The sequence below is a fragment of the Nostoc sp. genome, from assembly GCF_036917755.1.
GTDB lineage: Bacteria > Cyanobacteriota > Cyanobacteriia > Cyanobacteriales > Nostocaceae > Nostoc.
The window spans coordinates 1-50,946 of sequence record NZ_JBALFC010000101.1; the positions used below are offsets into that span (position 1 = coordinate 1).

At 44.2% G+C, this 50,946-nt stretch carries 48 protein-coding genes and 27 tRNA genes; 55 read left to right on the forward strand and 20 right to left on the reverse strand.

Annotation, left to right across the window (positions count from 1 at the left end; translation table 11 throughout):
• Positions 1–508: 508 nt before the first annotated feature.
• The gene (accD, locus tag V7L05_RS21000; RefSeq protein WP_335166840.1) at positions 509–1,459 is read left to right on the forward strand and encodes an acetyl-CoA carboxylase, carboxyltransferase subunit beta; all 951 of its coding nucleotides are present in this window, start codon (positions 509–511) and stop codon (positions 1,457–1,459) included.
• Here the strand turns inward: accD and V7L05_RS21005 are convergent.
• Positions 1,443–1,622 carry a histidine kinase gene (locus V7L05_RS21005; protein WP_335166841.1) on the reverse strand — a complete coding sequence of 60 codons (180 nt, stop codon included), beginning with the start codon at positions 1,620–1,622 and terminating at the stop codon, positions 1,443–1,445. The genes accD and V7L05_RS21005 overlap by 17 nt on opposite strands.
• Positions 1,623–1,632: 10 nt before the next feature.
• Entirely contained in the window at positions 1,633–3,036 is a 1,404-nt protein-coding gene (locus tag V7L05_RS21010) for an MFS transporter (RefSeq protein ID WP_335166842.1), read from the reverse strand.
• A gap of 229 nt (positions 3,037–3,265) precedes the next feature.
• On the opposite strand from V7L05_RS21010, the gene V7L05_RS21015 reads away from it, so the two are divergent.
• From V7L05_RS21015 to V7L05_RS21040, 5 genes are all read left to right on the forward strand, one after another.
• On the forward strand, positions 3,266–4,486 hold the full coding sequence (locus V7L05_RS21015; RefSeq protein WP_335166907.1) for an ABC transporter substrate-binding protein: 1,221 nt from the start codon (positions 3,266–3,268) through the stop codon (positions 4,484–4,486).
• Positions 4,487–5,110: 624 nt separating this feature from the next.
• Positions 5,111–6,172 (forward strand): RRXRR domain-containing protein, encoded by a 1,062-nt coding sequence (locus V7L05_RS21025; protein ID WP_335166845.1) that lies wholly within the window; start codon positions 5,111–5,113, stop codon positions 6,170–6,172.
• 290 nt (positions 6,173–6,462) lie between these two features.
• Complete coding sequence (locus tag V7L05_RS21030; RefSeq protein ID WP_335166847.1) at positions 6,463–6,687, forward strand: hypothetical protein; 225 nt, start codon at positions 6,463–6,465, stop codon at positions 6,685–6,687.
• A gap of 449 nt (positions 6,688–7,136) precedes the next feature.
• Positions 7,137–8,045, forward strand: a complete 909-nt coding sequence (locus tag V7L05_RS21035; RefSeq protein WP_335166849.1) for a carbohydrate ABC transporter permease — start codon at positions 7,137–7,139, stop codon at positions 8,043–8,045.
• Positions 8,042–8,878 carry a carbohydrate ABC transporter permease gene (locus tag V7L05_RS21040; RefSeq protein ID WP_335166850.1) on the forward strand — a complete coding sequence of 279 codons (837 nt, stop codon included), beginning with the start codon at positions 8,042–8,044 and terminating at the stop codon, positions 8,876–8,878. The genes V7L05_RS21035 and V7L05_RS21040 overlap by 4 nt, the downstream gene beginning before the upstream one ends.
• Here V7L05_RS21040 and V7L05_RS21045 read toward each other — a convergent pair.
• Positions 8,859–8,996 carry a hypothetical protein gene (locus V7L05_RS21045; RefSeq protein WP_335166852.1) on the reverse strand — a complete coding sequence of 46 codons (138 nt, stop codon included), beginning with the start codon at positions 8,994–8,996 and terminating at the stop codon, positions 8,859–8,861. The two genes, V7L05_RS21040 and V7L05_RS21045, sit on opposite strands and share 20 nt — an antisense overlap.
• An 89-nt stretch (positions 8,997–9,085) precedes the next feature.
• Between V7L05_RS21045 and V7L05_RS21050 the strand changes: the two genes are divergently transcribed.
• The 4 genes from V7L05_RS21050 (at position 9,086) to petJ (ending at position 11,315) form a co-directional block, all read left to right on the forward strand.
• Complete coding sequence (locus V7L05_RS21050) at positions 9,086–9,301, forward strand: hypothetical protein (RefSeq protein WP_335166854.1); 216 nt, start codon at positions 9,086–9,088, stop codon at positions 9,299–9,301.
• Between the two features lie 132 nt (positions 9,302–9,433).
• The gene (psbV, locus tag V7L05_RS21055) at positions 9,434–9,925 is read left to right on the forward strand and encodes a photosystem II cytochrome c-550 (protein ID WP_335166856.1); all 492 of its coding nucleotides are present in this window, start codon (positions 9,434–9,436) and stop codon (positions 9,923–9,925) included.
• A gap of 381 nt (positions 9,926–10,306) precedes the next feature.
• The gene (gene petE, locus V7L05_RS21060; protein ID WP_335166858.1) at positions 10,307–10,726 is read left to right on the forward strand and encodes a plastocyanin; all 420 of its coding nucleotides are present in this window, start codon (positions 10,307–10,309) and stop codon (positions 10,724–10,726) included.
• A gap of 244 nt (positions 10,727–10,970) precedes the next feature.
• Positions 10,971–11,315, forward strand: a complete 345-nt coding sequence (gene petJ / locus V7L05_RS21065; protein WP_334761071.1) for a cytochrome c6 PetJ — start codon at positions 10,971–10,973, stop codon at positions 11,313–11,315.
• A gap of 306 nt (positions 11,316–11,621) precedes the next feature.
• Here petJ and V7L05_RS21070 read toward each other — a convergent pair whose 3' ends face one another.
• The gene (locus V7L05_RS21070; RefSeq protein ID WP_335166860.1) at positions 11,622–13,136 is read right to left on the reverse strand and encodes a hypothetical protein; all 1,515 of its coding nucleotides are present in this window, start codon (positions 13,134–13,136) and stop codon (positions 11,622–11,624) included.
• A 685-nt stretch (positions 13,137–13,821) separates the two neighbouring features.
• Here V7L05_RS21070 and V7L05_RS21075 point away from each other — a divergent pair.
• Both V7L05_RS21075 and V7L05_RS21080 read left to right on the forward strand, forming a co-directional pair.
• Positions 13,822–14,517, forward strand: coding sequence for an esterase/lipase family protein (locus V7L05_RS21075; RefSeq protein WP_335166862.1), 696 nt, complete (start codon positions 13,822–13,824; stop codon positions 14,515–14,517).
• A 326-nt stretch (positions 14,518–14,843) separates the two neighbouring features.
• On the forward strand, positions 14,844–15,455 hold the full coding sequence (locus V7L05_RS21080; protein ID WP_335166863.1) for a cytochrome b N-terminal domain-containing protein: 612 nt from the start codon (positions 14,844–14,846) through the stop codon (positions 15,453–15,455).
• A gap of 100 nt (positions 15,456–15,555) precedes the next feature.
• Here V7L05_RS21080 and V7L05_RS21085 read toward each other — a convergent pair whose 3' ends face one another.
• Positions 15,556–17,442: a cation:proton antiporter gene (locus tag V7L05_RS21085; protein ID WP_335166865.1), complete on the reverse strand. Its 1,887-nt coding sequence runs from the start codon at positions 17,440–17,442 to the stop codon at positions 15,556–15,558.
• Between the two features lie 326 nt (positions 17,443–17,768).
• On the opposite strand from V7L05_RS21085, the gene V7L05_RS21090 reads away from it, so the two are divergent.
• Positions 17,769–17,841, forward strand: a tRNA-Glu gene (locus tag V7L05_RS21090).
• Positions 17,842–17,929: 88 nt separating this feature from the next.
• On the opposite strand, the gene V7L05_RS21095 is transcribed toward V7L05_RS21090, so the two are convergent.
• The 3 genes from V7L05_RS21095 to V7L05_RS21105 all read right to left on the reverse strand — a co-directional run bounded on the left by V7L05_RS21095 (position 17,930) and on the right by V7L05_RS21105 (position 21,714).
• Positions 17,930–18,538, reverse strand: a complete 609-nt coding sequence (locus V7L05_RS21095; RefSeq protein ID WP_335166867.1) for an SRPBCC family protein — start codon at positions 18,536–18,538, stop codon at positions 17,930–17,932.
• A gap of 130 nt (positions 18,539–18,668) precedes the next feature.
• The gene (locus V7L05_RS21100) at positions 18,669–20,687 is read right to left on the reverse strand and encodes a GAF domain-containing sensor histidine kinase (RefSeq protein WP_335166869.1); all 2,019 of its coding nucleotides are present in this window, start codon (positions 20,685–20,687) and stop codon (positions 18,669–18,671) included.
• A gap of 691 nt (positions 20,688–21,378) precedes the next feature.
• Positions 21,379–21,714, reverse strand: a complete 336-nt coding sequence (locus V7L05_RS21105; RefSeq protein ID WP_334946426.1) for a hypothetical protein — start codon at positions 21,712–21,714, stop codon at positions 21,379–21,381.
• A 431-nt stretch (positions 21,715–22,145) separates the two neighbouring features.
• On the opposite strand from V7L05_RS21105, the gene V7L05_RS21115 reads away from it, so the two are divergent.
• Both V7L05_RS21115 and V7L05_RS21120 read left to right on the forward strand, forming a co-directional pair.
• The gene (locus V7L05_RS21115) at positions 22,146–22,652 is read left to right on the forward strand and encodes an HNH endonuclease (RefSeq protein ID WP_335166911.1); all 507 of its coding nucleotides are present in this window, start codon (positions 22,146–22,148) and stop codon (positions 22,650–22,652) included.
• Positions 22,653–22,668: 16 nt separating this feature from the next.
• Positions 22,669–23,061 carry an alr0857 family protein gene (locus V7L05_RS21120; protein WP_335166872.1) on the forward strand — a complete coding sequence of 131 codons (393 nt, stop codon included), beginning with the start codon at positions 22,669–22,671 and terminating at the stop codon, positions 23,059–23,061.
• Between the two features lie 155 nt (positions 23,062–23,216).
• Here V7L05_RS21120 and V7L05_RS21125 read toward each other — a convergent pair whose 3' ends face one another.
• Complete coding sequence (locus tag V7L05_RS21125) at positions 23,217–24,068, reverse strand: polysaccharide deacetylase family protein (protein WP_335166873.1); 852 nt, start codon at positions 24,066–24,068, stop codon at positions 23,217–23,219.
• 478 nt (positions 24,069–24,546) lie between these two features.
• On the opposite strand from V7L05_RS21125, the gene V7L05_RS21130 reads away from it, so the two are divergent.
• The 24 genes from V7L05_RS21130 to V7L05_RS21245 all read left to right on the forward strand — a co-directional run bounded on the left by V7L05_RS21130 (position 24,547) and on the right by V7L05_RS21245 (position 27,145).
• Positions 24,547–24,620, forward strand: a tRNA-Asp gene (locus V7L05_RS21130).
• A 4-nt stretch (positions 24,621–24,624) separates the two neighbouring features.
• Positions 24,625–24,701: transfer RNA gene (locus tag V7L05_RS21135), tRNA-Glu, on the forward strand.
• 3 nt (positions 24,702–24,704) lie between these two features.
• Positions 24,705–24,777 (forward strand) — tRNA-Cys (locus V7L05_RS21140).
• Positions 24,778–24,787: 10 nt separating this feature from the next.
• Positions 24,788–24,863: transfer RNA gene (locus V7L05_RS21145), tRNA-Met, on the forward strand.
• A gap of 3 nt (positions 24,864–24,866) precedes the next feature.
• A tRNA-Trp gene (locus V7L05_RS21150) sits at positions 24,867–24,938 on the forward strand.
• Between the two features lie 168 nt (positions 24,939–25,106).
• Positions 25,107–25,179 (forward strand) — tRNA-Glu (locus tag V7L05_RS21155).
• A gap of 7 nt (positions 25,180–25,186) precedes the next feature.
• Positions 25,187–25,269: transfer RNA gene (locus V7L05_RS21160), tRNA-Tyr, on the forward strand.
• Between the two features lie 4 nt (positions 25,270–25,273).
• A tRNA-Ser gene (locus V7L05_RS21165) sits at positions 25,274–25,359 on the forward strand.
• A gap of 4 nt (positions 25,360–25,363) precedes the next feature.
• A tRNA-Arg gene (locus V7L05_RS21170) sits at positions 25,364–25,438 on the forward strand.
• 21 nt (positions 25,439–25,459) lie between these two features.
• Positions 25,460–25,534: transfer RNA gene (locus V7L05_RS21175), tRNA-Phe, on the forward strand.
• Positions 25,535–25,540: 6 nt separating this feature from the next.
• Positions 25,541–25,615: transfer RNA gene (locus V7L05_RS21180), tRNA-Asn, on the forward strand.
• 5 nt (positions 25,616–25,620) lie between these two features.
• A tRNA-Gln gene (locus tag V7L05_RS21185) sits at positions 25,621–25,693 on the forward strand.
• Positions 25,694–25,696: 3 nt separating this feature from the next.
• Positions 25,697–25,772 (forward strand) — tRNA-Gln (locus V7L05_RS21190).
• 6 nt (positions 25,773–25,778) lie between these two features.
• Positions 25,779–25,855 (forward strand) — tRNA-Leu (locus V7L05_RS21195).
• A gap of 18 nt (positions 25,856–25,873) precedes the next feature.
• Positions 25,874–25,948, forward strand: a tRNA-Leu gene (locus tag V7L05_RS21200).
• Positions 25,949–25,952: 4 nt separating this feature from the next.
• Positions 25,953–26,025, forward strand: a tRNA-Pro gene (locus tag V7L05_RS21205).
• 4 nt (positions 26,026–26,029) lie between these two features.
• Positions 26,030–26,102, forward strand: a tRNA-Leu gene (locus V7L05_RS21210).
• Positions 26,103–26,197: 95 nt separating this feature from the next.
• A tRNA-Thr gene (locus V7L05_RS21215) sits at positions 26,198–26,270 on the forward strand.
• A gap of 134 nt (positions 26,271–26,404) precedes the next feature.
• Positions 26,405–26,476, forward strand: a tRNA-Gly gene (locus V7L05_RS21220).
• 5 nt (positions 26,477–26,481) lie between these two features.
• Positions 26,482–26,557: transfer RNA gene (locus tag V7L05_RS21225), tRNA-Val, on the forward strand.
• A 6-nt stretch (positions 26,558–26,563) separates the two neighbouring features.
• Positions 26,564–26,637, forward strand: a tRNA-Arg gene (locus V7L05_RS21230).
• A 38-nt stretch (positions 26,638–26,675) separates the two neighbouring features.
• A tRNA-Ala gene (locus V7L05_RS21235) sits at positions 26,676–26,749 on the forward strand.
• A gap of 6 nt (positions 26,750–26,755) precedes the next feature.
• Positions 26,756–26,829: transfer RNA gene (locus tag V7L05_RS21240), tRNA-His, on the forward strand.
• 245 nt (positions 26,830–27,074) lie between these two features.
• Positions 27,075–27,145: transfer RNA gene (locus V7L05_RS21245), tRNA-Lys, on the forward strand.
• Positions 27,146–27,148: 3 nt separating this feature from the next.
• Here V7L05_RS21245 and nagZ read toward each other — a convergent pair.
• Entirely contained in the window at positions 27,149–28,234 is a 1,086-nt protein-coding gene (nagZ, locus tag V7L05_RS21250) for a beta-N-acetylhexosaminidase (RefSeq protein WP_335166875.1), read from the reverse strand.
• Positions 28,235–29,074: 840 nt separating this feature from the next.
• Between nagZ and pds the strand changes: the two genes are divergently transcribed.
• The 6 genes from pds to V7L05_RS21280 all read left to right on the forward strand — a co-directional run bounded on the left by pds (position 29,075) and on the right by V7L05_RS21280 (position 33,571).
• The gene (pds, locus tag V7L05_RS21255; RefSeq protein WP_335166876.1) at positions 29,075–30,514 is read left to right on the forward strand and encodes a 15-cis-phytoene desaturase; all 1,440 of its coding nucleotides are present in this window, start codon (positions 29,075–29,077) and stop codon (positions 30,512–30,514) included.
• Complete coding sequence (crtB, locus tag V7L05_RS21260; protein ID WP_335166877.1) at positions 30,498–31,430, forward strand: 15-cis-phytoene synthase CrtB; 933 nt, start codon at positions 30,498–30,500, stop codon at positions 31,428–31,430. Before pds ends, crtB begins: the two co-directional genes overlap by 17 nt.
• Positions 31,431–31,442: 12 nt before the next feature.
• A complete protein-coding gene (locus V7L05_RS21265) occupies positions 31,443–31,577 on the forward strand; it encodes a hypothetical protein (protein WP_335166879.1) in 135 nt (44 codons plus the stop codon).
• The gene (locus tag V7L05_RS21270; RefSeq protein WP_335166881.1) at positions 31,511–31,657 is read left to right on the forward strand and encodes a hypothetical protein; all 147 of its coding nucleotides are present in this window, start codon (positions 31,511–31,513) and stop codon (positions 31,655–31,657) included. Before V7L05_RS21265 ends, V7L05_RS21270 begins: the two co-directional genes overlap by 67 nt.
• Positions 31,619–31,710 (forward strand) — tRNA-Ser (locus tag V7L05_RS21275). The genes V7L05_RS21270 and V7L05_RS21275 overlap by 39 nt, the downstream gene beginning before the upstream one ends.
• A gap of 538 nt (positions 31,711–32,248) precedes the next feature.
• Positions 32,249–33,571, forward strand: coding sequence for an ABC transporter substrate-binding protein (locus V7L05_RS21280; RefSeq protein WP_335166883.1), 1,323 nt, complete (start codon positions 32,249–32,251; stop codon positions 33,569–33,571).
• Positions 33,572–33,778: 207 nt separating this feature from the next.
• Here V7L05_RS21280 and V7L05_RS21285 read toward each other — a convergent pair whose 3' ends face one another.
• Positions 33,779–34,624: a hypothetical protein gene (locus V7L05_RS21285; RefSeq protein ID WP_335166884.1), complete on the reverse strand. Its 846-nt coding sequence runs from the start codon at positions 34,622–34,624 to the stop codon at positions 33,779–33,781.
• A gap of 560 nt (positions 34,625–35,184) precedes the next feature.
• Between V7L05_RS21285 and V7L05_RS21290 the strand changes: the two genes are divergently transcribed.
• Together V7L05_RS21290 and V7L05_RS21295 are read left to right on the forward strand one after the other, a co-directional pair.
• Positions 35,185–35,502, forward strand: coding sequence for a hypothetical protein (locus V7L05_RS21290; protein ID WP_334827145.1), 318 nt, complete (start codon positions 35,185–35,187; stop codon positions 35,500–35,502).
• Positions 35,503–35,790: 288 nt separating this feature from the next.
• A complete protein-coding gene (locus V7L05_RS21295) occupies positions 35,791–37,518 on the forward strand; it encodes a succinate dehydrogenase/fumarate reductase flavoprotein subunit (protein ID WP_335166885.1) in 1,728 nt (575 codons plus the stop codon).
• A gap of 123 nt (positions 37,519–37,641) precedes the next feature.
• On the opposite strand, the gene V7L05_RS21300 is transcribed toward V7L05_RS21295, so the two are convergent.
• The 3 genes from V7L05_RS21300 to V7L05_RS21310 all read right to left on the reverse strand — a co-directional run bounded on the left by V7L05_RS21300 (position 37,642) and on the right by V7L05_RS21310 (position 38,667).
• Positions 37,642–37,842 (reverse strand): DUF6887 family protein, encoded by a 201-nt coding sequence (locus tag V7L05_RS21300; protein WP_335166886.1) that lies wholly within the window; start codon positions 37,840–37,842, stop codon positions 37,642–37,644.
• Entirely contained in the window at positions 37,839–38,048 is a 210-nt protein-coding gene (locus tag V7L05_RS21305) for a DUF6888 family protein (RefSeq protein WP_335166888.1), read from the reverse strand. The genes V7L05_RS21300 and V7L05_RS21305 overlap by 4 nt, the downstream gene beginning before the upstream one ends.
• A gap of 79 nt (positions 38,049–38,127) precedes the next feature.
• Positions 38,128–38,667 carry a T4SS efffector SepA family protein gene (locus V7L05_RS21310; protein ID WP_335166890.1) on the reverse strand — a complete coding sequence of 180 codons (540 nt, stop codon included), beginning with the start codon at positions 38,665–38,667 and terminating at the stop codon, positions 38,128–38,130.
• A gap of 78 nt (positions 38,668–38,745) precedes the next feature.
• Between V7L05_RS21310 and V7L05_RS34820 the strand changes: the two genes are divergently transcribed.
• From V7L05_RS34820 to V7L05_RS21320, 3 genes are all read left to right on the forward strand, one after another.
• Positions 38,746–38,928 (forward strand): DUF6888 family protein, encoded by a 183-nt coding sequence (locus V7L05_RS34820; RefSeq protein WP_323200024.1) that lies wholly within the window; start codon positions 38,746–38,748, stop codon positions 38,926–38,928.
• Positions 38,925–39,134 (forward strand): DUF6887 family protein, encoded by a 210-nt coding sequence (locus V7L05_RS21315; protein ID WP_292801083.1) that lies wholly within the window; start codon positions 38,925–38,927, stop codon positions 39,132–39,134. The genes V7L05_RS34820 and V7L05_RS21315 overlap by 4 nt, the downstream gene beginning before the upstream one ends.
• Positions 39,135–39,329: 195 nt before the next feature.
• Positions 39,330–40,928, forward strand: coding sequence for a serine/threonine protein kinase (locus tag V7L05_RS21320; protein ID WP_335166891.1), 1,599 nt, complete (start codon positions 39,330–39,332; stop codon positions 40,926–40,928).
• A 973-nt stretch (positions 40,929–41,901) separates the two neighbouring features.
• Here V7L05_RS21320 and V7L05_RS21325 read toward each other — a convergent pair.
• A tRNA-Ser gene (locus tag V7L05_RS21325) sits at positions 41,902–41,986 on the reverse strand.
• A 212-nt stretch (positions 41,987–42,198) separates the two neighbouring features.
• Between V7L05_RS21325 and V7L05_RS21330 the strand changes: the two genes are divergently transcribed.
• Positions 42,199–43,062 carry a class I SAM-dependent methyltransferase gene (locus V7L05_RS21330; RefSeq protein ID WP_335166892.1) on the forward strand — a complete coding sequence of 288 codons (864 nt, stop codon included), beginning with the start codon at positions 42,199–42,201 and terminating at the stop codon, positions 43,060–43,062.
• Between the two features lie 251 nt (positions 43,063–43,313).
• Positions 43,314–44,318, forward strand: a complete 1,005-nt coding sequence (locus tag V7L05_RS21335; protein ID WP_335166893.1) for a 2-hydroxyacid dehydrogenase — start codon at positions 43,314–43,316, stop codon at positions 44,316–44,318.
• Positions 44,319–44,349: 31 nt separating this feature from the next.
• Here V7L05_RS21335 and V7L05_RS21340 read toward each other — a convergent pair whose 3' ends face one another.
• Both V7L05_RS21340 and V7L05_RS21345 read right to left on the reverse strand, forming a co-directional pair.
• Entirely contained in the window at positions 44,350–45,096 is a 747-nt protein-coding gene (locus V7L05_RS21340) for a M50 family metallopeptidase (RefSeq protein WP_335166895.1), read from the reverse strand.
• A gap of 386 nt (positions 45,097–45,482) precedes the next feature.
• Positions 45,483–46,361 carry an FHA domain-containing protein gene (locus V7L05_RS21345; protein ID WP_335166896.1) on the reverse strand — a complete coding sequence of 293 codons (879 nt, stop codon included), beginning with the start codon at positions 46,359–46,361 and terminating at the stop codon, positions 45,483–45,485.
• Positions 46,362–46,454: 93 nt separating this feature from the next.
• Here V7L05_RS21345 and V7L05_RS21350 point away from each other — a divergent pair, with 93 nt between their 5' ends.
• Entirely contained in the window at positions 46,455–46,676 is a 222-nt protein-coding gene (locus V7L05_RS21350; protein WP_335166898.1) for a hypothetical protein, read from the forward strand.
• Here V7L05_RS21350 and pgl read toward each other — a convergent pair.
• The 3 genes from pgl to V7L05_RS21365 all read right to left on the reverse strand — a co-directional run bounded on the left by pgl (position 46,613) and on the right by V7L05_RS21365 (position 49,117).
• The gene (pgl, locus tag V7L05_RS21355) at positions 46,613–47,335 is read right to left on the reverse strand and encodes a 6-phosphogluconolactonase (protein WP_335166900.1); all 723 of its coding nucleotides are present in this window, start codon (positions 47,333–47,335) and stop codon (positions 46,613–46,615) included. The genes V7L05_RS21350 and pgl overlap by 64 nt on opposite strands.
• Before the next feature lie 271 nt (positions 47,336–47,606).
• Complete coding sequence (gene rph, locus V7L05_RS21360; protein ID WP_335166901.1) at positions 47,607–48,350, reverse strand: ribonuclease PH; 744 nt, start codon at positions 48,348–48,350, stop codon at positions 47,607–47,609.
• A gap of 143 nt (positions 48,351–48,493) precedes the next feature.
• Complete coding sequence (locus V7L05_RS21365; protein WP_335166903.1) at positions 48,494–49,117, reverse strand: adenylate kinase family protein; 624 nt, start codon at positions 49,115–49,117, stop codon at positions 48,494–48,496.
• 332 nt (positions 49,118–49,449) lie between these two features.
• Here V7L05_RS21365 and V7L05_RS21370 point away from each other — a divergent pair, with 332 nt between their 5' ends.
• Together V7L05_RS21370 and dcd are read left to right on the forward strand one after the other, a co-directional pair.
• Positions 49,450–49,986, forward strand: a complete 537-nt coding sequence (locus tag V7L05_RS21370) for a P-loop NTPase family protein (protein ID WP_334824985.1) — start codon at positions 49,450–49,452, stop codon at positions 49,984–49,986.
• 57 nt (positions 49,987–50,043) lie between these two features.
• Complete coding sequence (dcd, locus tag V7L05_RS21375; protein WP_335166905.1) at positions 50,044–50,625, forward strand: dCTP deaminase; 582 nt, start codon at positions 50,044–50,046, stop codon at positions 50,623–50,625.
• Positions 50,626–50,946: the final 321 nt, after the last annotated feature.

Sequence of the window (50,946 nt, forward strand, 5' to 3'; positions counted from 1 at the left end):
CAATGCCCAATGCCCAATGCCCAATGCCCAATGCCCAATGCCCAATGCCCAATGCCCAATGCCCAATGCCCAATGCCCAATGCCCAATACCCAATACCCAATACCCTTTCATAAGAAATATTTATAATTCGTGACTGTAACCAGCATTACCCCATCTGCCCTTCATATTTTGATAATATTCAGCTTGTGACTTGTATTACCCTCTTAACGACGATTAACCGTTGGCAAGCATAACTAGTGCAACAGATGCTGATTGCTCATAACCTAGCAATACGAATAATTGATTTGGGTGGGAGGGAGAAAGCATCTTATTTGGAGGTTGGTATTCTCATGGCTTTGTCAGTACGTCCAGATAATTAAGTCTGCTGAAAAAAAGAGCAAGAGACTTGTATTGGTATAAGTATTTTCGTTAAGCTGGCAACCAAAGATGAAAATTAAGGTTCCAACTTGCTTAAAAGCGTAGTTTAACGTGTTTTCGACCTCATACCCACTTAAAATAAAATAAAAAATGGCTAACAACGAAGAATCACGCGGTTTAAAGTCTCTATTTGATTGGTTTGCAAATCGACGGAAATCAGGATCTACCAGCCTCGAACGCCAAGAACGTGAAATTGCTGATGGTCTGTGGCATAAATGTTCCAAGTGTAGTGTATTGGCATATACAAAAGACCTGAAAACCAATCAGATGGTTTGCGTCGAATGTGGTCATCACAATCGGGTAGACAGCGATGAGCGCATCCGTCAATTGATAGATCATAATACCTGGAAACCTCTGGACGAGCATTTGCGTCCAACCGATCCCTTAGAATTTCGCGATCGCAAACTCTACAGCGATCGCCTACGAGAAACACAAGATAAAATTGGCTTAATAGACGCGGTTAAAACTGGTTTAGGTCAAATCAACGGCTTGCCCATTGCCCTTGGGGTCATGGATTTCCGTTTCATGGGTGGTAGCATGGGTTCGGTCGTGGGAGAAAAACTCACCCGGATGATTGAGCAAGCCACTCAACGGCGATATCCTGTAGTTATCGTCTGTGCCTCTGGTGGTGCGAGAATGCAAGAAGGAATGCTGTCTTTGATGCAGATGGCGAAAATCTCCGCAGCCCTCCAGCGCCATAAAGACGCTCGACTATTGTATATTCCCGTTTTGACCAATCCGACAACGGGCGGCGTTACCGCAAGTTTTGCGATGTTGGGCGATATCATTTTGGCAGAACCCAAGGCAACCATTGGTTTTGCCGGTCGGCGAGTGATTGAGCAAACCCTGCGGGAAAAACTACCCGATAATTTTCAGACTGCTGAAGATTTGCTCCAGCACGGTTTTGTTGATGATATCGTACCCCGTACCCTATTAAAGAACACCCTAGCCCAGCTGATTGCCCTACACCAGCCTGTATTAACAACACCTCACATGGTGTTGTGGGAAACAATGTCCTTGACTTCTACCGCCGCAGAATAAAGCATTGGGCATTGGGCATTGGGCATGGGGCATTGGGCATGGGGCATGGGGCATGGGGCATGGGGCATGGGGCATGGGGCATGGGGCATGGGGCATTGGTTATTTCTCCCTCATCTCCCTCATCTCCCTCATCTCCCTCATCTCCCCACTCCCCACTCCCCACTCCCTCATCCTCATCCTCTCCCCGGCTCTTTGAGAAACATGAGTGGAGCAAGCGCGACTAGTCGGAATAGACTAGAGAGGGCGAACAAGCCTAGTAATCCTCCAGACTGAGAAAATTGGATAATGAAGCTGCCTATAGTTGCACCTAAAGCACCACTCGCTCCAGCAACGGCAGCTGCGATCGCAAAATAGATAGACTGATTTTTAATTGGTGCGATCGCCAATTGTATATTGTTGCTGCACAAGTCAATCGCCGCCCAAGTACCTCCAAGAAAGATGTGTAAGAGTGGGAACCACAACCAGATGTCAAGGCGATTAACACTAATTCCCAGCCACAGCATTGGTGTGACTGCAACTAAAATCCCAATACAGATGAGGATGGGACGATTACCTATCTTGTCTGCTAATTTGCCCCACAGGATGAGCATTAGCAAAGTCGCTCCCGCTTGAAGGCTGTTGTAGATAGTCACGTAACTTACATCTAAATCCAGCGTGTCTAGCATGTAGAGGTTAAAAAAAGGAGCGCTGAGGTTAACAGCAAGCGTCCAAAAGCTGAAATACAGCAGAAATATCAAAAAGTTACTATTTTTCCAAATACTCTCAGTTAACTGGTTTTTTGGTATATGAATTGATTGAGGTATTTCATAAGATTCATCCTTTGCAACCTCTGACTGAATCTCACTTATATAAGTGTTTTGCGATTGCGGATTCATATCCACCTGGAAATATTGACACCCTAATCCCACAATCCCAAACACAATGCTTACCAGCAAAACTACCCCATAGCCTTGTAGAGTTCCCCCAGACCAATGTGATACAGCTAGACCAGCCATTGGTACGCAAAGCAAATTGGTGAGACTACCGGCACTATTACGTATCCCAAAATACCTGCCTCGCAATCGCCGGGGAACTATCATTGCCACCCAACTTAGCCACGATGCGGTTCCTAATCCTCCCAAAAGATGGCTGAATAGGACAATCAAGAGTGTCAATATCACTAACTGGTGAGCATTAACCACTCCCCAACTAGCGCTGGCAATACCAATTACTAAAACCAGCCATAGCAGCCGACCAATTCCGTGTGTCCAAAGAGAATATTGAAAGCGGCTGGTGGTGCGTTCAGACAAGTAAGCACCCAACGGCTGAATAAGATTGACCAACATCGGGATAGAAGACAGCATCCCAAATACCATTGGACTAGCACCCAATTCCACCAAGAAATTGCTGAGTAAAATCCCGCCAGTTCCAAGGGAGTAAACCGATGCTAAAACACAATCCGCAGTGGAAGCTTTTAAGCTGGTGCGAACAGCATCTTTGGGAATTCGAGAGATTGGAGAAAGTGTTGTTGGTGGTGAGGCAATCTGGGGAAATTCCAGAGTTAGTGGCGCAGTTGTTTCAATCTGAACAGAATCCATAATCTATGTTTATCGGTGAAATACTCTGGAATAAATCCGGTTGCAGAGGAACTCAGTATGCTTTAATTAGCATTGCTGATAATTTTTCGTTATTTTAGCTTGCAATTCTCAACAGAAACTTTCGAGAAGTAAAATATCACTCCTTAGCAACAGAATGTATAACTAAGAAGAAAGAGATTGTTATCTATCTGTGAGCAAGAAAAGATTATTTAATTTTTTGGGATTGGTGATGGCGATCGCGATCGCGATTATTGCTTGTCAAAGCTTACAATTACCAAGCAAACCCTCAGCATCTACCGCAGTCACGATCAAACTCAGTGGTTGGGGAGGCTCTCCTGTTGAGCAAAAACTATTGAGACAAGTACTGCAAGACTTTGAGGCACAACATCCAACTATTAAGGTCAAATATGAAGTAATCTCCGACCAATATATGGATGTAATTAAAACTCGTTTAGTTGGGGAAGCCGCGCCTGATGTTTTTTATCTGGATGCGCTGGAAGCTCCTTTTTTAATGAGTCAAAATGTCCTGGAACCGTTAGATGCTTACATCACCCCTAAATTTGACCTAGTAGACTTCGAGGATAACCTACTTAACAGCTTTAAGTATCAAAACCATATTTATGGTCTTCCTAAAGACTATTCCACCCTGGCGCTGTTTTATAACAAAAAAGCCTTTGCCGCCGCCGGCTTGAGTAATCCGCCAGCTACTTGGGATGAATTACGTCACTACTCGAAACAATTGACAGGCAAACTTAACAGATACGGCTTTGGAGAGATCCCCGAATTGGCGCGTCAGGCTTATAAAATTAAAGCCTTTGGTGGACAACTCGTTGATCAAAATGGTTATGCTACCTTTGCCAGTGCCGCAGGTTTACAGGGTTTAGAGTTGGTGGTAGACCAGTATCAAAAAGACCGCTCCTCTGCCCAAAAATCTGATGTGGGGACAAACTCAGGTAGTGAAATGTTTGGTCAGAGTAAAGTCGCAATGGTGATTGAAGGTAATTGGGCAATTCCCTATCTAACTGAAACCTTTCCTCAACTAGAGTTTGCTACCGCGCAATTGCCTACTATTAATGCCAAAAAAAGCACTATGGTGTTTACAGTTGCCTACGTGATGAATAAGCAAGCACAGCACAAAGCCGAAGCTTGGGAATTGATTTCTTATCTCACGGGTAAAGAAGGGATGCAGAAATGGACAGGAACAGGGTTTGCTTTGCCAACACGTAAATCAGTAGCAAAGAATTTGGGCTATGACCAAGACCCGTTGCGATCGCCATTAGTGGCGGGAGTTAGTTATGCTACACCGTGGCAGGTAGGTCAGTATCCAAGTGCGATCGTGAATAACTTCGATAACCAGTTTATCAGCGCCTTATTGGGACAACAACCATTAAAGCAGGCGATCGCGCGAGGGCAAAATGATGCGAATCAGCAGATTAAGGCGATGGAGTAAGCAATCTTTCTTACCTCTACCAAATCACTTCTGAGTAGAAATTTGCGATCTCTTTATCGGCTGTAATTATTGCAGCTTGATGACTTCTGGCTAGTGCGACGACAACTCGATCTACTGGATCTCGATGACCCCATTTGTGACCATTCTTCAGTGGTTGGTATAGTTAAATCCTCAAAGTACTTCACTTTACCGCGCATCTCCCCAAATAACTCCTCTGTTGAAGGTGCTTGTGCGTATTTGGAAATTTTCACGACTGGCTTACCGCGATCGGTAACTACAATTTATTCTCCCTCTGACTCTACAAGTCGTAAGAACTCAAAAAGTTGAGATTTGAGTTCACTTTTGGAAATTGATTTCATAATAACCGTAGTCATGACTATAGTCATATTTTAATAGGGCATAGCTTCACCAACCCCGCCCTAAAGGGAACGGGGATTGACCAAACCAATTTGGACAACGCAAGAGGTGAATAGCCCATTGAGACTTGATTGCATACAGACTTCCGAATACTTCCCTAGTTCGGATTCCCTCTAAGCCTGATTGGGTCAGGCGTTGCGTAAAGGCAAGACATTGTAATCAGGTCGGGCGAAGGGACTTGAACTCACGCAAAGGATTATCTCTAAAATGCGTATTCCAGTAGTAAATAGCCAACACAAACCGCTCATGCCGACTAAACCTAGTCGCGCCAGGAAGTGGATTCGAGACGGAAAAGCTATCTTGCAGTTTAACGACTTGGGTCAATTCTACGTCCAGTTAATAGACGAACCGAGAGGAGCCGAAACACAACCGATTGTGATTGGTATTGACCCCGGAAAACTCTATTCAGGTGTTGGGGTGCAGTCCGCAAAAATCACCTTGTTTACCGCTCATTTAGTGCTGCCATTTCAGAAAGTTAAAGACCGGATGGAACAACGACACATGATGCGACGAGGAAGACGGGGACGTAGAATTAACCGGAAGGTTGTTTTCTCAAAACGCGCACATCGCCAGAAACGTTTTGACAATCGCAGAGGGTCTAAACTCCCTCCTTCGATTCGTGCTAATCGTCAGTTAGAACTAAGAGTCGTTTCCGAACTTTGCAAAATCCTGCCCATCACTGGCATTGTCTACGAACTTGTAGAAGCAAAAGGCTCTAGATCGTTTTCCCCTGTGATGGTTGGTCAAAAATGGATGCTAACTCAGCTTGTGGCATTTGCCCCTGTAAAAACTTGCAAGGGTTGGGAGACATCGAATCTTAGGAACCAACTAGGTTTGCAAAAACAGAAGCATAGGAAAGGCGATCCGATTCCTGCTACCCATGCAGTAGACGGGGTTGCTTTAGCTTGCTCTGAGTTTATTCAGTACGAACCCTTTCACACTACCAAATCTGACGGGCATCAATGGACGGGTAGCGTATCCGTGACAACTTCACTTTTCATTGTGATTCGTCGCCCTCCAATTTCACGCCGTCAACTGCATTTGATGGTTCCTGCCAAGGGTGGAATACGTCGCAAATATGGCGGCACAATCACCCGGCACGGTTTAAGAAAAGGGGATTTAGCTAACTCTCCAAAAGGGGTTGGCTATGTGTCCGGTGACACCGAAAAACAGATATCTGTCAGCGATGCTAATTGGAAACGATTAGGGCAGATCACCGCTAGTAAAGTTCAACTAATCCGACGTTCAAACGGGTTGATTGTAGCCTAATAGCGCCTTGTAAAGCCGTCCTCCACTTGCGTTTTAGGACGGGGTTTCCACCCATTTTTTCTGATGACGTAATCATCAAGATGCCTAGTGGTGCGTAGCTTGCCGCCGTAGGCATCGCTGGGCATTCTAATTTATTAGGACTTACGCAAAATATCTCTCAAACTCTGATTTCTCCGTGCCCTCTGCGCCTCTGCGGTTCGTTATTCCGTAACTCGTGCGTAAGTCCTATTTATAAAAGGCTTGAGAATGTCCCTATCTAGAATAAGATCAGGTTTACTAATTATTTGGGAATGGAAGTTTTAAAACTTACGACTAAAATCGATAAATCAGGATATTTAAATCTTAATATTCCAACGCAGTTAGCAGCTGGAGATGTGAATATAGTAGTTGTTTTGAATCCAGTTTCTTCAAAAGGGAAGCAGCAAGCTAGTTATGATTTCTCTGATTTGGTGGGGCGATTAACTTGGCAGGGTGATGCAGTAGCAATGCAGAGAACTCTACGCGATCAATGGTAATCGCTTTCCTAAACCAGAGACTTACTCAATGAGGTTCAAGCGATCGCCTAATTGAGTATATTTGTTTCAGCAGTAAAACTTACTTATTCTGAAATTTTGGCAATTCCGAGTTTTTAGCACGAAATTTTAAGGGACTTCCAAATAAAAAAATACTCAACTACTTCTTGTGGGGTGGGCATCTTACCCGCCTTAGCTAAGTTCTGAACACAAAGTTCCGAATTCTAAGCACGAAGTTCCGAGTTCTGAACACAAAGTTCCGAGTTCTGAACACAAAGTTCCGAGTTCTGAACACGAAGTTCCGAGTTCTGAACACGAAGTTCCGAGTTCTAAGCACGAAGTTCCGAGTTCTAAGCACGAAGTTCCGAGTTCTGAACACGAAGTACGATAAATAATCATGCACAACCGATCGCTACAGCCGGATTAGTGCGAGATTAGATGGAGGTTCAATAGTGTTTGAAATCAGCAGGCGGCGGAGTAACTCTAGGTGGAATATCACCGAAGATTTGGCTGGGTATATGTTCATGATGCCCACCATTCTGGTCTTAGGGACTTTTGTAGTCTTACCCATTCTCTATGCCGTTTATCTTTCCCTGCAAAAAGTTCAACTCCTTGGCGGTATTGAGTACGAGTTCATCGGTTTTCGGAACTTCGCGCGATTAGCTGAAGATCAAAGGGTTTGGATTGCTTTGAGAAACACAGCAGAATATGTAGCCATTGTTGTGCCAACTCAAACTATCCTGGCTTTAATTCTGGCGGTAACTCTGAATTCGGGGATTCGCGGTAAAAACTGGTGGCGCATCCTCTACTTTTTGCCCACAGTCACTTCTTCAACAGTGCTGACGCTCATCTTCATGTGGATTTATAACACCGATGGGCTACTAAACGATTTTCTCGCTTTTGTGGGGCTACCTACTTATAACTGGTTGGGTGATCCAGCAGTTGCGCTCAAAGGCATTATGATCATGAACATTTGGTCAACCGCGCCGTTTTTCATGGTGATTTATCTGGCGGCGTTGCAGGATATACCCCAAACACTTTATGAGGCGGCGGAACTCGATGGGGCGAATGGATGGCAGCAATTTATTTACATTACTCTGCCCTTGCTGAAGCCTGTAACCTTCTTTGTGGTAGCAGTGGGGGTGATTGGGACTTTTCAACTTTTTGACCAGTCTTACATCTTCTCTGGCGGTACTGGCGGGCCAAACAACGCTACCTTAACTGTGGTGCTGCTAATTTACCAAGCTGTGTTTCGGAATTTACAAATGGGATATGCCGCTGCGATCGCATTTTTGTTAGCAGCAGTGATCATTGCCATCACTTTGATTCAGCAGCAACTTTTTGGAGGCGAACGGATTTGACTAACATCTCTGGCTTATCCTGGCTCAAAGTCTTGTTATACCTCTTGCTGACACTCTATGCGATCGTTACTCTAATTCCCTTTCTCTGGGCACTTTCCGCATCATTTAAGCCGCTATCAGAGATTGTCAGCGCCCAAGCCAATTTTCTTCCCAAGGATTTTACTCTCGATAACTACAAGCAAATCTTTCTTCAAGAACCGCTATTTTGGCGCTGGTTGTTCAACAGTGTGGTGATTGCCGTCAGCGTCACGCTTTTAAACTTGTTGTTAAATTCAATGGCTGGTTATGCCTTAGCAAGACTCCGCTTTGTCGGTAAACGCTTTTGGTTCTTCCTAATTTTGGCAGTACTGGCAGTCCCGGCGCAAATCACCCTAATTCCCACATTTTTGATTTTAAAAGCGATCGGCTGGCTGAATTCTTACCAAGGCATGATTGTGCCTAGCATGGTCAATGCCACTTTTATCTTTATGATGCGGCAATTTTTCGTTAATTTTCCTAAAGAATTAGAAGAAGCAGCGCAACTGGATGGCTTAAATACCTTTGGGATATTCCGACATATTGTCTTACCTTTGGCAAAACCAGCCCTAGCAGCACAGGCAGTTTTTGTATTCATGGGGAGTTGGAATAATTTTTTACTGCCTATAGTTATCCTATTTGACCCAGAAATGTTTACTCTCCCTTTAGGGCTGAACACCTTCAAAGGTCAATACATCAGCTATTGGAACTACATTATGGCGGCTTCTATGGTCTTCACCCTGCCAGCTTTAGGCATTTACGCCTTCTTTAACCGTTACTTTATTCAAAGCGTCACCTTTACCGGAGGGAAAGGTTAATAATTATTGGGCATTGGGCATTGGGCATTGGGCATTGGGCATGGATTATTCCCCTTATCCCCCTCATCTCCCTCATCCCCCTCATCCCCCTCATCCCCCTCATCCCCCCACTCCCCACTCCCCTCCTAATTTGGGCAACAAATTGCACTCCTAACGTGATATTGGTATTACAGCGACTCAATCTCTATCTATCAGTTAATAAGCATTATGGGTTTTGCAGACCTATCGATCGCAGAGATAGCAGCCGACTACAGCATTCCTGTAGAAAAAGTGTTTTCTCTGTGTAACCAACTGGGAATCGCCTACAAACACCAAAAGACCCGTTTGGCGTTAGAAGATGCAAAGGCAATTATTTCCCAAATATCGTCTGAAACACGCCCAAAAGGTACTAGCGACTTGGAGGGTGATAACGAGATCGCCTGAAGGGTGATCTCGGAGCTTTGGCTAATCACTGATAGCTAATGACACAGAAGATGAGTCGTTAGCAATTAGCAGCTTGGAGATTGAGAATCGCTTTTTTAGCTGTGTTGAGCGTCAAAATCTTTAAGGGGAAACATGTTTAGAAGACTCATTGGCGTTGTTGTGGTTACTGTTTTACTCTCGTTTCAGTTGATTGTCGGTAGCGCGACAGCAGTGGAACTGGACAAAGCTACCCGAACAGTGCCATTAAATACTGAAGGTGAGACTACCGTACTCAGCCTTAAACAAGTCAAAGAAGGCAAACGCTTATTTAATTACGCTTGTGCCCAATGTCATGCTGGGGGAGTTACCAAGACAAACCAAAACGTGGGACTGGCTCCAGACGACCTGGCGCTGGCAACACCCAACCGTAACAACATTGAAGGCTTGGTAGATTATCTGAAAAATCCCACTACTTACGACGGGGAAGAAGAGATTTCCGAAGTTCACCCCAGTATCAAAAGCGCAGATATTTTCACAGAAATGCGAAATCTGACGGATGATGATTTGGAGGCGATCGCTGGTCATGTTCTTTTACAACCCAAAATCGTTGGCGCTAAGTGGGGAGGCGGAAAAATCTATTACTAAATCCTTGAATTAGTACTGAGTCATTGGGAATAGGGCATAGGGAAAAATCCATTCCCCATTCCCCATTCCCCAGTTTTCAGCAAACTTTAGCTGCTTTCGTTCTCACCGCAGCACAAAATGTTCCTAATTGCGGCACAAAAAATTTTTGATACCTCAAAATATTCCTAAAGAAAAAATAAAAATCTCTTTTTTTACTGTTTACCTTTATTCACAGACTTTTTGTGCTATGGCACTTTAGTATTTATTGTTGATTGCACAGCTTTTTGCAATAAATTGCTCCCCATTATTAAAAAAAAAATCTATCTATGACAGATTGTCATATTTGGTGTTGATTTTATTTAAAATGAGAAAAGGAAAAAAATTATTTGTTAGGAGAGAGCCATGAAATTGATTTCGGCAAGTTGGCGACGCCTTAGTTTAGCTGTGTTGACAATCCTTTTAGTTGTTAGCAGCTTTGCTGTTTTTACTCCCAGCGCTGCGGCTGAAACTTACAAGGTGAAATTAGGCAGCGATAAAGGACTGCTAGCATTTGAACCGAAAAAGTTGACAATTAAACCAGGTGATACAATTGAATGGGTAAACAACAAAGTTCCTCCCCATAATGTTGTGTTTGATGCTGCTAAAAACCCCAGTAAGAGCGCTGATTTAGCAAAATCTCTGTCTCATAAGAAGTTGCTTATGAGTCCTGGTCAAAAGGAAACAACCACCTTCGCCGCAGACGCACCTGCTGGTGACTACACCTTCTACTGTGAACCTCACCGTGGTGCTGGCATGATTGGTACAATCACTGTCGAAGGCTAGAAACACTGTTGTTTGACACAAGATGATTTCTGAGTGAAATTAGCTCATATCAACACGCCACACTCCTAGAGTGACGCACACAATCGATAAATGGCGGTAACGAGTCCTATCCTATCCTAAGACGCTAAGTAACTTCTGGGGATGCAGGGGTGAACTCGTTACCGCCAATTTTGATCAAATTTGACTTAATAGGGGATTAATCGCGTTTATACTCTTGCTGGAGGCTTGTTGCGAGGAAATTTTCTTGAGAATACTTTTATTAATCCTACTGTTAGCGATCGCTCTATTCAAATTCACATTCATTAGTCCAGCACTAGCTGCCGAAACATCCAACGGTGCTAAAATTTTCGAGGCTAACTGCGCTTCTTGCCATATCGGTGGCGGTAACATCCTGATTAGCCAGAAAACCTTGAAAAAGGAAGCATTGTCAAAGTACCTAGAAAATTATGATCGCGACTCAATCCAGGCGATTATCCACCAAGTGCAAAATGGGAAAAATGCCATGCCTGCCTTTAAAAGCAAATTAAGTTCTGAGGAGATTTTAGAGGTAGCTGCTTACGTTTTTCAGAATGCAGAACAAGGCTGGTAAACTAGCTATACCCTCTAATTATTGTGGTGTGGGCATCTTGCCCGCCAGTAATTAAAGGCGAGATGCCCACCCCACAACATTGGATAATTTATTTGTTGGAAATCCCTCAGTGCATTTCCTTCTGAGAACCTTCTAACTAATTTCAAAGGTAGTTATATTATGATATGACGATATGACGAACTAGCAATCGCCAGTTCGTCAACTGCTAAAAACGATATTTTAAAGATGAATGATAAATTCACAATTTTTATCATTCATATCTTTTAGCTTATTTCTTAATCCCAAATCACCAGAGGGTGATTATTTTTATGGATTAGACTGTTGTCTGTTTTCCTTCACTTCGCGCAACTGTTCTACTAATTTTTGCTCGGATTCAGCAGAGGGCGTAGGCTGACTATTATTAACTCTCGGTAGCAATAACGGTTGGGAAGTAATAGCTGCCGATGAAGGCGTGGGCTGATTACTTCTGATTCCCAGTTCAGACAATGCTTTGGGAGTAACTGTCGGCGAGAACTCAGACTGATTGCTATTGACTCCTGGTGCAACTAATGGTTTGAGAATACTTGTCGGTGAGGACAAAGGCTGGTTATTTCTGATTCGCAAATCAGGTAATGGTTTAAAAGTAGCTGCTGGTGAGGGCGTAAGCTGATTGTTATTGATTCCCGGTGTAGATAATAGTGATGAGGGCTTTTGCTCTTGAGTAGCTCCAGTAGTGTTGTTTTGGAAACGTAGGTTAAATGGATAGGAACTGATCTGTCTATCTCCCTTGGGGGATTGCTTATTGAAGTATTGCCTTGCTTTTAATTCCAATTCCGGGGAAACTAACTTGTCTTGAAACTTGATATCTAAGACCTTGCCATCAGGATCTACCACTAACATACCCAAAACAGCACCTTCAAGATTCGGCTTATTCGTAGGTAATGTTTGGCGGATGACTGGTTTTTGTTCAGCGTTGGGGTATTGTTGCTGAATTTCTTTTCTCAGGTTTGCGTAGGAGTCTAGCTGTGCAATCGCCAGTTCAGTTCCTTTTCCAGATAAATCGGGTGTCTTGAGCGTGGTTCCCCTAGTTGGAGTTAAGCTATCCCCAACCCTTGGAGCTTGTTTTAGAGAATTTATCAGTGGGTTTTGAGCAATTCTAGACGCATCATTAGCTGGTTGCATCATCTGTGGAGTCCTATTTACCTGTGCTGTTGCAATGGGGCTAGTGTCAGGTAAATTTGAAGATTGGGGATTTTGCAGAATATCATCAGGTATTTTCTGCGACTGCAATTCTGGCAACCTATTTAGAGCCAGTGGCTTAGGTGGCTCGTATTTGCTGGTACTGTCATTGACACGAGGAACTGATGGAGAGAATTTAGCGCTGGTATTGTATTTAGAACTGTCAAATTTCGAGGTGTCAAATCGCAAATTATCACTAGGAATCATCCGCAAAGACTGCCTTGTAGGTAAGGAAGAAACCCGATAGCTATTCGATGCTGGGGGTAGCGGAGGCAGTACTAGCTGACTAGATGGCGCTGGTGCCAATGGGGGCAATACAGTTTGGGCGCTAAAGTTCGGAGGAGAAAGTGGCGCTACTGGAGGAAATTGTTGTAAACCAACTTGGGGTGTGGTTTGCGGCAAACGGTTTTGGTCGGCTTGGCTCAATTCCAAAAGTCCGACTGTTTTGGATGATGCTGTTTGGTTGGGCTTGCTAGAATCCATAGGCATCAATGGCACAATCATGGCGATCGCACCGTGGATACCAAGAGAGGCTATAGCTGCTATCCCAATTGGCTGGCTTAAGATTTCTGGTATATTTTTCAGCAGGGAGACGTAAGACATAGCTGTTATCGTTCACTCGGCTCAGTTGCAGTTTACTAGCGATTTTCTTTTTCCGACTACATTGCAATATTTTGCAAGAGATGCATCCATCTAAGGAAATAATAACTTCCTATGCTAGCAATCAAAATGCCAAAATTGCCATTTATATAAGATATATAAGAGAAGGCAAAAGGCAGTTCTGGCTAGAGGAAAGAAGTATGATTGAAAACTTTCGTTCCGGGTATAAAACCCAGATTAATGACGCTGTATCATATATTCAAATTTGAGCTTGCTAAAGAGATATTTGAAAAATTACTACTTTTGATTTTTTATTCTGATGACCCACACAAGTAAAATTAATATCTGGGATTTTTATAAAGTTTAAGTGAACACACAAGTTTGAGTACATCACAAAACCTGCTGAAGCTGCCTTGTTTTTTCTACTGTTTTCCAGTCAACCAGGCTTTTATGGCAGATGGCACACTTGCTTGTCCCAGACTAGTCCCTATGTGAAAATACTACCACATTAGCAGCTCTTAAAACTGTTGCAAATTGTACAATTTTATTGACATTCCCGCCATAAACGCCACCAAAGCTATTTAGGTTTTTATAAAAGGAGTCAGTCGGGCGATCGCAATTCTAGCTTCTGAATCTGACTACTTCTTCGTCAAAAAGTTCAAACCGCCAGCCAATTATTGCATCCAAAATGCCGTTACCGACAGTTATTTTGCCTGGATATCTAGAAAGCGCGATCGCTTACCGTCAACTAGAACAATCCCTACAACAGTTAGATTTTCCCACAGTTACAGTACCACTGCGACGACGTGACTGGCTACCCACCATTGGCGGAAGACCAGTAACAGCAATTCTGCAACAACTCGATCTGACGATCAAGCATACATTGCAGCAACATAATGCTACTCAAGTTAATTTGATCGGTCACTCCGCCGGAGGTTGGATATCCCGCATCTACATGGGAGAAAAGCCCTATTTGGTACGTGGTGATGTCAAACCATTGATCTGGGAAGCGCATCCCCTAATTGCGACTCTGATCACCTTGGGTACACCCCATATTAGTCAAGAACGCTGGACACGCTCCAATCTAGATTTTGTCACCAATAACTACCCAGGAGCTTTTTATAAAAACGTTCGTTATGTTTGTGTCGCTGGCAAAACTATCTATGGAGAAAGGCGGCGTGGTAGTTGGTTAGCTTACAGTAGTTATCAATTAACCTGTGGTAAGGGCAACACTTGGGGAGATGGAATCACACCCATCGAAGCTGCTCACCTAAAAGGGGCAGAAAATCTGGTGATTGAAGGTGTGAGGCATTCTCCCAGAAGTCCTGGGATTTGGTATGGTTCAGCAGAACCCTTAAAAGCTTGGGTACAATATTTGATTTAAAAAACTTTATCGAACAGAATAAAGGCGCCAGTCGTCAGAATTCAGTTGGGTATTCTGTACGACACAACGACCAGATCAGTGCATCGCTGGCGGATGAATAACCTCTTTTTAGACCCCCACAAAATCCTAGATTTGGTGGTCAACTTTCGTAGTCGCGGGTCTGAATCCCCGACTGATGGTTACGTAGCTCTGCCGAAGTATTGATTCTGAATTCTGAATTCTGCATTCTTCTTCAACTTTTTCGGAAAATTGCAACATTTATTAATATTTCTTAGCTAAAATTGTAATAAGAATAAATACTTAGTTAAGAACAGGAGGGGTGAGCCATGCAAAGCACCCAGTTCGATAAAATTTTGCGACGAATAGCGACGATATTATCAGTCGTGATTCTGACTTTGTGCTTAATTTATGTATCTACCGGAGTTTTGCTTGCTTTTTACTATGAACCGACAGCAGGCGGAGCTTATAACTCCTTAAAGATGATTAATACACAACTGCCATACGGCTGGTTGTTTCGGAGAGCGCATGATATTGCTGGTAACGCGGTAATTGCGATCGCTCTAATTCAAATTGTGGTGATGTTTTTAGGTCGGCAATTTCGCAAGAGTTGGCTAGCTGCTTGGATTAGCGGGATTTTGTTGACCCTAAGTGCGATCGGGCTGGATTGGACAGCGATGATTTTAGATTGGACTCAGGAAGGATACTGGCGTTTTAACATTGAGCTAGGAACCATCGAAGCCATTCCTTTTATTGGTGGGCAACTGCGCGAGATCCTGACTGGCGGTGGAGCCATTAACACAGTTACCGTCGAACACCTTTACACAATACACAGTTATCTGATTTCGCTGGTGACGCTAATTCTTGCCATAGTAAATTTATCAGCTTTAGTGTGGCAGGAATGGCAAATGTATCAAGCTGAGTGCGAAGTTAGGAGTTAGGAGTCATTCAATTTTGGATTTTAGATTTTAGATTTTAGATTTTTCCTTCAATCTAAAATCCAAGTTGCGCTGTAAGCGCACCAAAGGTGCGACCCAAAATCTAAAATTGAGCCAGGGATAGGTCTTCAACCTCTGGTAACTTTTCTAGAGAGAGGGGAGTGGATTGGGTAGCACCAGATAAGCGTTTTAAAAGGCTAGGTCTGGGGTCATGCAACAGGTAAATAATGCGATCGCCAACTTCCCAATCTTGGTTAGCTGGCATTACCTGTAAGCGTTCTTCTCGTTCTAGCAATAGCGGTATCAACACCCCAGCCCGAATCATTTCTTGGATGCGATCGCATTGAGTGGAAAATTCCGACTCATTCAGCGTGGTTGTCCCTAGCTTGACTCGCCCATCATTCAAATATTCATTCCAAGTTTTAATCGCTAAGTCTGGGATAAAAGCTTGATTAACTTTATTACTAACCGAGGTACTCGCTTGCGGATCACGGGGGAAAACAGCTAAGACACGCGGCGGATTAAACTCCTCAGCTGCCCTTTGAGCCAAAACAAAATTCACCTCGCCATTATTTGTCATCGCCAAAAAAGTACCCATAGAGGCAAGTCCTGCCTCTTCCAAAACAGCAGCATCCAGCGCACTGCTGGCAATAACCCGGAGATTTTGCGCCTCAGCTTGCACAAGACATTGGGGGTCAGTATCAATCATCACCACGTTTTCTTCCCGTTCTTGAAAGAACCGGGCAATCAAAAGACTCAAGGGACTACAACCCACAATCACTGCCCCAGTTACATCTTTGGAGGTAATTTGCAGCCATTTAGCAACCCAGCCAGCTGTTAGCCCTTGACAGACAACAGTCATGATAATTGTCAGGAAAACTAGAGCTTTGATGGAATCACCGCCGTTAATACCGCGCTGTGTCAGCGAAATCGCAAAAAAAGAAGCTACGGAGGCGGCAACAATTCCTCTAGGTGCAACCCAGCTTAAAAATAGTTTCTGTCGCCAGTTTAGGTCACTGTTCCAGGTACACAACAGGATATTAATCGGGCGAACGACAAACATTAGTACCAAAACGGTGAATAAACTACCCCAACCCAAAGCAAACACACTCGCAATCGATAGGTCAGCAGCTAATAAAATAAATAGCACCGAGACGCTGAGAATTGTCAGCTGACCCTTAAAGCTGCGTAATAAGCGTTCTTCTGGGACTGAGGAGTTAGCAAAGACTGCCCCTGCAACTACTGTTGTCATTACTCCCGATTCACTGCGGATCATCTGCGATAAGGTAAACAAGCTCCAAAGTATCGCCAACACCACTAAGTTTTTTAGCTCAAATGACAGAAAACTGGCACGTTTGAAAATCAAACTCATCAGATAACCGCCAGCACCACCAATTGCTCCACCAACACCCAAGCGCATCAGTAAACGGACGATCGCATTGATCGGGTCAGCATCGCCGCTCAAAATGGTATCGAGGACAACGAAGGCGAGGATCGCCCCTACAGGGTCAATTAAAATCCCTTCTCCTTCCAAAAGTGTTGCCACTTGCCGATCTACATTGATTTGTTTGAGCAAAGGGCCAACGACGGTTGGGCCTGTCACCACAATTATGGAAGCATAGAGAAAAGCTATGTTCCAGGGAAATTCACCCAGCCAGTGGGCTGCCATACTCCCACCAAGCAATGTGATCAGCGTTCCGAGAGTCACAAGCAATTGCAGGCTGACTGAAACTCTGCCTAACTCTCGCAGATCCAAGTTAAGCCCGCCTTCAAACAAAATTATTGCCGTTGCTAGGGCGACAATAACTTCCAGCCCACTGCCTAGCAAATGGGGATGCAACAGTCCTAAGCCATCAGAGCCAAAGAGGATGCCCAACAGCAATAACAAGACGATGCTCGGTAAACGAAGGTATGCAGCCAGCACTTGGGCGCTAATGCCTGCAAAGACAGCGATCGCCATCTGTAGGGTGATTTCAAAAGATGCTTCCATGTTGTAGATTTTGAGCTATTTATTTCAAAATCTTTTGTCAGAAACCGTAGATATTAACTCTACAGGGTACAACATCATACCCTTTCTCCTTTCCTGAATTCAGCGTTTTTTCGATCTGTGTATCCCCCGAAGTTGCGATCGCCCGATGCTGACGCACCCTGCAAGAAGCTGCACAAGCATCTACAGATTTCTCTTTGTGTCTCCATGTCTTTGTATCCTCTTCAAGCTTTTGACTCCACCCAGTTTAGCTGTCACAAACTTTTTTTGGCAAAAGCTGTTGACAAAAGCCAGGAAATTCGTTACCTTATAAAAGGTCTGAGTCCGATGCCCCCATCGTCTAGAGGCCTAGGACACCTCCCTTTCACGGAGGTAACGGGGATTCGAATTCCCCTGGGGGTACTTAAAAACAATAAAAAGCTTTTGCTTTTTAACTCGAAATCTCGGAAGCAAAACGATCATTCAAAATTATTCCTGAATGATCGTTTAACTAGACATCAGGTTCTTTGCTGGCTAACTCTTCTACACGTTGATGAATAGCCAGAAGATTTAACCGCAAATCTTTGCTCAGGCGATTTTCAATGATTCCCACTGGCATAGTGCGTTTAGGCCAAACTTGAATTGTATAGCACAGATTTGTTCCTATATACTCACCGAGGGAATAAGGCTCTAAGCACCAGCTACCAGAAAAGCCTTTAAAATCTCCCTCTACCATGCGGAAATTAATTTCTTTAGGGAAGTATTCTTCCAGATCCAGAACTACCCGCGCACTAAAGTTGAAATTTAGTAAGCGCTGGGAGCCTACTTGTTCCAGTCGAATACCACCATTAGGATGCTCGATTAGACGACTCTTGGCGAGGTTGGGGAGAAAGTCAGGTAAGGCTTCATAATCTGTGAGAACCTTCCAGATTTGTGCCACTGGGTGGGGAATTTGGACTTTAGCACTAATTCGCCGTTGCCGCTCTGCTATTTTCTCAATTTCAACTTCTACCTTAGCCGCCAAAGCAAATGCATGAGTAGGTAAATCCTCCTCTTGCTTGGTGTGATCAGTGAGAGACTGGAAATCAGGGTTCTCTGTGGTGTTTTGTTTTTTAGTCACTTTCAGAATTATCAAAAAATTGGGTTTAAAACCCCGTGCTTCTAGCACGGCTTTAAGTTTTGTGGCTCTTGTCTTTCATCCCCGTTACAAAACTGTACTTCCGACTTCCGACTTCCGACTTCCGACTTCATTAAGGTTTGCTTTCCTCAGAAAACTGAGGCAGAGTCAGGGTGAAGCAAATTTCGCTCTGCTCAGAATCCGAGATTGGGAGACTTTCAACAGCGATCGCTCCATTCAGATGTTGCACTAAAGACTTGACTAGAGCAAGTCCCAAGCCAGTTCCGGCTGTCCAGCGCCCTTTGCCGCGACGGAACTTGTCAAAGATGTAGGTGGCTTCTTCTTCGGAGATGGCGCGTCCTGTATTCGTCACCTTTATGATAACTTGATCAATTTGTTGATCAACTCGGTGAGCTGCTTGTAAATGCACAATGCTATCACGCTCTGAGTATTTACAGGCATTTGTTAACAACTCTTGGAGAATGCGGTCAAAACTCTCTAGTTCAGTTTGCAGTTTTAGCGACTCTTGGGGCAAATCTACAGAAATATTTAATCCCTTATCTGCGAGTTTTTTCTCAAAAGATGCTGCTATATGCTGGATTCTAGTATTTAAATCTATAGGTTCTAGTTGTGGAGCTTCGTGAGGCGACTCTAGTTTCTGGAGTGTCAACAAGTCATTAATCAAGTTGATTTCCTTTGTACATTCCTCCTCTAGAATATCCATATATCTAACTTGACGCTCTGGTGTTATCCCTGGCAAACGTAAGTTCCGAATTGACATCAGCATATTTGTCAGAGGATAGCGCAAGCGATCGCTCATGTTGCTCAAAAATTCATCTTTGAGTTCGTTAAGTTTCCGCAGTTGCTCAACATACTGCCGTGTTCTTTCATGCAATTTTGCCTGGAGTTCCAGACTACTCTGGAGTTTCGCTGTGCGCTCATCTACCAAAGTTTGCACTTGGCGCAATGTCTGTGACTGAATTATGGCGTTACTCACTTGAGCAGAAACCATTTCTACAAGATTTAATTCTGCTGTTTGCCAACTACGAGTCACAGATTGCTGTAGCACCAAGAATCCTAAAATTTTACCCTGAGTCTCTAATGGCACTAATAATACCGCCCGAAATTCCTCTACTGCAAATAATGCAGCAGCTGGCGAGGTATCGTTTTGGTCTGTATAGTCATCAAAGCTTACTGGTTTTCCAGAATCGATGAAGGCACGCTGGCATAAACCACAGTCTGAGAGCAAGAAAAACTGATTTAAGGTATTTGGTTTATTAGTGCGGAGGCTTTGCACTTCCCTAGCCCATTCACCAATCACGGTAGCCTTCGCTTTCGGAATTTGTTTTTTAGCTTGAGTCCTAAATAGGGGATCTGTATATTTTAGTAGTATAAGTAAACCCCGATCTGCCTGTAGACATTCGGCAGTCGATGCGATAACTAGCTGGAGCATTTGATTAAGCTCCAAGTTGCTGCGACTTAATATAGTTAATTGCTTGATTAAGCTTTGATGCTGCTTGCTCTTTTCCAGGTACTGCTGTTGATGAGCAATTAGTTGAGTTTGTGCCACACCCGAAAAAGCGATCGCGCAAGCCCACTCCACTTCTTTGAGCAATTGTATTTCTGATTCACTCCAATCATAAGGTTGGAATTTAATCAGACCAATCACCCCATTATTATTGCCACCAAATCGCGTGGTAATTGCCAGAACTGCTTTTATCGGTAGTGGCAAATATTGACAACCAACTACCAGACTGTTGTGAATCAGGGAAATATCTTCAATAGTCAATGGTTGGGCAGCACATTGCAGCACTGGCGAGTGCATAAGCAACTGTTCCATTGAAAACATCTTTTCTGGGTGTGGCAACCCTAGATACTCATCCGCACACCAATTAGTACTAATTGGTTCGTCGGATGTCTCACCCGTTACTGAAACCAAACAGCAACAATCTACTTGAAAGACAACCCCTAGCAAATGGGCAATATCTTGCAGTACCAATGCCGTCGCCGATCTATTGGCAATGATTTGGTTAATCTTCTGTACCAACTGATGGGCAGATTCTTCCTGATGTAGCATCAGCTCCCCTTGGTAAGGTTGTTGTCGATCTATCTCATCGACGTAATTTTGCGGCGACGATAAAGGCTTTTTCATTCTTAGTACGCCCTTGGATAATAACACCATTGTTTTTGCACCCAACCTCTTGGCATATTCTTCACCATTAGTTGTGTTGTATTGCTACACCTTGATAATTGACATATCTTGTATAGATACTTTGTCTCACCTGTTATAGCCCTTTTCTATCTCAGATTGTCAAGTTCCCAATTGATCAAGTAAATTGCTACATCGCTACATAAGTAACAGAATACTTAAGATATCCTATAACTGCTTTATTTAGCTTATTTTTGACTGCTCTATGTTGAAATTATGTATTAACTTTATCCTATCTTTAAGTATACACAAACCGTAATTTCTCTGGAATTTCACCAAAACTGCCCCTAATTTCACGTAAAACTACTTAAGTTATTCTGATTTCTTTAATAAATTTTTATTACATTTTGTATTAAACCGAGTAGGTTCAACAAGCTACTCTTTGATCTCGGTAACTCTCCGTAACTCTCAGTAAGATTTTAATAAAACTAAATTTTGAATGCAGCCCAATTATTTTTACCTTACTGAGTGCTGAGTAATGCAAATGTACCCAGCAGTGATGTACTTGGGTTTTTGCCCCGCCTTTGTGGAGCCACTGCGGTCTTTTTAATTTCCACGGAGGAGCAAATGGCGTGGCGGTCTTTTAACTCAGCACTCTTGATTAATAACCGGGCTGCATTGCCTAAATATAAGACTAGAGAGCTAAACTCTCGACACTCAGAGGAACCATATCGCCATTCCTCGTTAGTCCTAACAACATCGGTTGTTGGGGTTGAATTAGTTGACCTGTGAGTACACAGCGTTCTTCTTGTTGAGCTGTGGCAGCTATGCTAGCTCGAATGTCGGATCGCGAAAATCGCGGCTTCCACTCACCGGATTTTTGCTGGACATAATTCCAAAGGATATCTCGGATCAGAGCTTGATATCCCTGATTCCCAGCTATTTCTTTGAGCTTATCTTTGAGTTCCCGCTCCAGGCGGATGCTGGTAACTTCCATATCGGTGGTTGGGGTGCGAGCGATCGTATGCATCACTTTTTCTCCTTGAAAGTATAGACAGGATAGTAATACAAGTGTAGTATGTTTAAAGGAATGTTCAATAGGTGAAATTTTCTGTGAAATCCATTTACCCCATCTCTATTTCTTTGGGCGCTACCAATTGCCGAGCCGGTTGGGAATCAGCTGCTATGGGATTGGAGTATTTATTTATGGGCGATGGTAGCCGAAATCATGGGCAAATCACAGAGGGTAATTATGATTTTAGATGTCTCAGCATTAGTGCGCTGATTGCAAAACCACAACTAGATAAACAAAGCGGGGGGTACAGGCAAAGAAATACTGTACCAATATAGACCAGAAAATTTTCCGGTCAATTCTAACCCCCGCTTCACCTTAAACGAAGCGGGGGTTTTTTTATAAGGAGTTAAGCTGTGACGATATCTTCCATGCGCGGCACGATCGCAATGCAAGTGTTAGAGCAATCTGTGGTGGTGTTTTCGCAAAATTACTTGCCACTGTGTCGGGTCAATATCAAGCGGGCGATTGTGCTGTTAGTAACCAACAAAGCCCAAGCGCTGGATTTTAGCACAGAAAGCGGATGGCGAGTTCACTCACCTAGTTTGGTAATTGATGTGCCAAAACACATTCGCTTGACAATCACTTCCAATGAGCGGATGTGGAAAGTTCCGCCAGTGAATCGGCGGGAAGTTTTGCGACGAGATCATCACAGTTGCCAATATTGCGGTAGCGGCAAACATCTAACGCTAGATCATGTGATGCCGCGATCGAAAGGCGGCTCTCACACTTGGGATAACGTAGTCACAGCTTGTGAGAGATGTAACTCCCGTAAAAGCGATCGCACTGTGTTTGAGGCTGGTATGCAACTGCGTACCAAACCCAAAGCACCAATGCACCCCGCGATTTCTTTTGCTGAACAGTTTTGGATAGATATGCAAGGAAGCCTGGAATAACAGGAGAGCATAAGGAATGCTGAAATTAACTTACACTGAAAGTAGCTTTGATTTGGAATGTCTTACTCTGTCGCTAGAACAATGGGTAGCGCAGCGAGTGATTTTAGCCCTGCGAGTTGGGCAAAGTTTATGCATTGAACCTAGTACCGCTTCCTTTTTGCTTCCTGTTGATTTGCCAGGAGTAGAAGTACTCAGGGCTGAGGTAAAAAGAGATGACAGAGGAATCATTGCCCTCTGTGCCTGCGATGCCGAATATATGGAAGTCACCCTGTGGGGTTCTTGGCTATCAGATAGTTATAAGGATGCTGTAGGTGTGTTTGTCACCACTATGAGCGATCGCGCTGAGTTCTTTTTGCATAAACTTTGGCGGGAAGCTCAAGAGAGCAGTGCTTCTGTCATGAGCGAATAAACAAAGGGTGAGTAGAATTTCTTACCCTTTATGGGACTGACAAATAAAAAAATATCCCAAATTTTCTAGTGGGATGGGTGTCCTCACCCGTCCTATATTCAGGGCGGGCTTTCCTGCCCACCCCACAAGATGGATAATTTATTTATTGGAAGTCCCTATTGTCCCATTTCTAGCAGTTCGGGAATTGTCACAAATCGGTAGCCCTGCTCTTTGAGTCCGTTGATGATTTGTGGCAAAGCTTGTACAGTTCTTTGGCGATCGCCGCCACCATCATGCATTAAAACAATAGAACCAGGTTTCGCGCCTTTCAGGACATTATTTACAAATGCCTGCGGTTTGGCGTGAGGATCAGTATCGGCTGAAGTTACTGACCACATAATTACAGCGTCCTTCTGGCTTTTGGCGTAAGCGGCTAGTCCGTTGTTTAAAAAGCCTCCAGGAGGACGAAACAGAGCAGTTTTGACTCCTGTAGTTCTGTATATCAGGTCAGTTGTGCGATCAATTTCACTCTTGGCTGTGGCTTCATCCATTCGCCGATACCAATGATGCCAAGTATGGTTGCCAATGGCATGTCCCTCGGCTACCTCACGCTTGGCTAGGTCAGGATTGGCTTTCAAGGCTTGTCCTACCCAAAAGAATGTCACCTTAACATCATTTTGCTTCAGGATATCCAGCATTTCTAGGGTTGTCTTTGGCCAGGGACCATCATCAATGCCTAGAGCAATAACCTTCTCGTTGTTCCTGGGATGCACCTGATAAACTGTTTTTCCCTGAAATTTCGCTGGGACTGTAAAGGTAGGGTTTTCTACTTTGGCTGATGGCGGTAGTTGGGCATTAATTTGGCCTTTTGCTGGATGATCTGGAACTTGTGCAGTATGGATTTTGCTTAAAGGCTTGTTCAACCCCAATTGTGGGGAGGTGCCTGGAGCAATACTACAAGCTGTAATACAAGAGGCGATCGCAACAACACTAATTATCTTTTGTCGCTTGAGGTAGTTGTCTGTCACGTCAGGCTTTTAAATACTCACCCAATCATAACTGTAGTTTGACTTTTCAGAGGGGTTAGCAAGTTCAAATCTAAGTGCAGCAGCTTTTCTAGACAATTTCAAAAAAACTTTCTGAAACCCCTTGACACCTCTTGTAGTATTTTGTAGTATATATGTAGTGAGGCGAAAGACAAAGCTTCGCAAGGGTCAAAGTTATGTTCTACATCCAACTAAAGGACAGGCGTTGGAATAAACCAAAGTCCCCAGTCAACAAAGCTGCTTTTACTTGCAAACCATCTAAGTTTGCACTCATGAATAACCACTGAATACATCCGTAATACACAATAGGGTTGCTACCTAGAGTTTCGGTTGTTTTCCTCAGAGTTTCTAACAGTTAAAAGTAAATTTTCTGAACCTTGAAAACTAAATAAGAAATGGGCAAGTTCACCAAAAATCTGTGCCTCAAAACCTCAAAGTTTAGGTACAGATTCCAAAAAATCGGGGTGTAGCTCAACTGGCTAGAGCGTTCCGTTGTCTGCGGAAATGTTGCGGGTTCAAATCCCGTCACCCTGGTTATGGTCCCGTAGGCGAATAGTTTAAGCTGTCAGTTTCTCAAGCTGAAGATTGCGAGTGCGAATCTCGTCGGGACTCCCAAATAGCTGAGTAGCCAAGTGGTCGAAGGCGTCGGTCTGCAAAACCGATATCGTGAGTTCAAATCTCACCTCAGCTTTTGGTGCGATCGCAGCGTAGCTTAATTAGCAAAGCCCCAGGTTCATACCCTGGTATATGCGGGTGCAAATCCCGCCGCTGCCACCAAATGCAGGGATGGTGTAACGGCAACACCTCGTGACTCCAAATCCGATGTTCTAGGTTCAAATCCTAGTCTCTGCGTCAGACAATTTTGGATTTTGGATTGCCGATTTTAGATTACAGCAGAAATCATGTATTTGAACCACATCTGTCGTAGGGGCACAGCAGTGCTGTGCCCTTACCGCATGGTCTATTTTCAGGTAAATAGCTGTCAAAAATTTAATTTAAAATCTAAAATTCGATAAATTATGCCCTCGTGGACGAATGGTTAAGTCATTGCTCTTTCAAAGCAAAGATGCGAGTTCAATTCTCGTCGGGGGAATGATTATGGGTCGGTGGCCGAGTCTGGCTGAAGGCGACAGTCTGTAAAACTGTTCTTTTCTGCACGCAGGTTCAAATCCTGCTCGACCCACTGTGGAGAGGTGGCTGAGTGGCTGAAAGCGGCAGATTGCTAATCTGTTGTACGGTCTCCGTACCGAGGGTTCAAATCCCTCTTTCTCCGCCTTGAGAGTGTGGTGTAACTGGATAACATCTCAGTCTACGAAACTGAAGACTTGAGGGTTCAAATCCCTCCGCTCTCGTTACATGATCTCTTATTTTATCCTCCGGTAGCTCAGTTGGTAGTTAGCGCCTGTTTGAAAAACAGGAGGTCGTCGGTTCGATTCCGACCTGGGGGGCTTCGTTGCCTCATAGCTCAATGGTAGAGCAAGCGGCTGTTAACCGCGAGGTTGTAGGTTCGAGTCCTACTGGGGCAGCCATTCATTGCCGGGTGGACGAATTGGTAAGTCGCATCGCTCTGAACGATGAGGTTGCAGGTTCAAACCCTGCCCTGGCAATAAAGCCCTGTGGTGTAATTGGCAACATAGCGCCCTTTGAAGGCGAAGATTGCAGGTTCGAGTCCTGGTGGGGCTGCCAAACTCTGCTTTTGTAGCCCAATTGGAAGAGGCTGCCGTCTCAAAAACGGTATGTTGTGGGTTCGATTCCCACCAAGAGTACCAAAATAAGTACCAAAACTTGCTCCTGTAGCCCAACTGGAAGAGGTGGCAGACTTAAAATCTGTTTGTTTGTGGGTTCGACTCCCACCAGGAGTACTATCTGGGTGTGGCGCAGTTGGGAGCGCGGGAGTTTTGGGAACTCCAGGTCGCAGGTTCAATCCCTGCCACTCAGACTTTGCCCTTGTAGCCCAACGGAAGAGGCGCTTCGCTTAGAACGAAGAGGTTGCTGGTTCAAATCCAGTCAGGGGTATTGGTGAATATGCGGGGATGGAGCAACGGTGGCTCGTCAGGCTCATAACCTGAACATCGGCAGGTTCAATTCCTGCCGCCGTCACCAAAAACAGTGCTGGTGTAGCTCAATTGGCAGAGCAACTGACTTGTAATCAGTAGGTTGCAGGTTCAATTCCTGTTACCAGCTTGATGCGGGTGTGATGTAACGGCAGCATGAGACGCTTCCAACGTCTTCGTGCGAGTACCCTTCCCTTCCCTTCCCTTCGGGACGCTCCGCGAACGGGAAGCAAGCTACAAATCTCGCCGTCCGCTTTGAAACTTGCGGGTGTGATGTAGTCGGTAGCATCTAAGTACGCCATACTCAGTGCGTGGGTTCAAGTCCCTCCACTCGCTTGCGTAGTCCTGTAGCTCAATTGGTAGAGTGTCTTCCTTACAAGAAGAATGTCGCGGGTTCGATTCCTGCCAGGACTACCAAATATTGGGAGTGTAGCTCAATGGAATAGAGCTTCGAGCTTCTACCTCGAAAGTTGTAGGTTCGAGTCCTACCACTCCCGCCTGAAAATGTCTTTAATTTTGAATTTTGAATTGTTATGGGGTCATAGCTCAAATGGATAGAGCGCCTGTTTTGCAAGCAGGAGGTTATGGGTTCAAGTCCCATTGATTCCACTGATGGTGTCTGAAGCCAAAGTGGTCGAGGCGCTGGTTTGTGGAACCAGTCATAGCGGGTTCAAGTCCCGTCAGACACCCCTAAATGGAAGATGCTGCTGAATGGACGGCAACCAAGCTTGAACCTTGGAGTACAGCAAACTGTAGGGGTTCGATTCCTCCATCTTCCTCTTATCCACCTGAAGCCGAAAAGCAAGGCGCTGTGCTGATAACACAGAAATAGGAGGGGCAGTACCTCCCTGGTGGATTTATATCTAGCGTTGGTGTTACAAGGCTTGCGATGTAATACGATTGCACTTGCCCATTTCTTTATTTAAATTAACTAGGGTGGTTGGCATACCGGCTGTGCAGCGGGCTTTTAACCCGCAGAAATAGGTTCGACCCCTATACCACCCATTATTAATAGGAACTAGCGATCGCTAGTTGAGCATGTTGCAATAATATATCTTTATCCAGAGCATGTACGGGATATTGCGGTGTTACTGCCAGTAGTTTCTCAATTCTTTCTCTGGCTGCCTCCACTACTGATTCGTCTAAGCTGCCCTTGGTGAGGGAATCGGCAAAATCTTCAGCAATCTGATAAGTTCTTTCTATAGATGATGAGTTGATATTGCGCGAGACAATAAACAGATCGCAGCCTGCATGAAATGACCGCGCCACAGTACCAGCTTTCATAAACATATCTGAGATCGCTTTCATATCCAAGTCGTCAGATACAACCACTCCCTCAAAGCCCAGTTCCTCTCTAAGTATGGTTTTGAGGATAGCCTGGGAAAGCGTTGCTGGCACATCAGCATCTATCTTAGGAAATAAGATATGAGCAGTCATAATCAAAGGAATCTGTAGTTCGATTAGGGCTTTGAAAGGTATAAGTTCTCGAAATCGCAGGTCTTCTAGAGTTAAATTAAGTATTGGTAGCTCAATGTGAGAGTCCTTGCTGGTGTCTCCATGTCCGGGGAAGTGCTTGGCGCATCCCAAAATTCCTGACTCTTGAAGTCCAAGGTAGTAGTTACGGGCACCTTGAGCAGCAGTATCGGGAGTGTTGCCAAAGGCACGAGCCCCAATGACGGGGTTGTGGGGATGGGAAAAAATATCTGCTACAGGTGCCCAAGATAAATTGATTCCCAGTGATTTTAGTTCTACTGCTGTGGCTTTTGCTACTTCGTAGGCGTGCGATCGCAGCAACAAGGCATGAGGAAAGCGGGTAATTGGCAGTGGTGTACGAATTACACGACCTCCTTCATGATCCAGAGTCATAAACATCGAATCACGTTCAGTATATTCTCGTATCTGGCTATTCAAATCCTTGAAGCTTTCCAGCCAAACCTGATATGGGGTGCCATCCAAAAAGTTCTTAGCAAAAAAGATCACCCCAACCGGACTCAATTCATTGAGTGCAAGTTTATCATCATCGCTTAATGTAGTGCCGGAAATACCTAGAATCAGATGATGTCCAAAGCGCCTTAGCTCCTGCGATACACCCATAATCTTTTACCTATAAGTTGTGTGCGGTAAACAACTGAGTTGTTCAACCTAGAGGATATAAACGAATGGCACGCTTGTAAAGCCCAAAGGCTTCTGTTGCCTCGTTAAGAGCCTCCAGGCTGGGAACCCATGCTGGGCAAGGGCTGTATTTTAACTTAGTGCCATTCGGATATAAACTTTTATCCTACATCCTTATGGGGAACGGGGAGCTTTCAAAGGTAGGTTTTTTATTCTCGTTCCCATACTGAGCATGAGAATATATAGGGGCTGCTGCCTAAGAGAATTAGGTCAAAATATTCAGCATAATTACTGACGCTGCCAGAGATTAATTTTCCCTAAATAGCAGAATGCGATCGCATCCGGCTATTTCAATAGGTCAAAGTCATTGGCAATAACTGCTAAATATTCAACAGTTAAAATACTTAAACAAAAATATAAGTTGTCTTGATTTTTACATTATTGATGTATTCACTGAAGAAAAATATATCAGAAATCAACTAGCAGTCCTTAATTAATGCCCCAGACATTTCCAAGAGAGCAAATACACGGATTAGCAAAGAAATCAATTACTTTCAGACAACATTTGGGATTACCTATTTTCTGTCAAAGAAATACTTTTGTTTGCCTAAATCACCTGGATGTAAATCTGAAATACTCGCCGAAAATCAATTACCAACAATGGTATTGGCAATTTGATTAGGCCGGTGCGCCGAGGTGAAATTTCCCTTGGCAAAAGTTTTTTGGAGAAGCGATCGCACAATAACTGCTAAATGTAACAGATTGCAACGTATAATGAGAACGACAAAACCATTAAGAAATATTGAAGGGCATTAGGGTTAAATGCGAGTAGCGATCGCGGGTGCTGGTCTAGCAGGACTTTCCTGCGCGAAATATCTCACGGACGCAGGTCACACTCCCATTGTCTTGGAAAGCCGGGACGTACTGGGTGGTCTGGTTGCGGCGTGGAAAGACTCTGACGGCGACTGGTACGAAACCGGGTTACACGCCTTCTTTGGGGCATATCCCAATATGCTCCAATTGCTCAAGGAGTTGGGCATTGAAGACAGACTCCAGTGGAAACAGCATACGCTGATTTTCAATCAACCGGACAAGCCTGGGACACTCTCACGTTTTGATGTTCCAGATATTCCATCTCCTTTCAACGTGATTGCGTCGATTCTTCGCAACAAAGATATGTTGACTTGGGAGCAGAAGATTCGATTTGCAATTGGCCTACTTCCAGCAGTGGTTCGGGGTCAAAAGTATGTTGAAGACATGGACAAGTACAGCTTCTTAGAGTGGTTGAAAAGGCAAGGTGTTGACGAGCGGGTAACTAGTGACGTTTTTATTGCCGCATGTAAAGCCCTCACCTTTATCAATCCCGATGAAGTTTCGGCAACGATCCTATTAACTGCACTGAATCGATTTTTGCAAGAACGATATGGTTCCAAAATTGCATTTTTGGATGGTTCTCCCACAGAACGGCTATGCAGCCCGATTGTCGATTACATCACAGAACGCGGTGGGGAAGTGCGGTTGAATGCCCCCTTGAAAGAGATTTTGCTCAACGCCGATGGCACGGTGAAAGCATACTTGATTCGGGGGTTAAATGGGGTAGAAGATGAAATTTTCACGGCTGATGTCTATGTATCTGCCATGTCCGTTGACCCTTTGAAAATCATGTTGCCTAAACCTTGGAAGCAAATGGAGTTTTTCAAGAAGCTAGAAGGCTTGGAAGGAGTACCAGTGATTAACCTGCATCTGTGGTTTGACCGGAAACTTACAGAAATTGATCACTTACTATTTTCGCGATCGCCCCTCCTGAGCGTTTATGCTGATATGAGCAATACCTGCCGTGAATACGCCAACCCCAATCGCTCGATGCTGGAATTAGTTCTAGCCCCGGCAAAAGATTGGATTGCCAAATCCGATGAGGAGATTGTGGCTGCAACGATTGCCGAACTAGAAAAACTCTTCCCCGACCATTTTGGGGGAGACAATCCAGCAACGTTGTTGAAATCTCATGTGGTGAAAACGCCGCGTTCAGTTTACAAAGCGACCCCTGGTCGTCAACAGTACCGTCCCGCACAAGTTACGCCCATTGCCAACTTCTATCTCGCCGGAAGTTACACCATGCAACGCTACTTAGGCAGTATGGAAGGTGCCGTACTTTCTGGTAAGCTGACAGCGCAGGCAATTTCTGAGGCTCTCCCGGTAGCAAATTCCTCAAACCTGCAAACGCTCACCCGACCGCCCGCAACGAATGCTGCAACTGCCTGATTCCCCGCCGCGCATGAAAACGCTGGTCTCTGTAGACGAGTCATACAAACTTTGTCGGCATCTCACAGCCAAGTATGCCAAAACTTTTTACCTGGGTACTTTGCTGATGAGTCCGGTAAAACGTCAATCTATTTGGTCAATTTACGCTTGGTGTCGCCGTACAGATGAATTGGTGGATGGGCCCGCATCTGCTATTACCACGCCAGAAACCCTAGACCTATGGGAACAGCAGCTGGAATCGATTTTTGCGGGACGCCCATTAGAAAATTACGATGTAGCTTTAGCTGATACCCTCCAGCGCTTTCCGATGGACATTCAGCCCTTTCGGGATATGATTGCCGGTCAGCGCATGGACTTATATCGCAGTCGTTATGAAACCTTTGAGGAGTTATACCTCTACTGTTACCGCGTTGCTGGCACTGTTGGCTTAATGTCAACAGCAGTTATGGGTGTGGATAGCACCATGTACACAGCACCTTGGCGGCAGAACAAACAACCATATCTTCCCACAGAAGAAGCGATCGCTCTGGGAATTGCCAATCAACTCACCAACATCCTGCGGGATGTGGGAGAAGATGCCAAACGGGGACGGATCTACATTCCCCTTGAGGACTTGGCAAAATTCAACTATACCGAGCAAGATTTCTTCAAAGGTGTGGTAGATGAGCGTTGGCGGGCATTGATGCGCTTTCAAATTGACCGTGCCCGCCAATTCTATACCATATCAGACCGGGGAATTACTTATTTAGCACCAGACGCCCGTTGGCCTGTATGGGCAGCATCAATGCTATACGGTCAGATTTTAGAGGTGATTGAACGCAACGATTACGATGTGTTCAGTCGGCGGGCTTACGTTCCCCAGTGGAAAAAGTTACGCACTTTGCCCATAGCTTGGATGCGATCGCAAGTCCTTTAAAAAATTAGTCATTTGTCCCTAGTCCTTAGTCGTCATTCTTTTATAAATAACAACGACCAACGACCAATGACAAATGACCAATGCCCAATGCCCAATGCCCAATGCCCAATGCCCAATGCCCAATGCCCAATTACAAATGTCTATTGACTCTCCCCAAGAAATCTGCTAACATTAGTATTCGTGAGTCAGGAGAGGTGGCTGAGTGGTCGAAAGCGGCAGATTGCTAATCTGTTGTACGGCAGGCAACTCCGTACCGAGGGTTCGAATCCCTCCCTCTCCGTTTTTCAGCCTTTAACGTGTCGCGGAAGTCCGCACCTTCAATGTACTCATAAGGTGGGGATTGTGAGAGGAGGTTGAGGATTGCATCCAGTATTGTTTTTTTGTATCAGCAATAACAAATACTGGATGTATGACGAAGCGCCAAAATTTTCTGATAGAATAGTTGGGTCTTGACCACCAATGCCGTAAGCGAAAACCAAGCTGTATAGGTAAGTGTCGCAAGAGAAAGATTTGGGTCTTGGGAACCAGGACTCCTGACAAGAGGAGGGAATGTTAGACTTTCTAGTACTACGAAGTACTGGAGGTTGTTCCCGATGAATTGGGAAGCCCCGTCCGTCTTACGGCAAAGTAGTTCACTACACGTAGTATATTCTGTGTAGAAAAGTAAATATTGATATAGATAGGGTTAAATACTTCTACTCCCAAGGATGGATGATATGATCTATCCTTTGGAGTCTTGATTAAGATCCAGCTAACTTACAAATTTAGTTTTAATCTTACTTTTAGGCTCCTAAATATCTGAGGAGTGAAAGTGACTTATGAGAAAAATTAGCGCCGCCTTAACCTTAAGTATAGCGACCCTTGCAACTGGGTTCCTAGTTGGGGCTTGTGGTGATACCAGTACCCCCAATGGCACAGCTAACAACGGAAGTAGCCCTACCCCAGCAGCAAACTCAACTACCACAAGCAGTACTCAAGGGCTAAAAATTGGTTCCTTACTACCGTCAACAGGCGACTTGGCTTCTGTGGGACAGCAGATGCTAGGTTCTGTCCCTTTACTCGTCGATACGGTAAACGCTTGCGGTGGGGTGAATGGCGAACCAGTTACCTTGGTGCAAGTAGACGACCAAACCGACCCCAGAGCGGGTGCTGCCGGTATGACCAAACTAGCAACTTTAGATAAAGTAGCAGGTGTAGTGGGTTCATTTGCCAGTAGCGTTTCTAGTGCAGCAGTCTCCATTGCCACGCCGAATAAAGTCATGCTGGTTTCCCCTGGTAGTACCAGCCCCGTCTTTACAGAAAAGGCGCAAAAAGGCGACTTTAAAGGCTTTTGGGCACGTACCGCTCCCCCCGATACCTACCAAGCACTAGCTTTAGCCCAACTTGCTAATAAAAAAGGCTTCAAGCGAGTTTCTACAGTCGTGATTAATAACGACTATGGCGTTGGCTTTGAAAAAGCATTTGTGCAAACTTTTGAAAAATTGGGTGGAACTATCGTTAATAAAGATAAGCCTGTCCGCTACGATCCGAAAGCTCAAACATTTGATACAGAAGCGGCTGCTGCCTTTGCTGGCAAGCCAGATGCAGTCTTGGCTGTATTGTACGCTGAAACTGGCAGTCTGTTCCTGAAAGCTGCGTATCAGCAAGGTGTGGCGAAGGGAGTACAAATTCTGCTTACAGATGGGGTGAAATCACCTACTTTCCCCGAACAAGTTGGCAAAGGCAGTGATGGTAAATATATTTTAACTGGAGCGATCGGTACAGTACCGGGTTCCAATGGTAAAGCACTAGAAGCTTTCAACAAGCTGTGGAAGGATAAAAAGGGTGGTGCGCCAGGGGAATACGCCCCTCAAGCTTGGGATGCGGCTGCATTATTGACATTGGCAGCGCAAGCTGCTAAGGAAAATACAGGCGTTGGTATAGCCAGCAAAATCCGTGAAGTTGCTGATGGGCCTGGCACAGAAGTTACTGATGTCTGCGAGGGACTGAAGTTACTTAAAGATGGTAAGAAGATTAACTACCAAGGAGCCAGTGGCAACGTAGATGTTGATGCTAACGGCGATGTCGTCGGTGTTTATGATGTTTGGACAGTAGGAGACGATGGCAAAATCAAGGTGATTGACAAAGTTACCCCTAAGTAGAAAGTTAGGAGTTAGGAGTTATGAGTTATGAGTGAAACATTACGAACTCCTAATATCATGTCCGCCAAATTACCCGTAATAAAAGAACCCCACCCCCAACCTCTAAGAGCAGGCTCTTAGGGGAGCTAAAGCGCAGCTTTGGCTCTTTGGAGTTCCGGGTATTATGCTTAATTGCCCGGACATGATATAACTCCTAACTCCTAACTCTTAAAGCCCAGTGAAGTTGTAACCAACTCCGAACAACAAGCCCACATCAGTTTGATCAAAAAATCCGGCATTTACAGCAGCCGTTGCTGTGAATTGAGGAGTTAGAGGCACATCAATGCCAGCAGATGCCAAAAATGCAAATTGTGAATTATCACCAGTTTTATAAGCTGCACCCACTCCAATGTAAGGTGCGATCGCTAACGGTTCGCTAAAAGCATCTGCTGACTTGAAGGAAAAATCGTAGGTGATCGGAAGTAGAATTGTGGTGCTGTCCCCAAATACGGCTGAGGGTCGCACCGATATAGAGTTTGTCACTCCGATTTTGCTGACTACCGCGAAGTTACCGTCGCCCAAAGACGTGTCACCATCACCACTTAAACCAATGTTAGCTGCGATGCCAATATAGCTGCTGCCACCATGAGTAGTTCTACCTAAATCAATATCTGATTGCGCCACTCTGGTAGGAGATGGTTGAGAAGTAGTTTCAGAAGTCGGTTGTATAAACTCAGAAGTAAGCATCGCAGATGAGGTTGCCACTGTGCCTGGAACAGGTGTAGGCGTTACACTGGCGTTTTTCTGTATTGCAGCGCTCTGGAACTGCTGTACTTTAGTTAAATTTGTGACTGTAAATGTTTCAGTTGTTTGTGTAGAAAGATTTTGGCTTCCAGTGTCTAGTTCTGTACTAAACTCATTGGGAGACGCTACGGTTGCGGAAGGGTCGGTTGATGGCTGACTACTCACCTTGTCTATTGTCTGGGCACTTGCAGATAAGCTGCTACTCAGGACTGCAAGAGCAGCTATGCTTGGCAACCAAAAAACACCTTTACGAAGAACTATAGTATTCACATTCACTCCTAAAACAATATTGCCAGGAAAAATAATGGCTTTGTTGAGTTAATTCAACAAATTCGGGCAATACTCAAAATTTAACACCAAAAATCGGTTTTTACATCCTGATTTTGCTGGATTTATCTAGTTAACGCCGTGTGCAACTTTTACTCAAACCTAAACCCCCAGACCCCTTACCTACAAGAGAAGCTACCATGTACACACAAGTCGGAAAACCTCATTTACATTGGCTTGAATCTGGTAGTCCTAACGTACCGAAAATCTGGGATGGTGTCGTACCCGCAGCAATAACACACTCTTGTATTTTAGAAGTAGTGGTAGAGCGTAGTACCCTTGCTCTGAAGGCTTGCTACAGGCAGCGACGACTACAGAAGGGGGGCTTCTCGTCGGGTATGGTTGGTCTATTTACGCCATGCTGTACTCAGAATTGCGCTTTCTAACAATAAAAGTTGATTGTGAAGTGATATTACGAAGCTTGCAAAAATATTTAGAAATTGTCTACAAGACAAACATGGTTCTAACGTAGAACCTATTAGGAGAGACTTGAGGCAAATGTGATGAGCGGAAATAATATTCAAAAGTATCGGTTTGTCTGTACCCTGACTTTCGGTGATATCTACGGTCAAATAATTGTTTGGTTGATTACAATTACCCTAAGTTTGGCATCAGCTTTGGCACTGATGGGTGCCAAGCGACCTGTGTACGCTCTAGCAACAGCAGGTCTCGTCGTTCTGCTATCGCTACCTTTCTTGTTGTTTGCGTTTGTCACTACCTTATTAAATCATATTGAAGTCATGCCTGTAGGGCCTGGAACCAAAATGGAACCCATACCAGGTAACGTGTCTCAGCAACAACCTGTACAAGCAACTAGCTAAGGAGTTAGGAGTTAGGAGTTAGGAGTTAGGAGTTAGGAGTTAGGAGTTAGGAGTTAGGAGTTAGGAGTTAGGAGTTAGGAGTTAGGAGTTATGAGTCACTCAATCTGTCCCATAACTCTTGATTTTTAACTTTTAACTCCTAATTTCAAAATTTGTAATAAGATCCCTGTCTATAGGCAGGGAATTTTTTTGTAGAGATGCTACGACAACGATCGCAACCCACTGCCCAATTAATCACAATCACGTCTCTACAATAGAACAGCAGTGGTTTGCAGTCGGGGGCTAATTATGCTGGAACACGATGTGATTATTGTCGGGGGTGGATTGGCAGGATGTCGCGCTGCTGTGGAAATTGCCCGGATTGACCCCAGTTTAAATATTGCTGTGGTTGCCAAAACTCACCCAATTCGTTCCCACTCGGTGGCGGCTCAAGGTGGTATGGCTGCATCGCTGAAAAATGTTGATTCGGAAGATAGTTGGGAAGCACACGCTTTTGATACTGTCAAGGGTTCTGATTACTTGGCAGACCAAGACGCTGTGGCAATTCTCGCCCAAGAAGCGCCAGATGTGGTAATTGACTTGGAACACATGGGCGTTTTGTTCTCTCGCTTAACCGATGGGCGCATTGCTCAACGGGCTTTTGGTGGACATTCTCACAATCGCACTTGCTACGCGGCTGATAAGACCGGTCACGCGATTTTGCACGAATTGGTGAACAATTTGCGGCGTTATGGGGTGCAAGTTTATGAAGAATGGTATGTGATGCGTCTCATTTTAGAAGAAAATGAGGCCAAGGGTGTGGTAATGTTCCATCTTTTGGATGGACAGATTCAGGTGGTACGAGCCAAGGCGGTAATGTTTGCCACAGGTGGCTATGGTCGCGTTTATAACACCACCTCTAATGATTACGCTTCTTCGGGTGATGGTTTGGCAATGACTGCGATCGCAGGTTTGCCCCTGGAAGATATGGAATTTGTCCAATTTCACCCCACTGGCTTATATCCGGTAGGGGTGCTGATTTCGGAAGCGGTACGGGGTGAAGGGGCGTATCTGATTAATAGTGAAGGCGATCGCTTTATGGTGAACTACGCACCTAGTCGCATGGAACTGGCTCCTCGTGATATTACCTCACGAGCGATCGCTTACGAAATTCGCGCCGGTCGTGGTATTTATCTCGACGGAAGTGCTGGTGGCCCCTTTGTCTATCTCGATCTACGCCACATGGGTAAAGAAAAAATTATGAGTCGCGTTCCTTTCTGTTGGGAAGAAGCCCACCGTTTGGTAGGTGTTGACGCGGTAACTCAACCGATGCCAGTCCGTCCGACAATTCACTATTGTATGGGTGGTATCCCAGTGAATACTGATGGTCAAGTCCGCAGCAGTGGTGATGGTTTAGTTGATGCTTTCTTTGCTGCGGGTGAAACATCTTGTGTTTCCGTACATGGTGCAAATCGCTTGGGGAGTAATTCACTGCTGGAGTGTGTAGTTTATGGTAAGAGAACTGGGGCTGCGATCGCAAAATTTGTCCAAAAACGGAAGTTGCCCTCTGTAGATGAGCAACATTATGTAACAGAAGCCCAGGAACAAATTCAAGCTTTGCTAGAACAACCAGGACAGTATCGCATTAACCAAGTCCGTCAAGCCTTCCAGGATTGTATGACGGAGTACTGTGGCGTTTTTCGCACTGAGGCATTAATGACTGAAGGCTTGCAGAAACTAGAAGAAATACAACAGCAATATCCGCAAATTTATTTAGATGATAAAGGTAGTTGCTGGAATACAGAACTTGTGGAGGCTTTGGAATTGCGAAGTTTGATGGTAGTGGGACAAACTATTTTAGCCTCAGCCCGGAATCGGCAAGAAAGTCGTGGCGCTCATTTCCGCGAAGATTATTCCCAGCGAGATGATACCAACTTCCTCAAACACACAATGGCTTACTATTCACCAGGCGGAATTGATATACAATATCGACCGGTGGCAATTACCATGTTTGAGCCAAAAGAGCGGAAGTATTAGTTAAAGGTAAATTTATGTGAGAAATCGAGGGGACTACAAAAATTTTGTCCACCTCGATTAAAAATATGAATTGAAGAAGAATGCAGAATCCAGAATCCTGAATTCTGTTCGATTATTCAGTTATCAATCAGAACCTAATTGTTTCTGAATCATAGCTATTATCTTTTCTTCCCAAGCCGGATCATTTAATTTTATTGCAGCATCACCATGACGAGATTTTCGTCTATCCATGTAAGCATAAAAGGCTTCCTTATCATCCTTGTGGGTGAGAAGGTAACTTTTTAGCCCTTGGTCACTCATTGCTGCATAGTTTACCTTATTCATAGTTCTGTACTACCATCTGGTGTAATTTCTAGCTCTATTTCTTGATTTTGTCCAGGTAATATAAATATATTGAGCGATCGTTCATCTAATCGCACGATGTGAATCGGCTGGAACATCACATTTATAAGTTGATGGCAAAGTCTATATAAGCATTGTAGCTGTTCTGCTGTTGGTTGTAGCTCGTCATCTCTGAGTTTTTTTGTCATATATTTATATATAGCAAGCTATATAATCTCATATAAAGTCATCCAGTTATGTTCTCCTAATTGAGACTCTCACATCCTATTAAGGATTCCAAATGAGCTTACCCTTCTCACCGGGATATGCTGCTCCCTCTTTGTCGCGCCACTCGAAGTATATTTCAATTGGCATTTTCAAATTCTTCATTAAATGCAAAGTGTTACGCCAAGCAAGATTTGAATCTACACCTTGTATCGAAATGTTTACCTCTGGCAAGTAGTGAAAACCAGTGTTAATTTTTTCACCCTTGACAACGTGAGCAAGGGTTAGTTTGATGAGAACCTCTACAGAAAGTCCTTGCCGAATAGCAATCTCGTGCGCTGTATCAACGATTTTGTTCCAGTTCGGTTGATGAATTTCCTGATCACCAATGACGGCTCGAAGCACTCTGGTATGGTGCAAATTGCTTAGAGTATCAGCTTCAAGAACTCTATAATTCTCGGTTTCAGAAACTTGCCCAGGCTGGTAACGTGCCTCATATTCATTCAATAACTTCTCAATAACAGTGATGGGTGTATCCTCGAAAGGGACAGCGATCGCTTGGAGCCTCTTGTAAATGGGATCAGGTATTCTGATAACTGGCATGGTATATACTTTGATGTTTGCTACACTTATAAAACTGTAACATATTTATATATAAAGCCGCAGCAGCCACATAACCTCATGCCAACACAGAAACAATCGGATACAGCGATATTCCTTTGTCAGTTACTTTCTAATCTGTATCAGTCCATCCAGGTTTTCCGCTACGATCAAAAGTTGAAAACGCTTTATATTCAAGCTGGTTTGAACGATGAGATTGCAGTCATAATTGATCAATATGGGAATTGGAAATTTGTTGTATGATGCAGAACCTAAACCAGATGACCAATATTGAACTTAAACGATATCTTTCAGAACATAGAAATGAGGAAGAAGCATTTCGGGCTGCATTGCAAGTTTTGATGAATCGTTGTGACTCCGCTACACAACACCCTTATCCTTTCGATCTTGACAATCCTGAGAGCGAGGTAGAAGCTCTTTTAAAAGAGAAACTGAATCGAACTGAGTGATTGCCTATCGTCTATAGTTTAGATTGAGGCTTAGATAAATAGGCTAGCTGAAACCTTAAAGTAATCACCTAAATCATCCCATAAGATAGACAGGCGAAAACCCTGCTTTAGATAAAATATGGGAAAATTTTTTGGAAATCCCTCAAGACTCAGAACTCGCTACTTAATCTGCTCACTCAGGACTCAGGACTCTTTATGTTAGCAGGCACAATTTTGCAGGATGGAAAATATACCCTAATTCAAGAAATAGGGCGGGGTGGCTTTGGCATTACGTTTAAAGCTACCCATCACTACTTGGATCAGGAGGTGGTGATGAAAACCATCAATGAACGGCTGCGACAACATCCTGATTTTGCGAAATTCGAGCGCCAATTCCAAGATGAAGCCAGACGATTAGCTACGTGTATCCACCCAAATATAGTCAGAGTCAGTGACTTTTTTGTTGAAGGTGGACTGCCTTACATGGTGATGGAATACATTCCTGGCGAAACCTTGGGAGACGCATTTGTATTACCAGGAATACCAATGTCAGAAGCCACAGCAATTCATTACATCCGGCAAATTGGGGCAGCCTTGCAGGTAGTACATAACAATGGTTTGCTACATCGGGATGTCAAACCAGATAATATTATCCAACGCCTTGGAACCCAGGAAGTAATACTGATTGATTTTGGCATTGCCAGGGAATTTAATGGCGGTGTCAGGCAGACTCATACGGGTTTGGTTTCTGAAGGCTATGCTCCAATTGAGCAGTATTTGACGCAAGCGCCGCGCACACCGGCCACGGATGTTTATGGTTTAGCAGCAACCTTGTATGCGGTGTTGACAGCCCAAGTTCCGATGCCAGCATTATTGCGCGATCGCCAGCAAATGCCTTCCCCCCGCGAACTACAACCACACTTGAGTGCTGCTGTCAACCAAGCGGTAATGCGCGGTATGGCGGTAGAGTCTCGTTTTCGGCCAGCGACAGTTGCTGAGTGGTTACAACTGCTACCTGAAAATGGGGCGAATCTGACACCGCAAGCCACTTACGCAGTGCCAACTGTTAATTTATCTGCCCAGCAAGCAGCAACTTTAATTGGGAAAACTACCCAAAATCGTATTTATAGACCATCTGCGATCGCACAGCCCCCCGCAGGCATCGCTAAGGAAACTGTACTGGCGAAAAAACTGGGGTCATCTAAGGTATTTATTGGTATGGGTGTAGCCTTAGTTGCGGCTACAGCAGGTTTTGGGATTACGAGCATATTACCCAAATCTCAGCCGCAGCCAACCGCAAAGCCGCTTTTTGAACAGCCAACTCAACAATCACCCGCGAAAGTACCTAACTTCGATCGGACATCTTCACCTCCGGGTGAAGAGACTAACACTACCTCCAGAACCGAATCAGCACCTGTCTCTAATTCTAAGCAGCGTCGGCGCAATCGTCGTACTTCCCAAGAAGAATCTTCCAGCAGCCCTACACCAGAATCACAACGCGGCGATTCCCAACAATCCACACCTTCACCTAACGTTTCCCCCACACCCTCGCTAGTGGAGAAACTACGGGCAATCCGGTCATCTCGTAAAGCCTCCCCCGCACCATTGCCACAAAATAACTTACCCACTTCTAGTCAAGATTCTACCTCCCCCAAACCTGTGAATCCGTCAAATCCTGTGGTCATCCCAGCAGCGCCACCAAGGGAATCCAAACAGTTAGATCCTTCTGCTGTAGTAGTACCAACACTGGAAAAGCAAAATTCACTGCCTAATAGTCAACCTCAAAATGATCAGCAATCCGATGACAATAATTAGTCAATTTTAGATTTTGAATTTGGAATTTTGGTCGTTATTTGCTATTCTGTACGACAATTTCCCCCTTCTGATTAATCTTCACCTGATTTTTGGGAAAAGCTTGATTATTCAAATAACGCATAAGTCTTATAGTCTGAAAACCCTATAAAGCTGATAAAACTAATTGAGAGCAATCTCCCTATGCTGCGATTTGCCATCGCTCACTTCTCATATCATGTCTGCCAAGTTACCCATAATAAAAGAACCCCACCCTCAACCCCTCCCCGCCGGCTCTTAGGGGAGCTAAAACGCAGCTTTTGCGGGGTGGGATTCCGGGTATTATGCTTAATTGCCCAGAGATCATATCACACGATGGCATTAGTTTATCGCAAAAATCTGTTCTGTCGGTGTATATTTTAGTGGTTTTTGACACTCTGCGGTCTGTTCGCCCTTGGCGTCTCCCCTTGGGAGAAGACATGCAGATTCTCGCTTGTCTTGGCTTAAAAGGGATAGTCAAGTACCCCCTAGACGCTCAAAACAACTACCAGTACGAGAGGTATTGCAATTGCGCTTACTTGAAATTTTAATTATTTTCGCTTTCCGAGTTCATCACTTGCCAGTTCGGTACGCTCTGTGTTTTCCCATTACTTGTTTACCCAAGGCCGCAACTTGTGCGGGTACAAGATAAATCAGGGGTTGCTCCTTACAAAACACTTCAACACGTAGATGATTATTCCTACTCACACTTTAATTTTATCATTTTTCACGGTGGTTAAAACCACCCCGAAGGTGTTTCCTGCACAGCAGTCAAGTCAAGTGGCTTCCACACGACCCGCGATGTTTTTGTGAAAAATATTTGACGAAGTAAAAAGGGAAATATAATCCCGTTTCAGACAACATCCGTTACATCTATATACTTGGGGGCGCACAGATGTATGCCCTTACTTGCAAATAATCATACATACCATCTTTAACATTCGCCAATCTTTTTGAACGGAGAGGGGGGGATTCGAACCCCCGTTGAGTTTCCCCAAAACGCATTTCGAGTGCGTCACCATCAACCACTCGGACACCTCTCCAGCTATATCATTCACACATTTGAGTATCTATTCTACATTCAAATGGCGTGAAGTAAAGGAAATTTTAGCGTATTTCCGATACTACTATAACATTATCGCTTTATCTGCGTAACGGAATGCTTCGGTAAGAACAACTTTGTAAACCAAACGTTGGGAATAATTTCAACCAAGTATAATACCCTAAAACTTACTTGATTCATCAATATTCATCAATGCTTAAATCAAAATCAATCAACATTCCCAAACCAACCCGCTACCAAAATGCGGCGATAGATTATTACATGGGACTCACAAATTCCCCCTACCTCCATTACGGATATTGGGAGCCACTACCTAATGCGGGTGAGGAATTGACCATAACTCGCTTTCGTGCGGCTCAAGAAGCTTATGCAGCCAAGCTTTTCAGTTTCATTCCAGAGAGTACAAAAACTGTGCTTGACGTCGGCTGTGGTATTGGTGGTAACGCAGCATATTTGAGCGATCGCGGTTTCATTGTTGAGGGATTAGCGCCCGATGCAATCCAACAAGAGAAGTTTATCAAGAATACCAACGGTCAAATACCTTTCTACTTAACGAGATTTGAAGATTTTCACACCTCACACTCCTATGACCTAGTTCTGTTCAGTGAAAGCAGCCAATATATTGCTGCTGAAGATTTGGCTCAGGGTACGGCTCGTTTATTAAGTAGTGGTGGCTACCTATTGCTTGCGGATATGATGCGTTCTGATGCTGGATATCGAGAGGGCATTTTTTCTAATTGTCATATCGCTAGCGAGCTTCAGACAGCATTGATACAGGCTGGATTTAAGTTAATTAAGACTGAGGACATCTCCACCCAAATTGCGCCAACAATTGACTTGTGTCTTGATAACTTTCGTACTTTTGGACTGACTACCATCAAATATATTAGTGATGTTGTAGCGATCGCACTCCCACCATTACACGCACTTGGTCATTTAGCATTCAAACGCTGGCTGGAAAAGCCAATTATCGAGGGGTTAGCAGCACGCACCATTTTTGATACCCATCTGTGTTATCAAATCCAACTCTGGCAGTTATCAATTCATTTGGATTGAATTTGCTGTCAAATGCAACTAGATGAACATAGAAGTAGGACGAGAAGTTTATGCAAATTACACCAAGTTTTATCCGGTTTGGTGAATATGATTAATAATCCATCACCAAGGTTTGAGAAATCATTAATCTCCCCCTGCTGTCTTAGCATTTTCCAAAATCGCGTTGCTTGTGATCGTCGTAGACATCGCTTCTGTAACTACCAAAGTATTATGTAGTCGAACACCGTGCAGCATACAACTTGAGGTTTTGCATGAAAGTAGCAGTCTTCAGTACAAAAGCTTATGATCGGCAGTTTTTGTCAGCTGCAAATTCTCCCACCCAACAGAAGTTAGTGTTTTTTGAACCCCGTTTAAATCGGGATACGGCTATCCTCGCCGCCGGATTTCCGGCGGTTTGCGTATTTGTGCATGATCAGGTTGATGCCCCAACTTTAGAGCTTCTCGCCTCACGGGGAACTCGGCTGGTTGTCCTTCGGTGTGCAGGGTTTAACAATGTAGACTTACAAGCCGCCGCAGACTTAGGAATTACCGTTGTGCGTGTTCCCGCCTATTCACCCTACGGGGTGGCAGAACATGCTGTGGGATTGATTTTAAGCTTGAATCGCAAAATTCATCGTGCCTATAACCGTGTCCGAGAAGGCAATTTTTCCATAGATGGACTGTTAGGATTTAATTTGCATGAGCGCACAGTGGGGATTGTTGGCACCGGCAAAATCGGTTTGATTTTAGGACAGATTATGAAGGGGTTTGGCTGTGAATTACTCGCCTATGACGTTTATCGCAATCCCGAATTGGAGGCGCTAGGTGGAAAGTATGTAGAACTACCTGAGCTATTTGCCAACTCCGATATTATCTCTCTGCATTGCCCCCTGACTCTGGAAACGCATCACTTGATCAACACTGAGGCTATAAAACAGATCAAGTCAGGCGTGATGCTAATTAACACTAGCCGAGGAGCGCTGATTGATACCCAAGCAGTGATTGAGGGATTGAAGTCTGGTAAGATTGGCTATCTCGGTATGGATGTCTACGAACAAGAATCGGAATTGTTCTTTGAGGATTTGTCCGGCGAAATTATTCAAGATGATATTTTCCAGCGTCTGATAACGTTCCCCAATGTACTCATTACCGGACATCAAGCCTTTTTTACAGCAGAAGCCCTCCATAATATTGCAGAAACAACTTTTGCTAATATTGCTGATATTGAAGAAGGTCGTCCTTGTGCTAATGAAATTCGCGCTCAACCGTCAGTTTAGGTAATGCTTGGCGATCGCTAAGAGAGCATATTCATTTAGTCTGAAGATAGGCAACGCGAAGACTTTGGACTAAAATCACCAGAGATGCGATCGCCATCAACCCACCCCAAAACCAGTAAGGTAAAAGCAAATACCGTTGCATTTGCGCTGTATCAGAAAGTCCAAGGGGACCAGCAGAGCTACTAAATAGATAATCAAGTTGATGGTACGTACTTACACAAGCTTGTACACCCAGAAATTGAACAACAAACCCTTGCATCCAGCGAGGGGCTTTCAGGGCGATACCCAAAATGATTAAACCCAGTAAGGGAATTGCCAGCAATCCAAACCAGGAACGTACCCAAATTAATGTAGAAAATAGCAAAAAACTCCCTAATATTTTTAAACAGAGGGTTGCTGCTCTAAAACTCCGGGAAGCTAGAATCAAAGCTGCACCGGCAATAGGCGGACCCATTGGGCCTGCTGCTGCGACCATTGCCGGGACAATTGACCCCAATGACGACCGGATGCCATAAGTTGCTACACCAGAACCATTGGTAAAAATCTCTAATTTCTGAAACTGTCCCCCTAATACAAGTGCCATTAAACCGTGACCCATTTCATGAAACCAGGTTGCCAAAATCGTAAATGGGTATAATATATAATCTCCTCCTGGTAATTGCCAGAGTAAAGCAGTTGCGATCGCTGCTGCAATTAGCCAGGTTAGCCCCATGCGTTCAACAACTGCCGGGGCTTCTTTGGTCAGCAAGGTTTCAAAATTTTTGTTTGGTTCCCTCATAGGTCACTCTATTTTGGATTTTAGAATTTAGATTTTAGATTTTAGATTATTTCCACAAATTAATCAGGGTACATTCAATTTGGGATTTTAGATTATCCATTCAATCTCAAATCCAACTTGCACTTCCAGCCCACCAAAGGTGCGACTCAAAATCTAAAATTGGGAGTGTATTTTCATCCATGTTAGTGTAATTATTAAGATAATGGAGTTGCTGGGCAATGCAACAATTCGCACCAAGAAGCGACGGCTGTCAACTATGGCGCTATCAAGAACAACATAGTTATCCGTCGCTTGTCAGATGCAGTTCATTTGTTTCTCCTCCAAAATGGATGCCGGAGGATGGGCAGAAAATGCCTAAACTGATGTCACAATTAATCGAGAATCAGTTAAGCAAGTTGAAACAGGAATGTCATTAAGTCTCCTTTACCTAAGCTGATGCGATCGCCTGGACGCAAGCGGTGACGATTCCCTGGTAAAAGCGGCAAATTATTAATATAAGTGCCATTAGAACTTCCCACATCTTCTACATAGTGAGCGTCTCCCTCGACGCGAATATCTGCATGAATCCGCGAGACAATTTCTGAATTGGGAAATCCTGAAACATCTATGTCTGGGGGAATCCGATCATTGGGCTTGCCGATATGAATCACAGAAAGATTTTGCGGTAATTCAATTAGCAGATCGGTTTGAACGTGGATTAACCGCGCTGTAACCTGCTGTAATTGCGTTTTGGAAGCAGTTGCAGTTGCTACTGGTGTTGCTGACGGGGATACTTCAGCTTCAGAGGCTGGCGCTGGTTCCAAAGGTGGTGGAGTCGGAATACTTTTTTCAAAGACTACGGGTTGAGCTGCGAGAGTTGGCGCTGGTTCTGAGGGGCTACTTTCTGTAACAGATACTTGTGGCGGAGTTTCTGGGGCAACTGCCACCTGTGTTGGTGGTAAAGATGAGCCGGAAGGATATGAGTTAGTAGATTCACTTATTCCCAAGGCATCTGGTTGTAAAAGTTCTAACAGTGGATCTGGTGGAACTAACGGCGGTACTTCCACAGGAATATCGGGAGTAACTGTTGCAGCTACCGCAGTATGAACGTGTGGAACTCCTGCGGAATGAAGGTTATAGCCACACTGACCGCAGAATGCAGCATCTGCTTGCACAGTTGCCCCACAACTGGGACAGTTAGTAGTCGCAGGTAACGGTGTATAGCAAGCTTCACACTGGACAGCGCCATCAGGGTTGGGATGATTGCAATTAGGGCAGACGATCATCGATATTTAGCCTTTGTTCAAGATCATCATAAAATTATGTAGGACTAGCAAGCAGAGGGCGGCCCTAACTTTAGATTCTAGCAATTACTGCTCATGGAACGAAGAATAGGCCGCGGGGAAAGGAGCAGGGGAGATGAGGGGGATGAGGGAGATGAGGGAGATGAGGGAGATGAGGAGAATAACCAATGCCCCATGCCCAATGCCCCATGCCCCATGCCCCATGCCCCATGCCCCATGCCCAATGCCCAAATTCAATGTTGGAGTTCTAAACCTGCTGCCGCATCCAGCAGCCACCAAAGTTCTCCTTGGGGCTGAATCAAGCGGGATGGGTAAGTGAAGTCATCGGCTACAGGTGCAAAGACTTGCGCCAAAGCTGGTCGTTTATTAGCACCAGCAACTAGAAAAATCACGCAACGAGCAGAGTTGATAAAGGGGTATGTGAAAGTTATCCTGGGGTTTCCGTCTTTGTTACCCACAGTAACTAGGCGATCGCCTACTTGGAGAGCCTCTGTGTGGGGAAACAAAGATGCGGTATGTGCATCATCACCCATTCCTAGTAATACTACATCCAATGAGGGAAACTCGACCCCAGAAGAATTGAAAAATTCTTTGAGTTGTTGTTCATACTTAGCAGCAGCCAGTTCGGGATTAGCTGACAAGGTTGGTACGGGGTGAATGTTAGCTGCTGGGATGTCAACACGATCTAGCCACGCCCGACGTGTCATCAGTTCATTACTATCGGGATGATCTGGTGGTACGTAACGCTCATCTCCCCAGAATATATGAATTTTATCCCAAGGCAGTTTTTGAGTAGCGATCGCTTCGTATAACGGTTTAGGTGTACTACCGCCAGATAAGGCGATGGTAAACTGCCCACGCTGCTCAATAGCAGTTTCTAACTTGGACAGAATTAATTTTAGCGCTCGTGCAACCAGCGCTGGCTGATCCGGTAGAACTTCAACGGTTTTATTCATGGCTTCATCATATTGCTGGCTTCCAGCAATACAATACCGAACTTATTACAATCCCCCTTTTTAACTTTTGAAACATTTAACATCCTAGATTAGGTAGGTTTTAAAAACGTAGACGCTCCTTATCACCTTCAACGATAAGTTGTCAGTAGTCAGTTGTACTAACTACTACAGCACTTTCATAATTATTTTTATTTACACCCAGTTACTTGATACTTTGTTGATTAACGCCACAGAGGATACATTTATTAATTCTTATTAAAAATTAATAAAACTAATTAATCACAAACAGCGTTTCCCAGTCAGCGATCGCTTCACGTTGAGCGATTAACAATTCCTGAATTCCCTTTTCGGCGACATCTAGCAGCTGATTTAACTGAGTACGGCTAAAGCTGCCTTCTTCGGCTGTTCCTTGGACTTCAATGATTCCCAGGTGTTGATTCATCACCACATTAAAATCTACTGTTGCAGCCACATCTTCGATATAATTCAGATCCAAAAATGGCTCGCCCTCCAGTAATCCTACGGAAACTGCTGCTACCTGTCCACACAAAGGCGATCGCTCCAACACACCCTCCTGCAACAATTTAGAAATCGCATGAGCCAACGCCACAAATGAGCCTGTAATCGCTGTTGTCCGAGTTCCAGCGTCTGCTTGTAAAACATCAGCATCCACAGTCAGCGTGCGTTCTCCTAGTGCCTCAAAATCCACTGCTGCGCGTAAGCTACGTCCAATTAGACGTTGAATTTCTTGCGTCCGTCCAGATAATTTCAATAATTCCCTTTCTTGCCGTTTTTGGGTAGCAGATGGTAGCATTCGGTACTCAGCAGTTAACCAGCCTTTACCAGTTCCTTCGAGAAACTTTGGAACTCCCTTAGTAACACTGACAGTACAAAGTACTTGAGTATCACCGGATCTGGCGAGAACAGAACCGGGAGCAAAGCGGGTGAAACTAGGGTAAAAGCTAATCGGACGTAGTTCGTAGGGAATCCGACCGTCTGGACGCTGCCAAGCCATTGGAGTTGCCTCAAGTTTTAGAATACTGCCTTAAGGTTAGCTTAGTGTTGCAAATGATCTGAGTGGGGGGCATTGGGCATTGGGCATGGGGCATTGGTTATTCTCCTAGCCCCCTCATCTCCCTCATCTCCCCTGCTTCTTTTCTAAGGAACTGAAAGCAGAGTCAAAATATTTTGCTGCACCATCTCTGGTGACTGGTCGCCGTTGATGGTCAACAAGCAGCGACGACGGTCGTAATATTCAAGTATTGGAATGGTGCGATCGTAGAATAATTCTACACGGCGTTGGACAATTTCCGGTTGGTCATCTGGTAGCGATCGCCCCAAGGATCGGCTAACCATCACTGCTTCTGGTACTTGGAGATAAATCGCCCAATCGAGCTTTTGCTCTAAATCATCCAAGAAAAAATCTAATTCTTCAGACTGAAAGGCAGTACGGGGATAGCCTTCTAACACCCAATCGCAGTTAATATCTGGTTGGCTGAGGCGAATTTGGATCAACTCAATGATCATTTCGTCTGGAACTAACTCCCCTTTTTGCATATAAGTCCGTGCGCGATCGCCTAGTTCACTCAGGCTAGCGTAAACCGAAAGAGAACTTCGGGGGTCAGTTTGGGACCATCGAAACTCCGATGGCAGATTATCGCCAGATATTGCTTCCCGTAAAATCTCACCTGTAGAAATCAAAGGAATATCAAAGTATCTGCAAAGCCTTTGTGCTTGAGTGCTTTTACCCGATCCTGAACCTCCCAGAATCACCAATCTCACAACAATTCACTCCTCATCCTGTCAAATTCACTACTTTCTCAGTCTTTTTTGCCCAAACAACCGGGAAATCTAACATTTAGCGGTTTTCAGACGTTATGCCCAGATTTTTTAAATAATTGGAACTGTAACTCATGTGTTCTCATTTTTACAACTCCTTTCAGAGAAAAAACGAAAATAACTCTTGACTTCAGCACAAACCTAGTGTTTGACTAAGAATGCAATTTGCTAAATCCACCAGACCTGTGAAAAACAGATTGATTATACAGGCAGATTTGTAAGAATTACCGCCAGCAGAAACCTTTAATTTATTGTAACTTTTTGAACTTCACCCTATGGTTGCCCAGCTAGAAACCCAAAGTATCAATTCAACCCTTACCTTACCATATCCAGTTGAAGGGCTAGTGCAAGTTTTCACTAGCTCAAATCGCAACTTTTTTACAAGCGTTATGGCTCAATCACTGAGAATAGCTGGACAAGGAACGCCAGTATTAATAGTGCAGTTCCTCAAAGGAGGTATCCGTCAAGGACAGGATCGACCCATACAACTCGGACAAAATTTAGATTGGATTCGGTGTGATTTGCCTCGTTGTATCGATACACCACATTTAGATGATACGGAAAACCAAAGCTTACAAAAGCTATGGCAATATACACAACAGGTAGTGTGTGAGAGTAAGTATTCTCTCGTTATCTTAGATGAGTTAAGTTTAGCGATTAACTTTGGTTTAATTCCTGAAACCGAAGTTTTAGCGTTTCTGGCAAAACGCCCTCCCCACGTCGATATCATTCTCACAGGGCCAGAGATGCCAAAATCTCTTCTCGATGTAGCAGATCAAATTACAGAAATCCGTCGCAGTTATCGGCCCTAAACAAAATACTCAATTTCTGCTAATATCGTAATTCTGTGTAAAATAGTCTTTGAAGCTGTGATTAAAAACGATATCTGGATTAAAGAAAAAGCTGAAAAGGGGATGATATCGCCCTTTGAGCCAAGTTTAATCCGTCATAGTGAGGAATTACCTGTCATTTCGTTTGGTCTTGGTAGCTTTGGCTATGACATACGCCTATCATCATTAGATTTCCGCATCTTTAGGCATATTCCAGGAACTGTAGTTGATCCCAAGAATTTTAATCCTGAAAACTTGGTACCGGCCGAACTTCACACAGATGTTAATGGCAGCTACTTCATTCTTCCATCTCACTCTTATGGACTTGGAGTTTCCCTTGAAAGGCTAGAAATACCAGATTACATTACAGTAATTTGTATAGGTAAGAGTACTTACGCTCGTTGCGGAATAATTGCAAACGTAACTCCAGCTGAAGCAGCTTGGCGTGGTTACTTGACGTTGGAGTTATCCAACGCTTCTAGCGCTGACTGTCGGATTTATGCCAATGAAGGGATAGTCCAGTTGATGTTTTTGGAAGGAGCACCTTGTGATGTTAACTATGAAGCACGTCAAGGGAAGTATCAAGACCAGCCAGATGTAGTTACTATCGCTCGGGTTTGAATTTGAAAACTACACATTTGAGTTATAAAAATTTCAAATGCTTAATCTAGACTTTTTAATAAACTAGTTTAAAAGCTATGGGCTACAGTAAATCCCACACTAAATTAATAGCGATAAATATATGTGGGTGAGAAAGAATCACTTAGTTCTATCTCTGTTTTCTGCGGGAGACGTTTGTATTGCTTGTTCGTGTAAAATAGGCTGTAAAATTTGAACTAGTGTTAAAACCTAGTGTGGTAAAATTTACTAGAGAAGACGACTCTCTAAATTAGCCAAGTAACCCTTGGGATCTCTGCGAAATCGATATTGTTCAATTCTGGC

Coding starts and splice junctions, on each gene's coding strand:
- V7L05_RS21085 (WP_335166865.1), bottom strand. CDS start 17,442: ATGGAAGCATCTTTTGAAATCACCCTACAGATGGCGATCGCTGTCTTT.
- psbV (WP_335166856.1), top strand. CDS start 9,434: ATGTTTAGAAGACTCATTGGCGTTGTTGTGGTTACTGTTTTACTCTCG.
- V7L05_RS21345 (WP_335166896.1), bottom strand. CDS start 46,361: ATGATCGTCTGCCCTAATTGCAATCATCCCAACCCTGATGGCGCTGTC.
- crtB (WP_335166877.1), top strand. CDS start 30,498: ATGCTGCAACTGCCTGATTCCCCGCCGCGCATGAAAACGCTGGTCTCT.
- V7L05_RS21305 (WP_335166888.1), bottom strand. CDS start 38,048: ATGACAAAAAAACTCAGAGATGACGAGCTACAACCAACAGCAGAACAG.
- V7L05_RS34820 (WP_323200024.1), top strand. CDS start 38,746: ATGCCAACACAGAAACAATCGGATACAGCGATATTCCTTTGTCAGTTA.
- V7L05_RS21350 (WP_335166898.1), top strand. CDS start 46,455: ATGGAACGAAGAATAGGCCGCGGGGAAAGGAGCAGGGGAGATGAGGGG.
- rph (WP_335166901.1), bottom strand. CDS start 48,350: ATGGCTTGGCAGCGTCCAGACGGTCGGATTCCCTACGAACTACGTCCG.
- V7L05_RS21010 (WP_335166842.1), bottom strand. CDS start 3,036: ATGGATTCTGTTCAGATTGAAACAACTGCGCCACTAACTCTGGAATTT.
- V7L05_RS21280 (WP_335166883.1), top strand. CDS start 32,249: ATGAGAAAAATTAGCGCCGCCTTAACCTTAAGTATAGCGACCCTTGCA.
- V7L05_RS21015 (WP_335166907.1), top strand. CDS start 3,266: ATGGCGATCGCGATCGCGATTATTGCTTGTCAAAGCTTACAATTACCA.
- V7L05_RS21120 (WP_335166872.1), top strand. CDS start 22,669: ATGCTGAAATTAACTTACACTGAAAGTAGCTTTGATTTGGAATGTCTT.
- V7L05_RS21030 (WP_335166847.1), top strand. CDS start 6,463: ATGGAAGTTTTAAAACTTACGACTAAAATCGATAAATCAGGATATTTA.
- V7L05_RS21100 (WP_335166869.1), bottom strand. CDS start 20,687: ATGAAAAAGCCTTTATCGTCGCCGCAAAATTACGTCGATGAGATAGAT.
- V7L05_RS21335 (WP_335166893.1), top strand. CDS start 43,314: ATGAAAGTAGCAGTCTTCAGTACAAAAGCTTATGATCGGCAGTTTTTG.
- V7L05_RS21295 (WP_335166885.1), top strand. CDS start 35,791: ATGCTGGAACACGATGTGATTATTGTCGGGGGTGGATTGGCAGGATGT.
- accD (WP_335166840.1), top strand. CDS start 509: ATGGCTAACAACGAAGAATCACGCGGTTTAAAGTCTCTATTTGATTGG.
- V7L05_RS21070 (WP_335166860.1), bottom strand. CDS start 13,136: ATGTCTTACGTCTCCCTGCTGAAAAATATACCAGAAATCTTAAGCCAG.
- V7L05_RS21310 (WP_335166890.1), bottom strand. CDS start 38,667: ATGCCAGTTATCAGAATACCTGATCCCATTTACAAGAGGCTCCAAGCG.
- V7L05_RS21115 (WP_335166911.1), top strand. CDS start 22,146: ATGCAAGTGTTAGAGCAATCTGTGGTGGTGTTTTCGCAAAATTACTTG.
- nagZ (WP_335166875.1), bottom strand. CDS start 28,234: ATGGGTGTATCGCAGGAGCTAAGGCGCTTTGGACATCATCTGATTCTA.
- V7L05_RS21105 (WP_334946426.1), bottom strand. CDS start 21,714: ATGCATACGATCGCTCGCACCCCAACCACCGATATGGAAGTTACCAGC.
- V7L05_RS21300 (WP_335166886.1), bottom strand. CDS start 37,842: ATGAATAAGGTAAACTATGCAGCAATGAGTGACCAAGGGCTAAAAAGT.
- V7L05_RS21330 (WP_335166892.1), top strand. CDS start 42,199: ATGCTTAAATCAAAATCAATCAACATTCCCAAACCAACCCGCTACCAA.
- V7L05_RS21080 (WP_335166863.1), top strand. CDS start 14,844: ATGCAAAGCACCCAGTTCGATAAAATTTTGCGACGAATAGCGACGATA.
- V7L05_RS21290 (WP_334827145.1), top strand. CDS start 35,185: ATGAGCGGAAATAATATTCAAAAGTATCGGTTTGTCTGTACCCTGACT.
- V7L05_RS21050 (WP_335166854.1), top strand. CDS start 9,086: ATGGGTTTTGCAGACCTATCGATCGCAGAGATAGCAGCCGACTACAGC.
- pgl (WP_335166900.1), bottom strand. CDS start 47,335: ATGAATAAAACCGTTGAAGTTCTACCGGATCAGCCAGCGCTGGTTGCA.
- V7L05_RS21320 (WP_335166891.1), top strand. CDS start 39,330: ATGTTAGCAGGCACAATTTTGCAGGATGGAAAATATACCCTAATTCAA.
- V7L05_RS21075 (WP_335166862.1), top strand. CDS start 13,822: ATGCCGTTACCGACAGTTATTTTGCCTGGATATCTAGAAAGCGCGATC.
- V7L05_RS21340 (WP_335166895.1), bottom strand. CDS start 45,096: ATGAGGGAACCAAACAAAAATTTTGAAACCTTGCTGACCAAAGAAGCC.
- V7L05_RS21315 (WP_292801083.1), top strand. CDS start 38,925: ATGATGCAGAACCTAAACCAGATGACCAATATTGAACTTAAACGATAT.
- pds (WP_335166876.1), top strand. CDS start 29,075: ATGCGAGTAGCGATCGCGGGTGCTGGTCTAGCAGGACTTTCCTGCGCG.
- petE (WP_335166858.1), top strand. CDS start 10,307: ATGAAATTGATTTCGGCAAGTTGGCGACGCCTTAGTTTAGCTGTGTTG.
- V7L05_RS21270 (WP_335166881.1), top strand. CDS start 31,511: ATGCCCAATGCCCAATGCCCAATGCCCAATGCCCAATGCCCAATGCCC.
- V7L05_RS21025 (WP_335166845.1), top strand. CDS start 5,111: ATGCGTATTCCAGTAGTAAATAGCCAACACAAACCGCTCATGCCGACT.
- V7L05_RS21370 (WP_334824985.1), top strand. CDS start 49,450: ATGGTTGCCCAGCTAGAAACCCAAAGTATCAATTCAACCCTTACCTTA.